Source organism: Pseudomonas sp. W2-17 (assembly GCF_041060445.1).
Classification (GTDB): domain Bacteria; phylum Pseudomonadota; class Gammaproteobacteria; order Pseudomonadales; family Pseudomonadaceae; genus Aquipseudomonas.
On sequence record NZ_JAUFNS010000007.1, the window covers coordinates 57,672 to 115,342 of the forward strand.

At 61.5% G+C, this 57,671-nt stretch carries 49 protein-coding genes, 1 tRNA gene and 1 riboswitch (1 of these 51 only partly in view); of the genes, 33 read left to right on the top strand and 17 right to left on the bottom strand.

Features of this window, described 5'->3' with window-relative positions; translation table 11 throughout:
* The first annotated feature begins 95 nt into the window (after positions 1–95).
* Together QWI20_RS10695 and QWI20_RS10700 are read left to right on the top strand one after the other, a co-directional pair.
* The gene (locus QWI20_RS10695; protein ID WP_369305458.1) at positions 96–1,037 is read left to right on the top strand and encodes a folate-binding protein YgfZ; all 942 of its coding nucleotides are present in this window, start codon (positions 96–98) and stop codon (positions 1,035–1,037) included.
* Positions 1,038–1,134: 97 nt separating this feature from the next.
* Entirely contained in the window at positions 1,135–1,956 is an 822-nt protein-coding gene (locus QWI20_RS10700; RefSeq protein WP_369305460.1) for an HDOD domain-containing protein, read from the top strand.
* 18 nt (positions 1,957–1,974) lie between these two features.
* Here QWI20_RS10700 and QWI20_RS10705 read toward each other — a convergent pair whose 3' ends face one another.
* Both QWI20_RS10705 and QWI20_RS10710 read right to left on the bottom strand, forming a co-directional pair.
* Positions 1,975–3,399 (bottom strand): sensor histidine kinase, encoded by a 1,425-nt coding sequence (locus QWI20_RS10705; protein ID WP_369305461.1) that lies wholly within the window; start codon positions 3,397–3,399, stop codon positions 1,975–1,977.
* Entirely contained in the window at positions 3,392–4,063 is a 672-nt protein-coding gene (locus tag QWI20_RS10710) for a response regulator (RefSeq protein ID WP_192171643.1), read from the bottom strand. The genes QWI20_RS10705 and QWI20_RS10710 overlap by 8 nt, the downstream gene beginning before the upstream one ends.
* A gap of 496 nt (positions 4,064–4,559) precedes the next feature.
* On the opposite strand from QWI20_RS10710, the gene QWI20_RS10715 reads away from it, so the two are divergent.
* The 4 genes from QWI20_RS10715 (at position 4,560) to QWI20_RS10730 (ending at position 8,613) form a co-directional block, all read left to right on the top strand.
* Positions 4,560–5,540, top strand: a complete 981-nt coding sequence (locus QWI20_RS10715) for a Bug family tripartite tricarboxylate transporter substrate binding protein (RefSeq protein WP_369305462.1) — start codon at positions 4,560–4,562, stop codon at positions 5,538–5,540.
* Positions 5,541–5,614: 74 nt separating this feature from the next.
* Positions 5,615–6,073, top strand: a complete 459-nt coding sequence (locus tag QWI20_RS10720) for a tripartite tricarboxylate transporter TctB family protein (RefSeq protein ID WP_369305463.1) — start codon at positions 5,615–5,617, stop codon at positions 6,071–6,073.
* A gap of 1 nt (position 6,074) precedes the next feature.
* Positions 6,075–7,589, top strand: a complete 1,515-nt coding sequence (locus tag QWI20_RS10725; protein ID WP_065992418.1) for a tripartite tricarboxylate transporter permease — start codon at positions 6,075–6,077, stop codon at positions 7,587–7,589.
* Positions 7,582–8,613, top strand: coding sequence for an AbrB family transcriptional regulator (locus tag QWI20_RS10730; protein WP_369305464.1), 1,032 nt, complete (start codon positions 7,582–7,584; stop codon positions 8,611–8,613). Before QWI20_RS10725 ends, QWI20_RS10730 begins: the two co-directional genes overlap by 8 nt.
* A gap of 187 nt (positions 8,614–8,800) precedes the next feature.
* Here QWI20_RS10730 and ung read toward each other — a convergent pair whose 3' ends face one another.
* A complete protein-coding gene (ung, locus tag QWI20_RS10735) occupies positions 8,801–9,496 on the bottom strand; it encodes a uracil-DNA glycosylase (protein ID WP_369305465.1) in 696 nt (231 codons plus the stop codon).
* 171 nt (positions 9,497–9,667) lie between these two features.
* On the opposite strand from ung, the gene QWI20_RS10740 reads away from it, so the two are divergent.
* Positions 9,668–10,780, top strand: a complete 1,113-nt coding sequence (locus tag QWI20_RS10740; protein ID WP_369305466.1) for an enoyl-CoA hydratase/isomerase family protein — start codon at positions 9,668–9,670, stop codon at positions 10,778–10,780.
* A gap of 701 nt (positions 10,781–11,481) precedes the next feature.
* Here the strand turns inward: QWI20_RS10740 and QWI20_RS10745 are convergent.
* On the bottom strand, positions 11,482–12,060 hold the full coding sequence (locus QWI20_RS10745) for a hypothetical protein (RefSeq protein ID WP_369305468.1): 579 nt from the start codon (positions 12,058–12,060) through the stop codon (positions 11,482–11,484).
* A 278-nt stretch (positions 12,061–12,338) separates the two neighbouring features.
* Positions 12,339–12,440, top strand: a riboswitch (guanidine-I (ykkC/yxkD leader).
* Positions 12,441–12,499: 59 nt separating this feature from the next.
* Between QWI20_RS10745 and QWI20_RS10750 the strand changes: the two genes are divergently transcribed.
* From QWI20_RS10750 to QWI20_RS10805, 12 genes are all read left to right on the top strand, one after another.
* Positions 12,500–13,567: a putative urea ABC transporter substrate-binding protein gene (locus QWI20_RS10750; protein WP_369305470.1), complete on the top strand. Its 1,068-nt coding sequence runs from the start codon at positions 12,500–12,502 to the stop codon at positions 13,565–13,567.
* A gap of 19 nt (positions 13,568–13,586) precedes the next feature.
* Positions 13,587–14,402 (top strand): ABC transporter permease, encoded by an 816-nt coding sequence (locus QWI20_RS10755; RefSeq protein ID WP_369305471.1) that lies wholly within the window; start codon positions 13,587–13,589, stop codon positions 14,400–14,402.
* Complete coding sequence (locus QWI20_RS10760) at positions 14,399–15,163, top strand: ABC transporter ATP-binding protein (protein WP_369305472.1); 765 nt, start codon at positions 14,399–14,401, stop codon at positions 15,161–15,163. The genes QWI20_RS10755 and QWI20_RS10760 overlap by 4 nt, the downstream gene beginning before the upstream one ends.
* A 12-nt stretch (positions 15,164–15,175) precedes the next feature.
* On the top strand, positions 15,176–15,901 hold the full coding sequence (locus QWI20_RS10765) for an urea amidolyase associated protein UAAP1 (RefSeq protein ID WP_369305474.1): 726 nt from the start codon (positions 15,176–15,178) through the stop codon (positions 15,899–15,901).
* Positions 15,902–15,911: 10 nt separating this feature from the next.
* Complete coding sequence (locus QWI20_RS10770) at positions 15,912–16,535, top strand: urea amidolyase associated protein UAAP2 (RefSeq protein ID WP_369305475.1); 624 nt, start codon at positions 15,912–15,914, stop codon at positions 16,533–16,535.
* Between the two features lie 136 nt (positions 16,536–16,671).
* Positions 16,672–20,361 carry an urea carboxylase gene (gene uca, locus QWI20_RS10775; protein ID WP_369305476.1) on the top strand — a complete coding sequence of 1,230 codons (3,690 nt, stop codon included), beginning with the start codon at positions 16,672–16,674 and terminating at the stop codon, positions 20,359–20,361.
* A 150-nt stretch (positions 20,362–20,511) separates the two neighbouring features.
* Positions 20,512–23,904 (top strand): DUF6543 domain-containing protein, encoded by a 3,393-nt coding sequence (locus QWI20_RS10780; protein ID WP_369305478.1) that lies wholly within the window; start codon positions 20,512–20,514, stop codon positions 23,902–23,904.
* Between the two features lie 83 nt (positions 23,905–23,987).
* The gene (locus QWI20_RS10785) at positions 23,988–24,206 is read left to right on the top strand and encodes a cysteine-rich CWC family protein (protein WP_282366114.1); all 219 of its coding nucleotides are present in this window, start codon (positions 23,988–23,990) and stop codon (positions 24,204–24,206) included.
* A complete protein-coding gene (locus QWI20_RS10790) occupies positions 24,196–24,888 on the top strand; it encodes a pseudouridine synthase (RefSeq protein WP_369305480.1) in 693 nt (230 codons plus the stop codon). The genes QWI20_RS10785 and QWI20_RS10790 overlap by 11 nt, the downstream gene beginning before the upstream one ends.
* An 83-nt stretch (positions 24,889–24,971) precedes the next feature.
* Complete coding sequence (locus QWI20_RS10795; RefSeq protein ID WP_369305482.1) at positions 24,972–25,856, top strand: alpha/beta fold hydrolase; 885 nt, start codon at positions 24,972–24,974, stop codon at positions 25,854–25,856.
* A 183-nt stretch (positions 25,857–26,039) separates the two neighbouring features.
* Positions 26,040–26,113: transfer RNA gene (locus tag QWI20_RS10800), tRNA-Gly, on the top strand.
* Between the two features lie 237 nt (positions 26,114–26,350).
* Complete coding sequence (locus tag QWI20_RS10805) at positions 26,351–27,160, top strand: EAL domain-containing protein (protein WP_369305603.1); 810 nt, start codon at positions 26,351–26,353, stop codon at positions 27,158–27,160.
* 59 nt (positions 27,161–27,219) lie between these two features.
* On the opposite strand, the gene QWI20_RS10810 is transcribed toward QWI20_RS10805, so the two are convergent.
* From QWI20_RS10810 to QWI20_RS10820, 3 genes are all read right to left on the bottom strand, one after another.
* Entirely contained in the window at positions 27,220–27,990 is a 771-nt protein-coding gene (locus QWI20_RS10810; RefSeq protein WP_369305484.1) for an alpha/beta hydrolase, read from the bottom strand.
* 305 nt (positions 27,991–28,295) lie between these two features.
* Positions 28,296–28,772, bottom strand: coding sequence for a hemerythrin domain-containing protein (locus QWI20_RS10815; RefSeq protein ID WP_369305485.1), 477 nt, complete (start codon positions 28,770–28,772; stop codon positions 28,296–28,298).
* Between the two features lie 256 nt (positions 28,773–29,028).
* Positions 29,029–29,226, bottom strand: coding sequence for an SPOR domain-containing protein (locus QWI20_RS10820; protein ID WP_369305487.1), 198 nt, complete (start codon positions 29,224–29,226; stop codon positions 29,029–29,031).
* A gap of 210 nt (positions 29,227–29,436) precedes the next feature.
* Here QWI20_RS10820 and QWI20_RS10825 point away from each other — a divergent pair, with 210 nt between their 5' ends.
* Positions 29,437–30,471, top strand: coding sequence for a DUF4917 family protein (locus tag QWI20_RS10825; protein ID WP_369305488.1), 1,035 nt, complete (start codon positions 29,437–29,439; stop codon positions 30,469–30,471).
* A gap of 287 nt (positions 30,472–30,758) precedes the next feature.
* Here the strand turns inward: QWI20_RS10825 and QWI20_RS10830 are convergent, their stop codons facing one another.
* Positions 30,759–30,989 carry a hypothetical protein gene (locus QWI20_RS10830; RefSeq protein ID WP_192171667.1) on the bottom strand — a complete coding sequence of 77 codons (231 nt, stop codon included), beginning with the start codon at positions 30,987–30,989 and terminating at the stop codon, positions 30,759–30,761.
* Positions 30,990–31,258: 269 nt separating this feature from the next.
* Between QWI20_RS10830 and QWI20_RS10835 the strand changes: the two genes are divergently transcribed.
* Positions 31,259–32,158: a DMT family transporter gene (locus QWI20_RS10835; RefSeq protein WP_369305489.1), complete on the top strand. Its 900-nt coding sequence runs from the start codon at positions 31,259–31,261 to the stop codon at positions 32,156–32,158.
* Here QWI20_RS10835 and QWI20_RS10840 read toward each other — a convergent pair.
* The 4 genes from QWI20_RS10840 to QWI20_RS10855 all read right to left on the bottom strand — a co-directional run bounded on the left by QWI20_RS10840 (position 32,155) and on the right by QWI20_RS10855 (position 35,547).
* Positions 32,155–33,372, bottom strand: a complete 1,218-nt coding sequence (locus QWI20_RS10840) for an SAM-dependent methyltransferase (protein WP_369305490.1) — start codon at positions 33,370–33,372, stop codon at positions 32,155–32,157. The genes QWI20_RS10835 and QWI20_RS10840 overlap by 4 nt on opposite strands.
* A 124-nt stretch (positions 33,373–33,496) precedes the next feature.
* A complete protein-coding gene (locus QWI20_RS10845; protein ID WP_369305491.1) occupies positions 33,497–34,114 on the bottom strand; it encodes a TPM domain-containing protein in 618 nt (205 codons plus the stop codon).
* Positions 34,115–34,141: 27 nt separating this feature from the next.
* On the bottom strand, positions 34,142–34,924 hold the full coding sequence (locus tag QWI20_RS10850; protein ID WP_369305493.1) for a YgcG family protein: 783 nt from the start codon (positions 34,922–34,924) through the stop codon (positions 34,142–34,144).
* Complete coding sequence (locus tag QWI20_RS10855) at positions 34,924–35,547, bottom strand: LemA family protein (protein ID WP_369305494.1); 624 nt, start codon at positions 35,545–35,547, stop codon at positions 34,924–34,926. The genes QWI20_RS10850 and QWI20_RS10855 overlap by 1 nt, the downstream gene beginning before the upstream one ends.
* Positions 35,548–35,827: 280 nt before the next feature.
* Here QWI20_RS10855 and bglX point away from each other — a divergent pair, with 280 nt between their 5' ends.
* The 7 genes from bglX (at position 35,828) to QWI20_RS10890 (ending at position 45,129) form a co-directional block, all read left to right on the top strand.
* Entirely contained in the window at positions 35,828–38,125 is a 2,298-nt protein-coding gene (bglX, locus tag QWI20_RS10860) for a beta-glucosidase BglX (RefSeq protein WP_369305496.1), read from the top strand.
* A gap of 43 nt (positions 38,126–38,168) precedes the next feature.
* Positions 38,169–39,932 carry an ATP-binding protein gene (locus tag QWI20_RS10865; RefSeq protein ID WP_369305498.1) on the top strand — a complete coding sequence of 588 codons (1,764 nt, stop codon included), beginning with the start codon at positions 38,169–38,171 and terminating at the stop codon, positions 39,930–39,932.
* Positions 39,926–41,272 (top strand): sigma-54-dependent transcriptional regulator, encoded by a 1,347-nt coding sequence (locus tag QWI20_RS10870; RefSeq protein WP_369305499.1) that lies wholly within the window; start codon positions 39,926–39,928, stop codon positions 41,270–41,272. The genes QWI20_RS10865 and QWI20_RS10870 overlap by 7 nt, the downstream gene beginning before the upstream one ends.
* A gap of 346 nt (positions 41,273–41,618) precedes the next feature.
* Positions 41,619–42,941: an MFS transporter gene (locus tag QWI20_RS10875; protein ID WP_369305500.1), complete on the top strand. Its 1,323-nt coding sequence runs from the start codon at positions 41,619–41,621 to the stop codon at positions 42,939–42,941.
* Between the two features lie 245 nt (positions 42,942–43,186).
* Positions 43,187–43,573 (top strand): hypothetical protein, encoded by a 387-nt coding sequence (locus QWI20_RS10880; protein ID WP_369305501.1) that lies wholly within the window; start codon positions 43,187–43,189, stop codon positions 43,571–43,573.
* Positions 43,574–43,970: 397 nt separating this feature from the next.
* Positions 43,971–44,294 (top strand): hypothetical protein, encoded by a 324-nt coding sequence (locus tag QWI20_RS10885; protein ID WP_192171678.1) that lies wholly within the window; start codon positions 43,971–43,973, stop codon positions 44,292–44,294.
* A gap of 211 nt (positions 44,295–44,505) precedes the next feature.
* Positions 44,506–45,129, top strand: a complete 624-nt coding sequence (locus tag QWI20_RS10890) for a flavin reductase family protein (RefSeq protein WP_133772374.1) — start codon at positions 44,506–44,508, stop codon at positions 45,127–45,129.
* On the opposite strand, the gene QWI20_RS10895 is transcribed toward QWI20_RS10890, so the two are convergent.
* Together QWI20_RS10895 and QWI20_RS10900 are read right to left on the bottom strand one after the other, a co-directional pair.
* Positions 45,130–45,369 carry a hypothetical protein gene (locus tag QWI20_RS10895; protein ID WP_192171680.1) on the bottom strand — a complete coding sequence of 80 codons (240 nt, stop codon included), beginning with the start codon at positions 45,367–45,369 and terminating at the stop codon, positions 45,130–45,132.
* A gap of 117 nt (positions 45,370–45,486) precedes the next feature.
* The gene (locus QWI20_RS10900) at positions 45,487–45,840 is read right to left on the bottom strand and encodes an antibiotic biosynthesis monooxygenase family protein (protein ID WP_369305502.1); all 354 of its coding nucleotides are present in this window, start codon (positions 45,838–45,840) and stop codon (positions 45,487–45,489) included.
* 442 nt (positions 45,841–46,282) lie between these two features.
* On the opposite strand from QWI20_RS10900, the gene QWI20_RS10905 reads away from it, so the two are divergent.
* A complete protein-coding gene (locus QWI20_RS10905; protein ID WP_369305604.1) occupies positions 46,283–47,170 on the top strand; it encodes an AraC family transcriptional regulator N-terminal domain-containing protein in 888 nt (295 codons plus the stop codon).
* 27 nt (positions 47,171–47,197) lie between these two features.
* Here QWI20_RS10905 and QWI20_RS10910 read toward each other — a convergent pair whose 3' ends face one another.
* The gene (locus QWI20_RS10910; RefSeq protein ID WP_369305503.1) at positions 47,198–48,829 is read right to left on the bottom strand and encodes a 5-guanidino-2-oxopentanoate decarboxylase; all 1,632 of its coding nucleotides are present in this window, start codon (positions 48,827–48,829) and stop codon (positions 47,198–47,200) included.
* 144 nt (positions 48,830–48,973) lie between these two features.
* Here QWI20_RS10910 and QWI20_RS10915 point away from each other — a divergent pair, with 144 nt between their 5' ends.
* The gene (locus tag QWI20_RS10915) at positions 48,974–49,861 is read left to right on the top strand and encodes a LysR substrate-binding domain-containing protein (RefSeq protein ID WP_369305505.1); all 888 of its coding nucleotides are present in this window, start codon (positions 48,974–48,976) and stop codon (positions 49,859–49,861) included.
* Between the two features lie 459 nt (positions 49,862–50,320).
* On the top strand, positions 50,321–51,826 hold the full coding sequence (locus tag QWI20_RS10920) for an MDR family MFS transporter (RefSeq protein WP_369305506.1): 1,506 nt from the start codon (positions 50,321–50,323) through the stop codon (positions 51,824–51,826).
* 18 nt (positions 51,827–51,844) lie between these two features.
* On the opposite strand, the gene QWI20_RS10925 is transcribed toward QWI20_RS10920, so the two are convergent.
* Together QWI20_RS10925 and QWI20_RS10930 are read right to left on the bottom strand one after the other, a co-directional pair.
* On the bottom strand, positions 51,845–52,648 hold the full coding sequence (locus tag QWI20_RS10925) for a cache domain-containing protein (protein ID WP_369305605.1): 804 nt from the start codon (positions 52,646–52,648) through the stop codon (positions 51,845–51,847).
* A 246-nt stretch (positions 52,649–52,894) separates the two neighbouring features.
* Entirely contained in the window at positions 52,895–53,539 is a 645-nt protein-coding gene (locus QWI20_RS10930; protein WP_369305508.1) for a TetR family transcriptional regulator, read from the bottom strand.
* A gap of 256 nt (positions 53,540–53,795) precedes the next feature.
* On the opposite strand from QWI20_RS10930, the gene QWI20_RS10935 reads away from it, so the two are divergent.
* Positions 53,796–54,956: an efflux RND transporter periplasmic adaptor subunit gene (locus tag QWI20_RS10935; RefSeq protein WP_369305509.1), complete on the top strand. Its 1,161-nt coding sequence runs from the start codon at positions 53,796–53,798 to the stop codon at positions 54,954–54,956.
* A 3-nt stretch (positions 54,957–54,959) separates the two neighbouring features.
* On the top strand, positions 54,960–57,671 hold the 5' portion of the coding sequence (locus QWI20_RS10940; protein ID WP_369305510.1) for an efflux RND transporter permease subunit. 423 nt of this gene lie beyond the right edge of the window; the window shows 2,712 of its 3,135 coding nt (coding positions 1–2,712); the start codon lies at positions 54,960–54,962; the stop codon falls past the right edge of the window.

Genomic DNA, 57,671 nt, shown 5'->3' on the forward strand with positions numbered 1-57,671 from the left:
GGGCGTACTTGCAGTTGGTCGCAGCTTTTTGCGTATACCCATTAACGACACGCGGCACTATGATGGTGCCCCAGACTTCTACCCTGCGATGACTCATGGCCGCTCCAGCATTTTTCTGCCCCCTGTCCCATGAAGGTGTGCTCGCCGTTCGCGGCGTGGATGCCGGCAAATTCCTGCAAGGCCAACTGACTTGCAACCTCGATTACCTCAGCGAAGCCAGGGCCACCCTCGGTGCGCGCTGCACGCAAAAGGGCCGCATGCAATCCAGCTTTCGCATCCTGCTTGAGGGTGACGGCGTGTTGCTGGCAATGGCCAGCGAGCTGATCGAAGCGCAATTGCTGGACCTGAAGAAATACGCCGTCTTCTCCAAATCCAAATTGACCGACGAAAGCGCGTCCTGGGTGCGATTCGGCCTGCAGGAAGGCGACGGCGCACTCGTCAGCCTCGGCCTCGACCTGCCGCAGGAGACCGACTCGGCCGTCCGCGCCAATGACCTCATTGCCATTCGCGTTTCCCCCGCCCGCGCCGAGTTGTGGGTACGTGCCGAGCAGGCCGATGACGTGCGCAGCCGGCTGATCGCCCACGTGCCGGAAGCACCGCTCAACGACTGGCTGCTGGGGCAGATCCGCGCCGGCATCGGCCAGGTGTTCGGGCAGACCCGCAAAGAATTCATCCCGCAGATGATTAACCTGCAAGCCGTGGGCGGGGTGAGTTTCAAGAAAGGTTGTTACACCGGCCAGGAAATCGTGGCGCGGATGCAATACCTCGGCAAGCTGAAACGCCGGCTGTATCGCCTGACCATGGGCGGCAGCGAACTGCCTGAACCGGGGGTTGCGCTGTTTTCGCCGGTTCATTCAAGCGCAGTAGGCAACGTTGTGATCGCGGCCCGGTCTGATGTCGGGATCGAGGTGCTGGCGGTCTTGCAGGCGGACGCGGCGGAAGATGGCCGAATCCATCTGGGTGCGGCAGAGGGCGAGGCCCTGCACTTGAACGCATTGCCCTACACGCTCGACGCGAAGCTCGAAACACAGCGTTGAACCCGGTTGAAGCATGTGCGAGACGTCAGCGTAGTCACCAGCGCCGTCCCCTCGAGTGGACGGCCGCTGGCCGGAATGCAATGTCCAGAGATCCAATATGAGTAGCATGGCTGACGAAGTGCAGAGGGATCTGATCAAGGCGATCGACAAGGATGCTCTGTTTCTGCCAACTCTCCCCGAAGTTGCACTGAGAATTCGCCTGGCGGCGGAAGACTCGGAAATCTCCATTGCTGCGCTGAGCAAGGTCATCGGCAGCGACACTGCGCTGTCGGCCCGGCTGATCAAAGTCGTCAACAGCCCACTGTTGCGGCCGAATTTTGAAGTCAGCGACGTGCTGACGGCGGTTCGACGTCTGGGCGTGAACTACAGCTGTAACCTGGCCATCGGGCTGGTAGTGGAGCAGATGTTTCACGCCAAGTCCGATGTCATTGAAAATAAGATGCGCGACATCTGGAAACTCAGCATGCAGGTGGCCGGGGTGTGTAATGTCCTCAGTTACCGCAGTGCGCGTCTAAAAGCGGACAAAGCCACCCTGGCCGGGCTCGTTCACCTCATTGGCGTGCTGCCGATCCTGACCTACGCCGAAGACAACTATGAGTTGCTCGCCGACCCGATCAGCCTCAATCACGTTATCGAACGTATCCATCCAGTCATTGGCGAGCGGCTTCTGCGCTCGTGGGATTTCCCGGAAGGCCTGGCAATTGTGCCCCGGCAGTTCCAGAATTTCAGCCGTGTTTCTGATCAGGCCGACTACGTGGATCTGGTGCAGGTGGCGACGATTCACATTCATGAGATGAACGGCACGCCATACCAGAACATGCATTTCCAGTCTGTCCCCGCGGTGGGCCGTTTGGGTCTGAACATGGCCGATGGCGGGCTGATCAACGAGATGAACCAGGCGATGACGCTGCTGTACTGATCGGTTTTATACGCCCGCTCAGCCGAGTCCCACCAATCCCGACTCCGGCACCATAAAGCTCACCCTCACTTTCAGGCCCCGCTGTGCGCCGTCATGCAAGGTGATGCGCGCCAGATGTGCCCTGCAGATTTCACCCACAATGGCCAACCCCAGGCCCGAACCCTTGCTCTGCTGATTGCGCCGGTAAAAGCGCTCGAACACCCGGTCGCGCTCGTGAGCCGGAATGCCGGGGCCGTCGTCCTCGACTTCCAGCGTGCACGGCGCATGGACGCGCAAGATCACGTTGCCGCCCGCAGGGGTGTGGGCCAGGGCGTTGTCCACCAGATTGCTCAGCAGCTCGTTGAGCAACGTGGGTTCGCCGCGCATCCACACCGGCTCGTCGGCTTCCAGCGCCAACGCGACACCCCGGGCGTGGGCCAGCGGTGCCATGGCCATGCCCAGTTCCCGCGCCAGTTGGCTGAGGTCGAGCAATTGCGCGCCGCCCTCCGCGATGGCCCGCGCGCCATTTTCGATGCGTGCCAGCGACAGCAACTGATTGGCCAGATGGGTCAGCTTATCGGTGCCGGAGGCAGCGCTTTCCAGGGTGTTGCGCCACGCGGCGGGCTCCTGATCACGCAGCCCCAGCTCCAGTCGCGCCTTCAAGGCAGCCAGCGGCGTGCGCAATTCATGGGCCGCGTCGGCGATGAACTGCGCCTGGCGCTCGAACTGCATGCGCAATCGCTCGGTGAAGTGGTTGAGCGAGCTGACCAGCGGGCGCAACTCGTGCTGCACTTCGACCAGCGGCAGCGAGCGCAAATCGTCAGGCTGGCGTTCTTCCACCGCCGTGCGCAGGCGATCCAGGGGCCGCAACGCGGCACTGACCGTGAACCAGACCAGCAACAATGCACCGCTGCCGAGCATGCCCAGACGCAGCAAGGTGTCGGCCATCAACGCCCGGGCCATGTCCACCCGGGCTTCTTCGGTTTCCGCCACGCGAATCTCGGCCATGCCGTTCATGTTCGGCTCGCTTACGGCCTTGAGCAGGCTGACCACCCGTACGTCCTGGCCTTGATAACGGCCGCTATAGAACTTGGCGAGGGCCGGATAAGCGTCGGTGCGCGGTGTGCCCGGCGGCGGCGCGGGGATGTTTTCGTAGCCCGAAATGAGCTTCTGATTGATGTCGTTGACCTGGTAGTAAATGCGCCCCGCGCTGTCGTAGGCGAAGGTGTCCAGGGCCACGTAGGGGACGTCGGCGCTGAGGGTGCCGTCGCGCTCTGACAGCCCGGCGGCGATGGTCCGCGCCGAGGCCAGCAGGGTGCGATCGTAAGCGGTGTCTGCTGCTTCCCGTCCATTCCAGTAGGCGCTCATGCCGCTGGCGATCATCAGCACCACCAGCAGCAAACCGAGGTTCCACAGCAAGCGCCAGCGCAGGCTGTTTTCCGCTGAAGGAAACGGATTAAGCATCCCGGCTTTCCAGCAGGTAACCCAGGCCCCGGAACGTGACGATCGCAATCGGGTGCCCGTCGAGCTTCTTGCGCAGACGGTGCACGTAGATTTCGATGGCGTCAGCGCTGGCCTCTTCGTCCAGGCCAAACACCTGCGCCGCCAGTTGCTCCTTGCTCATCACCCGACCGGGCCGGGCGATCAGCGATTCGAGTACGGACTGTTCGCGGGAGGTCAGCGTGAGGAGCTCTTCACCGAGGGTGAAGCGGCGCGTGTCGAGGTCGTAGACCAGTTCGCCGCAGCGTTGCTGGCGTTCGCCGCCGAGTACGCTGCGGCGCAGCAACGCTTTTACCCGCGCCTCCAGCTCGGACAGTTCGAAGGGTTTGGCCAAGTAGTCATCGGCGCCGAGGTTCAGGCCGTGGACCCTGTCCTTGACGTCGCTGCGGGCGGTCAGCATCAGCACCGGGGTGTTCTTGCCCCGCGCCCGCAGACGCGCCAGCACCTCAAAACCGTCCATGCGCGGCAGGCCGACATCGAGCACCACCACGGCATATTCTTCGCTGCTCAGGGCCAGATCAGCTGCAACGCCGTCGTGCAGAACGTCAACGGTCAGGCCGCTGCTCTTGAGTGCCAGCGCGACGCTTTCCGCCAGTTGCAGATGATCTTCGACGAGCAGGACACGCATCGACTTCTCCCCAGTGAGCATTTTATGGGCGGAGTTTACAGGCGCGCCGTCGTCTGTGAAGGCCCGGCGCGCGGGAATGACTCCGGCGCTGATGAGCAACGTCTCTGCAACGGTTCAGCTGAACGCTGCCTGAGTGCTTCGTGAAAGGTAGTTGAAAGGTTGATGAAAGCTTCGCTGATTAGGATCCCGTTACGACTTGTCACGATTGCGTCCCGCGTGACGCTGCTGATGCCAGGGTCGTGACGAAAAACGCCTCGATGCGTTTTCAACAATAAGAACAATATCGGAGTCATCAGTGATGCCCTCACTGCAATCATCGGCCCTCGCGCCGTCTCAATCCCATTATGTTTTCTGTTCACCTCGCAGCCCTGTTGCGCGGTGTTTCGTCACGTCTGCACGTTGGCTGCCCACGGGTTTGCGAAGGTGTGACACGTCTGCCTGACGAACGTACGACCGCCTGCCCCCATTAAAACAACAACTCCTCTGGAGACGGACCATGAACCTATCTTTGCGCCGTATCAGCGTTGCCGCCAGCTGCATGCTGATGGCCACCCAATTGTGGGCCGCCGAGCCCAATCGTCCTGAATGCATCGCGCCGGCCTCGCCTGGTGGCGGCTTCGACCTGACCTGCAAGCTGGCGCAAAGCGCGCTGATCAACGAGAAGATCCTCTCCAAACCGATGCGCGTCACTTACATGCCGGGCGGCGTCGGCGCCGTGGCCTACAACGCGGTGGTCGCTCAGCGTCCGGCCGACGCCGGCACGCTGGTGGCCTGGTCCAGCGGCTCGCTGTTGAACCTGGCCCAAGGCAAGTTCGGCCGTTTTGACGAGAACGCCGTGCGCTGGCTGGCCGCCGTCGGCACCAGCTACGGGGCGATCGCGGTCAAGGCCGATTCGCCCTACAAGAACCTCGACGATCTCGTTAAAGCACTGAAGGCCGACCCGGGCAAAGTGGTCATCGGCTCCGGCGGCACCGTGGGCAGCCAGGACTGGATGCAGACCGCGCTGATTGCCAAAGCCGCCGGCATCAACCCGCGGGAACTGCGTTACGTCGCCCTGGAAGGCGGCGGTGAAATCGCCACTGCCCTGCTCGGCGGTCACATCCAGGTGGGCTCCACCGACATTTCCGACTCCATGCCGCACATTCTCAGCGGCGACATGCGCCTGCTGGCGGTGTTCTCCGAAGAACGTCTGGACGAGCCGGAAATGAAGAACATCCCGACCGCCAAAGAACAGGGCTACGACATCGTCTGGCCGGTGGTGCGCGGTTTCTATCTGGGGCCAAAGGTGTCGGACGAGGACTACAACTGGTGGAAAGCAGCCTTCGACAAGCTGCTGGCTTCGGAAGACTTCGCCAAGCTGCGCGATCAGCGTGAGCTGTTCCCGTTCGCCATGACCGGCGAAGAGCTCGACAAGTACGTGAAAACCCGCGTCGCCGAGTACAAGACGCTGGCCAAGGAATTCGGCCTGATTCAGTGACTGAACCCATCGAAGCGTACTCGATCGACTGAGGATTGCGCCGCCTGCGCGGTGGCGTGATCCGGGAGTTTCCCATGGTGATACAACGCATTTTCGCCGTCGTGCTGCTGCTGGCCTGTATCGGCCTTGCCATGATGGCCTGGCCTTATCAGGCGCCCTTTTCCTACGAACCTGTCGGCCCTCGCGCTTTCCCGCTGCTGATGCTGGCGTTGATGGGCATCTCGCTGCTGTACATGGCGATTCGTCCGACGCCGATCGTGCATTCCGAGGAAGAGCCGGCTCTGGACCGTCCCACACTGATCAAGATCGGCATCTGCACTGTGCTGCTGCTGGTGTTCGCCGGGCTGTTCGAGCCGTTGGGCTTTGTGCTGAGCAGCATTCTGATCGGCATTCCCATGGCGCGTCTGTACGGCGGCCGCTGGCTGCCAAGCGTCGTGATCATCATCTTCATGAGCATCGCGCTGTACGTGCTGTTCGACAAAGTGATGGATGTGCCCCTGCCCCTCGGCCTGCTCGACGTTCTGGAGAACTGATATGGACACTCTCGGCTATCTCGGCCAGGGCTTCGGCGTCGCGCTGACCCCGTACAACCTGATCACTGCGCTTTCCGGCACGCTGATCGGCACCGTCGTCGGCCTGCTCCCCGGCCTGGGCCCGATCAACGGCGTAGCGCTGTTGATCCCGATCGCCTTCGCGTTGGGCCTGCCGCCAGAGTCAGCACTGATTCTGCTGGCGGCGGTGTACCTGGGCTGCGAATACGGCGGCCGCATCAGCTCCATCCTGCTCAACATTCCGGGCGAAGCATCGACCGTGATGACCGCGCTGGACGGTTACCCGATGGCGCGTCAGGGCATGGCCGGCGTGGCGTTGTCGCTGTCAGCGTGGAGTTCGTTCATCGGCGCGTTCATCGCCACCTGCGGCATGGTCATGTTCGCGCCATTACTGGCGAAATGGGCGATTGCGTTTGGTCCTGCGGAGTACTTCGTGCTGATGGTGTTTGCCATTGTCTGCCTGGGCGGCATGGCCGGTGATCGACCGCTGAAGACCTTTGTCGCCGCGTTGATCGGGCTGTTTCTGTCGAGCATCGGTATCGACGCCAACAGCGGCGTGTACCGTTTCACCGGCGACAACATCCATCTGGCGGATGGCATTCAGTTCGTCGTGCTGGTGCTGGGTCTGTTCTCGATCAGCGAAATCCTGTTGTTGCTGGAGAAAACCCATCGCGGCCAGGAAGCGGTAAAAGCCACCGGCCGCATGATGTTCAACTTCAAGGAGGCCAGTTCGGTGTTCTGGGTGAACATCCGTTGCGGCCTGATGGGTTTCATCATGGGCGTGCTGCCGGGTGCGGGGGCGACGCTGGCCAGCGCCGTGACCTACATGTCCGAGAAACGCATCGCCGGGGCAAGCGGCAAATTCGGGCAGGGCGACATGCGTGGTCTGGCCGCCCCGGAAACCGCCATTGGCGCGACGGCCTGCGGCGCGCTGGTGCCGATGCTGACGCTGGGCGTGCCGGGTTCGGGCACCACGGCGGTGATGATCGGCGCCCTGTCGCTGTACAACATCACGCCAGGGCCGCTGCTGTTCCAACAGCAACCGGACATCGTCTGGGGCCTGATCGCGTCGTTGTTCGTCGCCAACATCATGCTGGTGATCCTCAACATTCCGATGATCCGCATCTTCACCCGCATCCTGTCGGTGCCGAACTGGGCGCTGGTGCCGGTGATCGCGATCATCACCGGGATCGGCGTCTACGCAGTGCATGCCACCACCTTCGACCTGTTCTTGATGGTTGGCATCGGCATCTTCGGCTACATCCTGCGCAAGCTGGATTTCCCGCTGTCGCCGATTCTGCTGGGGTTCATCCTCGGCGGGCTGATGGAGCAGAACCTGCGTCGTGCACTGTCGATTTCCAACGGTGGCCTGGAGATTCTGTGGTCGAGCCCGATCACCCTGGGCATGTGGGTGGTGACGGCATTCATGCTGGTGTTCCCGCTGATCCGCATCTGGCGCAAGCGCTCCAGACAGCGTCGCGCGCTGGCCGATGTCTGACCGGCCATTCAGCACGTGGTGGGGAACGCCGCTGGTCGGCCTGCTGGGGGGATTTCTCGCCAGTCAGGTTGGCTGGCCATTGCCCTGGATGGTCGGCTCGTTACTGGCGATCATCCTGGTCCGCTGCCTCACCCCCTGGCAGCTGGCTGAAATTCCCGGCGGCCGCAAATGCGGCCAATGGGTGGTCGGTATCGGCATCGGGTTGCACTTCACCCCTATCGTCATCGAACAAGTCCTCTCCCACTTCGGCCTGATTTTCATCGGCGCACTGGTGACCAGCGTCTCCAGCGTGGTCGGCGTGTGGCTGATGCTGCGCACCGGCGAGGACCGCGCCACGGCGTTCTTTTCCAGCATGCCCGGCGGTTCGGGCGAGATGGTCAACCTCGGCGCACGCAACGGCGCGATCCTCAGCAACGTCGCCGCCGGGCAGAGTTTGCGGGTGCTGGCAGTGGTGCTGTGCGTGCCGGCGATCTTCAAGTATTTGATGGGCGATGGCGGCCCGCCTTCCCATGGGACGGTGGTGGACTGGTGGTGGCTGATGCTGTTGTTTCCGCTGGGCGCGTTGGTGGCCTGGGGCTGGCAACGGCTGAAACAACCCAATCCGTGGTTGTTCGGGCCGTTGCTGATCAGCGCGGTCGTCAGCGTCAGTTTCGACTTGCATATCGGCCTGCCCCAGGGCGGCAGTCAGCTGGGGCAGCGGCTGATCGGCAGCGGTCTGGGCTGCCACTTCAACCGGGCGTTCTTTCGCCGCGCGCCGTCGTTCATCGGCCGCACGTTGCTGGGGACGGCGCTGACGATGAGCATCGCGGCGTTGTGCGCACTGGGGCTGAGCGCGCTGACTCAGCTGGATTTGCGCTCGTTGACGCTGGGGATGATGCCGGGCGGGATTGCCGAAATGAGCCTGACGGCGGAGGTGCTGCAACTGTCGGTGCCGCTGGTGACGGCGATGCAAGTGATGCGGTTGTTGTTTGTGCTGTTTCTGGCCGAGCCGTTGTTTCGTTACTGGGATCGACGGCTGAGTTAAAGACTCACTAAACCTGTGGGAGCGAGCTTGCTCGCGAAGAGGTCAGTACATCCGCTAAATTTTCAGCGGTTGAAATACCGTCTTCGTGAGCAAGGTGGAACGCCACCCCGGTCATTCCCACAAGGTCTGCGTCTGTCCAGGAATGATCCGGTGTCAGGAGTACCCAAACTTCTGACGTCATCCCGCGCTAGACAACAGCCGGCAATCGCCACTCGATCGGCGCCAGGCCGTTCTGCTCCAGAAACTTGTTCGCCAGACCAAAATGCCCGCAACCCAGAAACCCCTTGTACGCCGACAGCGGCGACGGGTGCACGGCGGTCAGGATCAGGTGCTTGGACGCATCGATGAGTTTCTTCTTGCTCTGGGCATGGGCGCCCCACAGCAAGAACACCAGGTGCGGCTGATGGGCGCTCACCGTTTCGATGATCTTGTCAGTGAAGTGCTGCCAGCCTTTACCGGCATGGGACGCGGCATTGGCGCGTTCGACGGTGAGCGTGGTGTTGAGCATCAGCACGCCCTGATCGGCCCATGACTGTAGATAGCCGTGATTGGGGATGTCGATGTTCAGGTCGCGCTTGAGCTCTTTGTAGATGTTGACCAGCGAAGGCGGCGCCGGCACGCCCGGCTGCACCGAGAAGCACAGGCCGTGGGCCTGGTTGGGGCCGTGATAAGGGTCCTGACCGAGGATGACCACTTTTACGTTATCCAGCGGCGTCGAGTTCAGCGCATTGAAGATCAGCGGCCCCGGCGGATAGATTTCCTTGCCCGCCGCATGCTCCTGACGCAGAAATTCGCGCAGCTCGCCCATGTAAGGCTTTTCGAACTCGTCGCGCAGGGCCTGCTTCCAGCTGGCCTCCAGTTTGATGCGGTCGTCGTTTGTCATGGTGTGATCCGGCAGAAACAATGCGCAACTTTAGGGACTGTGGCTGATTATTTCCAGCGCGGCGCCGTCGGATCTTCCTACACTCGTTCACAGCCGCCGGTTTGCAACTTCCGGGCGTCGAGGGGACTCACAACTCTCGATAGATCCCCGTACCACTGACAAGAGGTCACGATGAATCTGCAATTTGAAGAGCTCACCGCCACGGACGGCGCCCGCCTGGGCATCGCCACGCTGGATGCGGAAAAATCCCTGAATGCCCTGTCGCTGCCGATGATTCTGGCGTTGCAGGATCGCCTGAACGACTGGGCCAGCGACCCGCAAATCGTTTGCGTATTGCTGCGCGGCAACGGCGAGAAAGCCTTCTGCGCAGGAGGTGACGTGCGTGCGCTGGTCGAGGCCGGGCGCGGTCAGCCTGGTTCGGTCCCGCCGCTGGCTGCGCAGTTTTTCGCGGCGGAATACCGGCTGGATTACACGCTGCACACGTTTCCCAAACCGCTGATCTGCTGGGGCCACGGCTATGTGCTGGGTGGCGGCATGGGCTTGCTGCAGGGGGCGAACATTCGTGTCGTCACGCCGAGCAGCCGGCTGGCGATGCCGGAAATCAGCATCGGCCTGTTTCCTGACGTCGGCGCCAGTTGGTTCCTGTCGCGACTGCCGGGCAAGTTGGGGCTGTTTCTGGGATTGACCGGTGCGCACATCAACGGCCGTGACGCGCTGGACCTTGGTCTCGCGGATCGTTTTCTGCTGGACGATCAGCAGGAGGAAATGATCGACCGGCTGCTGCAGCTCAACTGGCAGGAGCAGACCAAGGTGCAACTGACCAGCCTGTTCAGGGCGCTGCAACTGGAGGCGGTGGATCAGATGCCCGCCGCGCAATGGCTGCCTCGGCGCGAGACGATCGATGAGCTGCTGGATGTCGCCGACGCACCGAGCGCCTGGAATGGGTTGAAGCATCACCTGAATGCCGATGACCAGTTATTGGCGAAGGCGGCGAAAACCCTGACGGATGGCTGCCCGATGACGGCGCATCTGGTGTGGGAGCAGATTGAGCGGGCACGGCATCTGTCGTTGGCTGAAGTGTTTCAGATGGAATACGCCATGGCCCTTAATTGCTGCCGCCATCCCGAGTTCGCCGAAGGGGTGCGGGCGCGGTTAATCGACAAGGATCAAACGCCTCACTGGCACTGGCAGGACATCGCCACGATTCCGCTGGCCGTGGTGGACGCGCATTTCGAGAAAGCCTGGGAAGGCAGGCACCCGCTGGCGGATTTGTCGGAGTATTGAGGCTTTCATTCATGCCTGCATGGATGGTGCTCAAACGGGCCTCTTCCCGGCTGAAGCCGGTCCTACATTCGAATCGCGTGCATTCAGCGGGATTGGCGGATATCTCATTGTGGGACCGGCTTTAGCCGGGAAGGCGTCGGGTGCTACACCGCAAATGTGAGGGTGAATGGACGGGCCTCTTCCCGGCTAAAGCCGGTCCCACTATTGGAATGCGTACTCCCTGTACAGGCTGTGTGAAAACCACGAACGCCGATGCACTGCTCAAAAAATGTACTAAAAAATGCGTTTCTACGCGAAATCTGGGTCTGCAAACCACGCGAGCATTTGCAAAATTCACGTGAGAGCGCGCAGTTCATTTTTGGTGGAGGGTTTTCACACAGCCTGCTGTAGGACTGGCTTTAGCCGGGAAGGCGTCAGGTGCTACACCGCCAATGTGAGGCTGCCCACTCTGGCCTCTTCCCGGCTGAAGTCGGTCCTACATTCTAATCGCGTGCATTTAGCGGGATTGGCGGATATCTCATTGTGGGACCGGCTTTAGCCGGGAAGGCGTCAGGTGCTACACCGCAAATGTGAGGGTGAATGGACGGGCCTCTTCCCGGCTGAGGCCGGTCCTACATTTGGAATGCGTACACGCTGGCCGCTCGGGTCATCCATACAACCCATGAAAAACGGCGCTCCTCGGAGCGCCGTTTTTATATCACTCAGCGATTGCCGCCGCCCGGTCCGCCGTGTCCGCCGCGACCGAAACCGCCGTCTTCGCGGTGATTGCCGCCAGAGCCGCCGGGGCCTGGGCGTGGACCACCGCCACCCCCGCCGCCCCCGCCTGGATTGCCATGCCAACCGCCGCCGGGCCCTGGGCCATTGCCGCCTCCGGGTCTCGGGCCTTGTGGCGGTGGGCGATAGCCGTTGCCGCCACCGTTATAGCCACCCCCGCCGTGGTACCCGCCGCCTCCCCCATTCCAGTTGCCGCCACCATAACCAGGGCGACCTCCGTAACCGGGGCGACCTCCGCCATATCCAGGCCCGTAATAGCGGGGTGGAGGAGCGTAATAACGCGGTGGCGGCGCGTAGTAGCGGGGTGCCGAGTAGTAACGCGGCGAGGAGTAATACACCGCCCCTCCGGAATACGCCGGAGCGACCGGGCGATAACTGTCGTACACGTAACCGCTGCTGTACCCACTGCTGTAGATCGGCTGCGTGTAGCTTTCTGATTCGTAATAACCTCCGTAACAACCTGCCAGGGACAACGTCATCAAAGCGGTAAGCAATCGTCGATACATGGCGGCCTCCCGGACCGCGGTAGAGCTCGAACCAGCGGCGCTGGTCGGCGTTCTCGAAACTGCCGAGAACGTTAACTGAGACTCCGAATTGCAGACCTAGTGCCCCACTGCGGTCCCGAGGCGCCAGACGGCGCCCTGCATCAGTGCACGTCTCGCCCGCCATCAAAACACCCTGCGCCCGCCCGGCTCAGGCGCCACAAGGGTTTGCGCAACTTGGCACAACTCTCGCTTGGAGGACCGTGTGCAGGAGTCATCTCAGGTTCGCGGCACCACAATTTGCAATAGCCGACTAGGGTTCCGGCTCGCGTTTCGCGAGTGGCTGGTCCGAGAGTTGGCGACCTCCAGTAGAGGTTACACGGCGGGATAAAAGCCCGGGAGACAGGACACCAGTGGTGTCGCCGTGCTCCTGACCGTCCCTTTTCGCTACTGGAGACACCCCATGCAAAACTCCCGTCTGTTCAGCCTGCTCACCGCAGGCGTCTTTGCCGCATTGAGCCTCTCGGCCACGGCCGCCCCGAAAAAAGATTTCGACGTCTGCTGGACCATTTATGCCGGCTGGATGCCATGGGAATACGCAGGGACTCAGGGCATCGTCGACAAGTGGGCCAAGAAATACGGCATCCACATCAAAGTCACCCAGCTCAACGACTACGTCGAATCCATCAACCAGTACACCGCCGGCCAGTTCGACGGCTGCACCATGACCAACATGGACGCCCTCACCATCCCTGCCGCCGGCGGCGTTGAAAGCACCGCGCTGGTGGTCAGCGACTTCTCCAACGGCAACGACGGCATCGTCATCAAGGGCGACGGCAAGAAAGTCACCGACCTCAAGGGCATGGACGTCAACCTGGTCGAGCTGTCAGTGTCCCACTACCTCCTCGCCCGCGCCCTGGACTCGGTGGACCTGACCGAAAAAGACCTGAAAGTGGTCAACACCTCCGACGCCGATATCGCTGCTGCTTTCAACACCAGCGAGGTCAAGGCCGTCACCACCTGGAATCCGATGCTCTCGGAGATCAAGGCCAAGCCCGGCGTCACCGAAGTGTTCGACTCCAGCAAGATCCCCGGCGAGATCATGGACATGATGGTGGTCAACACCCAGACCCTGAAAGACAACCCGGCATTGGGCAAAGCCCTGACCGGCGCGTGGTTTGAAGTGGTGGCGCTGATGAACGCCAAATCCGCGGAATCCAAAGCGGCGCTGGAGCACATGGCCCAGGCGTCGGGCACCGATCTGGCCGGCTTCCAGTCGCAACTTGACACCACCAAGCTGTTCGCCACGCCCAAAGAAGCGCTGGAGTTCGCCACCAGCAAGCAGCTGCCGACCACCATGCGCAAGGTCGCGGACTTCTCCTTCGACCATGGCCTGCTCGGCGAAGGTGCCAAAGACGCCAGCGCGGTCGGCATGACCTTCGCCAACAGCGTGACCGAAGGCGACAAGGCCAACCTCAAGCTGCACTTCGACCCGAGCTACGTGCAGATGGCTGCCGACGGCAAGTTGTAAAAAACCAAAGGTCTTTGCCATGCGTTTGATAAACCGCCGCCCGGATCGCGCCAGCCGCCTGATCCTGGTGCTCCTGCCGTTCGCCCTGTTGCTGTTCGCCTATTTCACGGGCTCAGCGACGCGGCTGACGGAAAACCCCAACGACAAGCTGCTGCCCAGCGCCGTGCAGATGACCGAGGCGATCAAACGGGTGGCGTTCGTGCCCGACCAACGCACCGGCGAATACCTGCTCTGGCAGGACAGCGGCGCCAGCCTGCAGCGCCTCGCGGTCGGCCTGGCGATCAGCGCCATTGTCGGGCTGTGCCTGGGCATTGCGTCGGGGGTGCTGCCGTTGTTCAGCGCGCCGCTCTCGCCGTTACTGACCGTGGTGTCGATGGTGCCGCCGCTGGCGATTCTGCCGATCCTGTTCATCGTCTTCGGTCTGGGCGAGTTGTCGAAGGTGATGCTCATCGTCATCGGCATCACGCCGGTGCTGGCCCGTGACCTGGAGCAGCGCGCCCGGGAGATTCCGGTCGAACTGCTGATCAAGGCGCAGACCCTGGGCGCCTCGACCTGGACGCTGATCCTGCGGGTGGTGCTGCCGCAATTGCTGCCGCGCCTGCTTATCTCGCTGCGGCTGGTGCTGGGGTCGGCGTGGCTGTTTCTGATCGCGGCCGAAGCCATCGCCTCCACTGACGGCCTGGGTTACCGGATCTTTCTGGTGCGGCGCTATCTGGCGATGGACATGATTCTGCCCTACGTGGTGTGGATCACCCTCCTCGCCTGGCTGATGGACTGGGGCCTGAAAGCGCTCACGCGCAAAGCGTTCCCGTGGTACGAGGGCGCGCGCCCATGAGCTTTATTTCGGTCAAAAACGTCTGGCAGCAATATGGCGATCAGGTGGTGCTCGAAGGCCTGAACCTGAGCATTGCCGAAGGCGAGTTCTGCACCTTGGTGGGCGCGTCGGGTTGCGGCAAATCAACCTTCCTGCGCCTGCTGCTGGGCCAGGAGGTCGCCAGCAAAGGCACGATTCTGCTGGACGGCCAACCCCTGGCGAAGGAACCGGATTCGACCCGTGGCGTGGTGTTTCAGCGCTATTCGGTGTTCCCGCACTTGTCGGTGCTGGACAACGTCGCCCTGGGCCTTGAATTGCCCCGCTCGGCGTTGCTCGGGCGGCTGTTCGGCGCAGCCAAGCGTGACGCCCGGGAACAGGCGGCGGCGCTGTTGCACAAGGTCGGCCTCGATCACGCGCTGGACAAGTACCCGACGCAACTGTCGGGTGGCATGCAACAGCGTCTGGCCATCGCCCAGGCGCTGATCATGAAGCCAAGGGTTTTGTTGCTGGACGAGCCGTTCGGCGCGCTCGATCCCGGCATCCGCAAGGATATGCATGGGCTGCTGCTGGAGCTGTGGCGCGAGACCAAACTGACGGTGTTCATGGTCACCCATGACCTGTCCGAAGGTTTCAACCTCGGCACTCGACTGCTGGTGTTCGACAAGGTCCGCATCGACCCCCACGCCCCCGGCGCCTATGGCGCGCGCATCACTTACGACATTCCCCTGAACAGCGATCGTCGCGCCGCCCGCGTGGCGCTTGAATCGCTGAAAACGGCTTGAAGGACATTGCCCATGACTGATTCATCCACGCTGTTTCCCGTGTTCGCCGAAGAACTGCTGCCCGGCGGCGGGCACCTGTCGTTCGTGCTCAAACGAGGCGAACTGCTGCGTCTGACCGATCTGAACGGCAACGCCAACGTCAGCCTGACGATGTTCAACGCGCACGAAAAGACCGAGCGCCTGAACCTGCCCGACAGTCTCAAGTGCCAACACACCGCCAAGCTCACCACCGGTCACTGCCTGTATTCGGACATGGGCCGCGTACTGGCCGCGATCACCGCCGACACCTGCGGCTGGAGCGACAGCATCGGCGGCGTGCTGTGCGCTGAAGAGGTCACCGAGAAATACGGCCAGGGCCGCTATCAGGAACTGCGCAACGGCTTCTTCCGCAACGGCGCCGACAACCTGCTGGTGGAGATGGGCAAGTGGGGCCTGGGCCTGTCGGATCTGTTGATGACGCTGAACCTGTTCAGCCGGGTCAACGTCGACGATCACGGCGCGCTGGCCTTCGTCCCGGGCAACTCGAAAGCGGGCGACAGCATCGAGCTGTACGCACCGATGGACACGCTGGTGGTCATGACCGCCCTGCAACACCCGATGGACCCCAATCCCGAGTACGCACCGCAGCCGGTCAAGCTGAGCTGGATGAAGGCTGACCCCAGCGTCGCCGAGCACTGCCGCACGTCCCGCAAAGAAAATGTGCGCGGTTTCATCAACACCGATCGCCTGTTCGCCTGAGGAGGCCAGTATGACTAGCACCATGACCTCTGCCCCCGTTTCCATCACCCACATCCCGGCCGGCGAGCCGTCGCTGACCGAACTCAAGGCCGGGCAAACCCTGCGTCTGCTGGACCTCGAAGGCAATCAGGCGGTCGACACGCTGTTCTACAGCCTCGCCAATCCCCGCGAACGCTATGACGTGCAACGCACGCTGCGCCGGCAGAACAACGTTTACCTGAGCAAGGGCAGCGTCCTGTATTCGAACCTGGGCAAGCCGATGCTGACCATCGTCGAGGACACTTGCGGACGCCACGACACCCTCGGCGGCGCCTGCGCCCAGGAGAGCAACACCGTGCGTTATGCGCTGGAAAAAAAGCACATGCACAGCTGCCGCGACAGCTTCCTGCGCGCCTGCATCCATGACGGTCGGCTGGGCAAGCGCGACATCAGCCCGAACATCAACTTCTTCATGAACGTGCCGGTGACGGCGGACGGCGGCCTGACCTTCGAAGACGGCATTTCCGGCGCCGGCAAGTACGTCGAACTGCGCGCCGAGATGGACGTGATCGTGCTGATTTCCAACTGCCCTCAGCTGAACAACCCGTGCAACGGCTACAACCCGACGCCGGCAGAACTGCTCGTCTGGGACTGACCACTGACCCCGGTTTCAAGGGTTTAAGGCTTAAAGGCTTCGGCGCGAGGGACGGCCTTCGTGCAACGCGTACCACAGCGGGACGGCCCGCTACCCAGTGTGGGGTTGATCGCTATCGGTCCCCGGGGTCTATGCCATGTTCGACAAACTGCTGATTGCCAACCGCGGCGCCATTGCCTGCCGCATCCTGCGCACCCTTCGCGACCTGCAGGTCGGCGGCGTCGCGGTGTACGCCGAAGCGGACGCTGCCAGCCTGCACATCCTGCAAGCCGACGAAGCCCACAGCCTGGGCGAAGGCGGCGCCGCCGGCACGTACCTGGCGGTGGACAAGATTCTCGCCATCGCTCAAGCCACGGGTGCCAAAGCGATTCATCCGGGTTACGGCTTCTTGTCCGAAAACGCTGCCTTCGCCCAGGCCTGTGAAGACGGCGGCATCGCCTTCGTCGGCCCGACGCCTGAGCATCTGCGAGTTTTCGGCCTCAAGCACACCGCCCGCGCGCTGGCCAAACAGCACGACGTGCCGATGCTCGAAGGCACCGAACTGCTGGACAGCATTGAAGCCGCATTAAGCGCTGCTGAAACCATCGGCTACCCGGTGATGCTGAAAAGCACGGCGGGCGGCGGCGGGATCGGCATGCGCGTGTGCCGCAGCGCCAGCGAACTGAGCGAGTCATTCGAAGCCGTGAAGCGACTGGGCCAGAACAACTTCAGCGACGCCGGCGTGTTCATCGAGAAGTACATCCAGCGCGCTCGCCACCTGGAAGTGCAGGTGTTCGGCGACGGTCGTGGCGAGGTGATCGCCCTTGGCGTGCGCGATTGCTCGGTACAGCGCCGCAATCAGAAAGTCCTCGAAGAAACCCCCGCGCCAAACCTGCCCGCCGGCATGGCCGATGAGCTGTGCGCTGCGGCAATCAAGCTGGCGAAAGCGGTCAACTACCGCAGCGCCGGCACTGTGGAGTTTGTCTTCGACAGCGACGATCAGCGATTCTATTTTCTGGAAGTGAACACCCGGTTGCAGGTCGAGCATGGTGTGACCGAGCAGGTGTGGGGCGTGGACCTGGTGAGCTGGATGATCCAGCTTGCAGCCGGCGATCTGCCGCCGCTGGTTGAATTGCGCGCGGGTTTACAGCCAGTCGGCCATGCGATTCAGGCGCGTTTGTACGCTGAAGACCCGGGTCGGGACTTCCAGCCGAGCCCGGGCTTGCTGACCTCGGTGCACTTCCCCGCCGCCGACGGCAAACACCTGCGCATCTATACGTGGGTCGAGGCCGGGTGCGAGATCCCGCCGTTTTTCGATCCGATGATCGCCAAGGTCATCAGTTGGGCACCGAACAGGGAGTCCGCCAGCGAGGGCCTGGCCCGGGCCTTGAGCGAAACCCGGCTGTATGGGATCGAGACCAATCGCGACTACTTGCGGCAGATCATCGCGGACGTGCCCTTCGCCAGCGGCCAGCCGTGGACGCGCTGCCTTGAAGGGCTGACCTATCGCGCCGACACCTTCGAGGTGCTGAGCGGCGGCACCCAGACCAGCGTTCAGGATTATCCGGGCCGATTGGGTTACTGGGCAGTGGGCGTGCCGCCGTCGGGGCCAATGGACAGTCGATCGCTGCGGCTGGGTAATGCTCTGCTGGGTAACGCTGAAGGCTGCGCCGCCCTGGAAATCACCATGACTGGGCCGACGCTGCGCTTCAATACCGACGCCGTGATTGGCGTGACGGGCGCGGTCATTCCGCTGATGCTGGATGGCGTTGCGCAACCGATGAATCAATCGCTACTCGTTCCAGCGGGATCGACTCTGGTGCTCGGCACTATTGCGGGCGCAGGTGCCCGCAGTTATCTGTGCGTGCGCGGCGGGTTGGACGTGCCGGATTATCTGGGCAGCAAGAGCACATTCACTCTGGGCCAGTTTGGCGGGCACGGCGGTCGGGCGTTGCGCGCGGGGGACGTGTTGCACGTCGCGCCGCTGGTGGACCGCAGCTCGGGCAAACAGTTGGCGCCTGAGCAGGTCGTCGCGCTGGCGAAAGTGCGCGACATCCGCGTGATCTACGGCCCCCACGGTGCGCCCGAGTATTTCACCGAGCGCTACATCGAGACCTTCTTCGCCACCGACTGGGAAGTGCATTTCAACTCCAGCCGCACCGGCGTGCGCCTGATCGGGCCCAAGCCGGAATGGGTGCGTGCCGACGGCGGCGAAGCAGGGCTGCACCCGTCAAATATTCATGACAATCCGTACGCCATCGGCGCGGTGGATTTCACCGGGGACATGCCGGTGATCCTCGGGCCGGACGGGCCGAGCCTGGGTGGGTTTGTGTGTCCGGTGACGATCATCGAGGCGGATTTGTGGCAGCTAGGGCAGCTCAAGGCCGGGGACAAGGTGCGGTTTTATCCGGTGAGTCTCGACGCGGCCCGCTCGCTGAAACTGAACACCGGTCTGGGGAGGAGTGAGCTTGCTCGCGATGAGGTGGGTACATCCGATGGATCTGTGGCGGCTGGGCCATCGCATTCGCGAGCAAGCTCGCTCCCACAGGGTTTAGCGTTGACCTCGCCCGCTGTGTTCCCAAAAGGGGTAGCGTTGACCTCGCCTGTTGTGCTCGACATCGGCAAAGACGATACCCGCCTTGTTGCTCGGCTCTCCGGCGACACCCATCTGTTGCTGGAAATCGGCGCGCCGGAGCTGGACCTGGTGCTGCGCTTCCGGGGGCATGCGTTGATGCAGGCGCTGGAGAGCAAAGCGCTCGCCGGCGTGATTGACCTGACGCCGGGCATTCGTTCGCTGCAGGTGCATTACCAGCCTGAGCAACTGCCGCTGAAAACGCTGCTCGATGTGGTCGCCGGCGAGTGGGACGGCGTCTGCGCCAGCAAGAATCTGGAGGTGCCGTCGCGCATCGTTCATCTGCCGCTGTCCTGGGATGATCCGGCCTGCAAGTTGGCCATCGAGAAGTACATGACCACCGTGCGCAAGGACGCGCCGTGGTGCCCGAGCAACCTGGAATTCATCCGCCGCATCAACGACCTGCCTAACCTCGACGAAGTGCACCGCACCGTCTTCGATGCCAGCTATCTGGTGATGGGGCTGGGCGACGTTTACCTCGGTGCGCCGGTCGCTACGCCGCTTGATCCCCGCCATCGGCTGGTCACCACCAAATACAACCCGGCGCGTACCTGGACCGCTGAGAACTCCGTCGGCATCGGCGGCGCGTACATGTGCGTCTACGGCATGGAAGGCCCCGGCGGCTATCAGTTCGTCGGCCGCACGTTGCAGATGTGGAACCGCTACCGCGCGGTGGCGGCGTTCGATGGCAAACCGTGGCTGCTGCGCTTTTTCGACCAGATCCGTTTCTATCCTGTCAGCGCCGACGAGCTGCTGACCATCCGCCGCGATTTTCCCCTCGGTCGATACCCGCTGCAGATCGAGCACAGCACGCTCAATCTGACTGATTACCAAACCTTCCTGGCCGATGAAGCGCAGAGCATCGCGGCATTCCGCAACCAGCAGCAGAGCGCGTTCAACGCCGAGCGCGAACGCTGGATTGCCAACGGTAAGGCCTCGTTCGAAAGCGACGAAGCGGTGGCCGCATCCACGGAAGAAGCCTCACTGCAAGATGGGCAGACCAGCATCGACAGCCACATTGCCGGCAATCTCTGGCAGGTACAGGTCAGCGTCGGCCAGCGCGTCGAGGCGGGGGAAACCCTGGTGATTCTGGAGTCGATGAAAATGGAAATCCCGCTGCTGGCGCCCCACGCCGGTGTGGTCAGCGACGTGCGCGTAAAACCCGGCTCGGCGGTGCGCGCCGGGCAACGGGTGGTCGTGCTGGACGTCGGCTGATTGGCGCTTGATGTTCCTTGCAGCTTGCGGCTTAACGCTTGCAGCTTTCATACAGGCATAAGACGCGGTGGCATACGCAATACATAGTTACCGCCATTGCCACCCGGCATCGCGCCATAGTGGGCATCTTTCCACCTGGCGCGATTTTTCATGAACGACCGCAGCAGCTCTCATTCAGCGAGCGGCCTTGATCTCCTTTCCAACGACACCCTGCCCCATGGCGGGGATTTCAGCGTTTCGCCGTTCGTGGAACCTTTGCGCCCGACTGAATCCCCGGAGCCCGCCGCCGCGTCCGCCAGCGAAGCTCACGGGATTAACCACAAGCGCTTGATGCGCCAGGCCGTCAGCCCGGTCGCCGAGTTGTTGTACGGATCGGTCTGGGTGTTGAAGGCCTGGCAACTCGATCTGGCGTTTCCACCCTCGATCGTCCGCCATCTGGACCAGAGGCTGAAGGAAACGCTGCAGGCCAGATATGGCACTGCAATCGACATCGACGAGTTGCACGTCAGTTTTAGCACCGTGCTGGAGCCGGCCGTGGAAACCGACGGTCGGGAGCGTTTCGATCTGCGCCTGACGTTACGCGAGCTGGGCCGGGAGACGCTGAATCCCCCCGGGCTCCTCGCCCTTCGACGCTGCGCCGAGGCTGATCGCCCGCTGTCGGCGTCGACGCCCACCCTAACCGTCTCGGTGTTTTTCGAGCTGCTCATCGAAGCCCGATGGACACTGGAATATGAGCAGGTGCAGCGTGAGTTCTGGGAGCAGCACGGCGACACATGGGAGAGGCTCGCCAAGCTGGCGTTTCTCGACGGTGTGACCCGTTTGCAGTCGCGCAAGCGCATGGATAAGGAGGGCCATCTGTTGGCGCTGGATGCGCTGGGGCTCAGACGTTTCCCGCTTGGTGTTCAGGACCTGCAGTCGGCCGGACCGCCGACACGCTCGGTCGTTCGGGGGGTGGCGCTGAACGGCGAGATCATCCCCGGTATCTTCCATCTACGCTCCAATACCACGGGGCATTGCTACCTCCACGTGCTGGGCAGCGCGCCCCTGTGCCATGAGTACATCAGCGATGACGCGCCCTGGAAAGCGGACAAGGTGCTGGAGGCGATCAACGCATCGGCCTGGCATCGGCTGAATCTTTCGCTCGATGGCACGCAAATCACCCTCACGCTGGCGGCTCCTTCGGACGACGTATTCACTCAACTGCGTGTCGCCCAGCAACGCTTTTGCGCTGCGCGACTGACGGGCATTGATGCGGTTGAATCAACCGACGCATTCATCGACGACGACCACGCGGCGCTCATGCCCATCGAGCCGGCGATGGCATTGGTCAGCGCCCTCGATCACTGGCAGCACCATGAGCCGTTGCTTGCGCGGATCCCGACGCCATTCGGGTTTGCAAACCGGCTCATGGGCCAGTGGCTCAGGCAGGTGTCCCCCCGACTCAAGCCGGTCCCGTTGAAGCAAACGCACACGCCGATCACAGACCCCCGGCGTGTATTCATCCGCTACCTGCCCGGCACGTCGAGGACGCCGTGGGGCCACCCGCGAATCGCAGCGGCGAACGTGATCGTCGCGCCGGATGAAACGCCCGTCACGCTGAGTCAGGCACTGTTGAGCCGGTTCAGGGCACTTCCGCCCCAGGGTTACGATGATGAAGGCGGTCGCTGGGTCGTCTACGCAGACCCGAGCGGCAACGGGGCGTGGTCGCCCGAGGCGGAATTGAACATCAGCGCCGCCAGCGTCGAGGCCTACATCCAGGGCATCGACTTTCTCGGCCTCATGCAGCGTCGACTCGACCAGTTCTGGCGGCAGCAACGCACTGACATCGAGCGTTCGCTCTGGTCAACCTTCGTCAGCAAGGCGCTGCTGGCCCTCAAGAGCGGTGATCTTTCCATGGGCAGTTTCCAGAGGGTGATCGATGCCGTGGAGCAGGCGCAGCAGGTGCCTGCGCCACAGGCGCCGCTTGTCGTTGCAGAACGGGTCCGCTGGAGCACTGTGGGCTTTCACGTGAGCAGCGGACTGCCACTGAGCACCCACTGCCCTCCCTGCGTGGGCTTGCTGATGATGCGTGCTGCGGACCAAGAAAGTGGGGTGCTTTATCAGGCCGGGCAGTCCACGCCGTTCGTGCCATTCAGTGATGGTCAGCAGCTCATCGACCACCTGACGACCGCTGCCGCCGACCCTGCATGGCGCGAGACTGTGCTCAATTACATGCCGCGCCGTTTTCACGCCAGGCTCGGTTATATCCTCGAACTGTGGGGCGGGGTCCGAGCGCCGGCCGAACCGGTGTCGATCCTGCGCCCCTGGACCGAGCCACTCTACAGCCCGGACACCCATGCCGCCCGGCAGCGTGAACTGTGCGAGCAGGAAGTGTCCGGCTCGCCCATGGCGTTCATCTGTGAGGGCCTGCGTCTTAACAGCCAGTACGACGCCGAGGACAGCATCGTGACCGACCGCGAGCAGGCACTCGGCGCCTGGATTCAACACCTCAATCGCCTGCAACTGTTATTGGCACCTATGGCGCTCGTGCTGCCGGCGGCCTCCATTGCGGCGCTGACGGCCAGCGCGGCCAGCGTTGCGCTGGGCATTCAGGCCGCCAACCTCCCCGGCGGCCGTCAGGAGGAACGGCGCCAGGTGATGTTCGCCATTCTGTCCCTGGGGTTATTGCACATGGCACCGGCCACGCCACGATTGTTCCAGGCGTTCAGCAAACTGGCAGCGCCGGCAGCAGCACTGGGCCGAGGGCTGACTCGAGTGAAGACTGCGCTGCCGGCACGCAATTTCGGCGATTGGCTGCGCAGGGCGACCCACCCGCGCAAAACGCTGCTCAAGCCGTTCTTCAATGGAGCGGGCCTGATGAAGACGTGGAGCGTGGCGGGTAATGCCGAATTCGGCACGTCGTCAGTTCAGGTATGGAAGCTGGGGCGCAAATTTCTGCTGTGGACATCGGACCGGACCCAGGCACGCACCCTGGTCGTCAGCAGCCACGGCTACTACTTGCCATGGACGCGCACGACGGCCATTCCCAACGGCACCGAACTGCGAACTTACGCGCCCCACGGTCACGAGCTGGTCGACCCGATGCTGCACCGGATCGCCAGCCAGTCGGTGCGGCCCTACGCCCTGCTGAACACTGCGCAGCCGGTGCCCGGCCCCGGCGTCGGGCCCTTTCCGGACATGTTCGCCCGGGACACGCTGATGGCCGGCACCTCGCTGCCCGGGCGCATCAAGAATTACACCCTGGCGAAATTTCAGAGCGAACACTATGAAAGTTATCGGGAGATCAGCCAGATCGTGCGCAACAGTCATCAACCGCCGCTGCCCGGCCCGCTCGCTGCAACGCCCATGGATGTGCTGACCGTGCGCAACCGGTTCGGCATGACCCGCCCGACCCTGGAGGATCTGTTCAGCGAACTGAGTCGGCAAGGCATTCACTACGACAACATCCTGCTGGTGCATTGCCGCTGTCCTGCCGTGGGTTCTATGCTGGGGCGCGCGCCCTCTTTCGTCGCCCCGCACGGCCAGTCGCCGATCACCCCGTAGGCGCGTTGCCCGGGATCACATGCTCATGGCGCGAGACAGGGCCGCGCGCTAGCATTGGCGGCACTCAAAGTGCGGCGCTCTACATGGACACTCACATCATCGACACGAGCATCTGCCCCGTTTGCGGCGCCAGTAACCGCTGCACCCTGGCTGATCCGCGCACAGTGGATCAAGCCTGCTGGTGTTTTACCGCCGAGATCGACCCGGCGGTACTGGCAGCTCTACCCGAAGAGGTCCGTGGACAGGCATGCCTCTGTCCGCGATGCGCGGGCCTTGAAGCGGCGAGTCGCGATGCGTCTTGACCGTTTCCTCAGCAACCTGCCGCGCTTCAGCCGCAAAGATGTACGACTGGCACTGATCGCAGGCCGTGTGCAAGTCGACGGGTTGCTGGTAAAAAACCCGCTGCACGAGGTCCGCGAGTTCAGTCAGGTACGGATCGATGACGAAGTCCTACAGCACGGTAAACCGGCGCGGTATTTCATGCTGCACAAGCCTCCGGGCTGCGTCAGCGCAACCGTCGACCCGCAGCACCCCACCGTGCTCGACCTGCTCGATGAACCCGACAAGCACGACCTGCACATCGCCGGCCGGCTGGACTTCAACACCTCCGGGCTGATGCTCATCACCAACGATGGGCAGTGGTCGCGCCGCCTGACGCAGCCGACCACTAAACTGGCCAAGGTCTATGACGTCGAGACCGAAGACGACATCGGCGCGCACTACGTCGAAAAATTCGCTGAAGGGTTTTATTTCGCGTTTGAAGACCTGACGACACAGCCAGCCGAGCTGACGATTCTGGGCAGTCATCGCGCCCGGCTGAGCATCGTTGAAGGGCGTTACCATCAGGTCAAACGCATGTTCGGCCACTTCGACAACAAGGTGACCCGGTTGCACCGCGAAAGCATGGGACCACTGAGACTCGACCCGGCGCTGGACCCCGGACAGTACAGAGCCCTGAGGCCCGACGAAATTGCGTTGATCTGAAACCTGCGTCTAATTGCCTACCTGTCACGAAACGCGTGCAACGTGTCTACGCGCACCCCGTTTTGTCGTCAGGAGACATGGAGATGAAGCCAGAAATCGCTGTGCTGGACATACAAGGTCAGTTCCGGGTTTACACGGAGCTCTATCGCGCAGACGCCGCCGAGAAGACCATCGTTCTGGTCAACGGCTCGCTCGCCACGACCACCTCCTTCGCTCAAACCGTGCGCAACCTTCACCCGCAATTCAACGTCGTGCTGTACGACCCGCCTTACGCCGGTAAATCAAAACCGCACAATGCCCATGAACGCCCCCTGACCAAGGAGCTGGAAGGTCAGTTGCTTCTGGAGCTCATCGACCACTTCAACGCAGAACTGCTGCTGTCGTTCTCATGGGGTGGCGCGGCGGCGCTGGTCGCCCTGGCGCACCGGCCCAAGCGCATCGAGAAAGCCGTGATCAGCTCGTTCTCCCCTGTCATCAGCGACCCGCTGCGCGACTACCTCGAGCGCGGCCGGCAACACTTCGCCGCCTACAACCGCCATGGCGTCGGTGAGTTACTCAACAGCACGCTGGGCAAACACCTGCCCTCTCTGTTCAAGCGGTACAACCATAAGCACGTCAGCTCCCTGGAGCTGCACGAGTACGCGCAGATGCACCACCACATCAACCATGTGCTGGACGCGAGCAATCATCCGCAGATGAAAGCGGCCAGGCGCATCAATGTGCCGGTCCTGTTCATGAACGGTATGTGGGACGAGTACACCTCGGCTGCCGACGCCCGGCACTTCGCCCACTACATTCGCGACTGCCATTTCAGCACCCTTCAGGATGCCGGGCACTTTCTCGACATGGAGAGCAAGGCCGCGTGCCTGGCATCGAAAGATGCCCTGCATGGGTTTCTGACGCCCGCGCCCGAACCCCGGCGCATTCATTACAGAACGGGTCAGTTGCAACAGGCGTTCGCAGTTTGACTGGAATGGGAAATGAGAGGGCAGCAGATGGGGAGGAAGGTTTTGCTGCAGCCCCTGATGAGTGCCATTGGACGGCGAATCAGGGGGCGGCCACACAGCATTGGGTCGGTGAGGCATTTAACGCTTCAATTCACCCGCCGCATCTGGTACAAAGTCAGCCGCTCCAAAGGCGTCAGGTTAAAAGCGGGTATAGTTTAGTGGCAAAACGAAAGCTTCCCAAGCTTTAGTTGAGGGTTCGATTCCCTCTACCCGCTCCATCTCCCCTAGTGTTTCCGGGCTTTTCAGCCCCCCTCCCCGCTCTGAATCAACCTCGATTCCTGTCCTAGTCTTCAAAAATGCCGAGCATTGGTACCCCCTTCTCAGGCTCCGATTTCGTTACCGCTAATCCCCTGCTGAAAATCCGCATCACAGATTTCACGCAAGCTGCCGATACAGAGAAACCAGTTGCTCAAAATTCATCCATTGAGCGACGAACTCTCAAGGCAGTGACGATCATGCAACCTATCCCTCTGGCAACCTTCGAATCCATTGGCTGCGCTGAATGCCGAAATCTGGAAGCGCTGGGATTCGACTTCACCATGGCGTTCCAACCTATCTTCAACGTGACTACCGGAGCTCCATTCGCCTACGAGGCGCTGGTCCGGGGTGTCAACGGTGAGTCTGCTGCGTTCATTCTGGGCCAGGTCAACGACGGCAACCGTTACCGGTTCGACCAGGCGTGCCGGGTCAGGGCCATTGAGCTCGCCACCCAACTCGGCCTGCCTGCCATTGCAGACTGCAAGTTGAGTATCAATTTTCTGCCCAAAGCGGTGTATCGCGCCGAGACCTGCATCCGAGCAACGCTTGAAGCGTCCAGGACCTTCGATTTTCCGGTGGATCGGCTCATGTTCGAAGTGACCGAAGGTGAGCGCGTCGAAGACCCGAATCACCTCAAATCCATATTTGAAGAGTACGCGCGCCAAGGTTTCACTACGGCCATCGATGATTTCGGATCAGGTTATTCCGGCCTCAATATGCTGGCGATGTTTCAGCCACACGTCCTCAAAATCGACATGGCGCTCACCCGTGACATCGACCGGGACCCAGTGCGTCGGGCGATTGTTGAAGGGATTGTGCTGGTGTCCACGCGTGTTGGCATCACCGTTGTCGCCGAGGGCATTGAGACTCGCGAGGAGCGCGACGCCCTGCTGGATCTCGGGGTCGAGCTCATGCAGGGCTACCTGTTTGCCAGACCCATGGTTGGACAATTGCAACCGATGCCGCTGGAACTGATGCGTGGCAAAGACGTTGCCGGAGTGGCCTGATTCGTCCTGGCGACCTCCGATGTTGCCTGGGTTGGAGGCCAGTAGTTTAAAGCGAGGCGTCACTCCGCCGCGTGGAGGGCGGCCTGTTCGATCAACGCGGCCACTTCCTGCGGTCGGGACTGGTACACCGAGTGACTGGCGCCTTTGATCTCGATGGTGTGGCTGTTGGCCCGCTTGGCGTACATGCGCTCAAGGTCCGGGTTGATAATCCAGTCTGCCCCGGCCACTGCGTACCAGCTAGGCTTGGTTTTCCACGCGGGCACGCCAGCGGGTGTGGTGAACACTGACGCCGCAGTCGGCTCTTGGGAAATGGCTTCGAATTCAGCCTGAGCCTTGGGCAGGTCAGCCGCGAAGTCCGCCGGATAGGACGCTGGGTCAAGGGACAGGAAGCCGTCAGCGGTTTTCTTCACCGCTTTGGTGGCATTGGGGTACTGCTTGCCGTTCTGCGCTTCGGTTTCACCCTGATCCAGCGCGTGGGCGGCGATGTACACCAGGCCCACGACGTGAGCGTCATTGCCGACATCCGTAATGATCGCGCCGCCATAGCTGTGCCCGACCAGAATCGTCGGGCCATCCTGCTGGTTAACAATGCGCTTCACCGCCGTCACGTCATCGGCGAATGACGTCAATGGGTGTTCAGCGATCGAGACGTTGTACCCGTCCTTGCGCAGGATCTCGTAAACCGGCTTCCAGCCCGAACCGTTCACGAAGGCGCCGTGCACCAGCACGATGTTCTTCACCGGGGCAGCCTGAGCCGCGCTGGCAACGCCCAGCGCCAGAGCGCCCGCCGTAAAAACGCTTAGCAGCAATGACGCGTTGATTCTGTTCATGGGGTGCTTCCTCATTATGCATACATGGTCGGGGCCTTGACCTGGATAGCTAACGCCCGGCCCCGCTCTTCGCTGTGAACCATTGAATGCGCTGCACGTATCTGCAATGTGTCGCTGAGGGCGAGCTTTCAGTCAACACGTATCGGCAGGGGGTCTGGATACACAGGCATACAAAGCTCGCGTTTTTTGTGGGACCGGCTTCAGCCGGGAAGAGGCAAGTGTGTTCGCTGCACCAGTAAACTGGACTAAAACTTTCACCCACAAAAAAGCCCGGAAAACTCCGGGCTCGTTCATTCCATCAACACTTACGCGGCCATACTCGACGACGACAGGGACTTCTTGTATTCAGCTTTCATCGCTTCCATCTGCGCGCCAAGTTCTTCCAGCATCTTCTTGCCCAGCAACTTTTCAGCTTGCGGGAACATCTCTTCCTCTTCTTCCTCGATGTGGTGCTCCAGCAGCTCTTTGACCACTTTCACACGACCGGAAAACTCCGGGGTGGCAGGGTCAGTTTGCTTGAGGTCCGGCAGCACCAGAGCGTCGACGGTGCGGTGCTCTTCCTTGGCTTCGTAGTACATGATGTCCTGCTCTTTGCCGCCCGCCTCTTTAAAAGCCGGATAGAGAATTTCTTCCTCGATCTTGGTATGGATGGTGATTTCCATCTCCAGTTTGGCCAGCAAGTCAGTGCGCTTTTTAACGCCGCGCTCGGTGGATTCGCTCAGTTGAGTCAAGATGGCTTTTACACGTTCATGGTCGGCTTTCAACAGTTCGATGGCGTTCATGGTGTTTCCTCTGGATCACGGTAAGCGGATCGATCTAAGTGCCGACCCTGCAGGTTCGTGATGAGAGTTGCATCGACCGTGCCGATACCGCGAGATATCGAAAAACCCGATTAATCAAGCAGTTAGAAGAACAGAGAAAATGCGAAATCGTGCAGGCTGCATGAAACTTCGCAAATGGATAGTGCAGTTCACGAGTTGCTATCCGGCCGATTGAGCTCCGGCAACACCAGAGCTCAAATGGCGACGAGTCGTGTCATTAGTGCGCTTTAGTGGCGGGCACTGACGCCGTTCGCTCTTGATAGGCTGGCAAGGAGGCCGCAAACGCCATGGCTTCTTCGCGCGTGGAGAACGAGCCTAATCGATCGCGGTGTGTGCAGACCCGCCAAGGCCCGTTGTTCACGTTAATCACATCGTAGCCGTTGAAGTGCGTCTTGCTGAGCATTGCGGTATGCATGGTCATCTCCTCTCATTCAAGGGAGTGTTATGGGTTGTCGGATTAAACCTTACACCCGTCATTCACTCTATAGACGTTACCGAGACCAGCGGCACCCTGCTCAAAGCGTTTGAAGCCGGGATGCCGCGTTGACAATGCCGACCTGGGTTTCTATAAGTCCCCTCCGTTCTGGCGTCCGGTCAGTACCTGCTCACCTGAAAGCGAAGCGAGATGATGGAATTCACGGATTTTGATGCCGAACTGGCCGACTGGAACACGCTGCAAGCCGTCAATCCCTGCACTGGATTGCTGCTGGGCAACGGCGCCAGTCTTGCCGTGTGGAAGAACTTCGCCTACGACTCGCTGTTCGAGCTGGCGCAGACCACGCGCAACAAACCCTTGAGCGCCACCGAGCTGGCGCTGTTCAAATCCATGGAAACGGAGAATTTCGAGCCCGTGCTCAGCGGCTTGAAAGTCGCGATGCGGGTCAACGCGGCGCTGACGATTGGTTCGTCATCGCCACGCAACCGCTATTTCGCGATCAAGGAAGCCCTGATTCATGGCATCCGCTCGGCGCATATTCCGTGGCGGCTGATGGAGGCGCCGACTATTGGCAAGATCAGCGAAGCCCTGAGCCAGTATCAGACGGTGTACTCCACCAACTACGACCTGCTGGCGTACTGGGCAGCGATGCATGGCGCGCAGCCGTTCGATGATCTGTTCGACGACGATGCGATATTCAACCTGCACCGCACCGACAGCCACGCCACGCGGATTTTGTACCTGCATGGCGGCATGCACCTGGTGAAGAACTTCGATGGCACGGCGCGCAAGTTGCTGTCTTCGGAGAGCACGCTGCTGGGCAGTTTCGCGATCAACGCACTGGAAGATGTGCCGCTGTTTGTCTGTGAGGGCCGTAGCGACGACAAGATGAAGATCATCCGCGGTTCGGACTATCTGTCGTTTTGCCACGCCCAGCTGGCGCAGCATGAGGGCGCGCTGTGTGTCTTCGGCCACTCGCTGGGCAAGCAGGATCGACATATCCTCAACGCCATTCTCCAGGCCCGTCCCCAGCGCATCGCCATCTCGGTGCTGCCGCGCAGTGACGCGTTCATCCAGCACCAAAAACGCCGCTACAGCGAACTGTTTGAAGGGCAGAACATCGAGCTGACATTCTTCAGCGCCACCACCCATCCGCTGGGCGATCCGACGCTTGCGGTGCCGGTGGCAAGGCTGAAAGAAGCGCTGGAGTTGAAGAAGAGCTGAGGGTTAGCGTAAGAGTTGGCCCGCCGCCGGATATCCCGCCAGGTTGTTCACCCAAGAACTGACGACGAACGCTGATCTTGTGGGAGTGAGCTTGCTCACGAATAGGCCGTCACAGGCTGCCAACTTTCAGCGACCATAAGTCAGTCTTCGCGAGCAAGCTCGCTCCCACAGGTGCCGTGCCAGTCGGGCGAGCGTGGGCATCAGGGAGGTACTCCCAGAACAAACCGGACCCTACAGGTCCGGTCTTGCAATCACTCACCGCTTCAAATCTTCCCAGCCGCTGCCCTTTATTCGTTACCTTCCGACAACGACCCCACGACCACTGCACCACCCTGCGTGTGTTTATTGACGCTGGTGGCGACCGATTCGGTGGTCAGGCGCATGCTGCTGAGGGCGGCGAGTCGGTCGCTGCTTGTCGTGTGTACGACGCTGCCTGACCAGTGAGCCGCCACCGTCGCCATCCATGCGAAAAGGAATACCACGACACCCTGCAACGCCCATTTTTCGATAACCGACACGATGGTTCTCCTGGCTGAATTCGACGGCACCAATTTGACCTTGTAACTGTTGCAGGAACGTTGCATTCAACTTCTGCACCAACATTTGAGGCGATTGAGTGCTCGTCAGGAAAATCCTCGAAAACGGCAGTTCCCCCCTTGACCGATTCCCGGCTGAAGCCTTTGAAGTGTACGGACGATTCCGCGCGCATCTGTAAAGGCCCGCCATCCCGGTTCTGTGGCTGAATACGCCTGCGTTTCGCACCAACAAGAACAAGGCACGCCCCCTTATGTCCTCTCGTGAAAACACCGGAATGGTCCTCGGACTGATCGGCGTGGTGATCTTCAGCCTGACGCTGCCCATGACCCGCATCGTGGTGCAGGAAATCCACCCCTTGCTCAACGGTCTCGGCCGCGCTCTGTTTGCGGCGGTGCCGGCGGCGGCGTTACTGCTGTGGCGCAGAGAAAAATGGCCGACCCGCGCGCAGTTCAAGGCGCTGGTGGTGGTGGCGCTGGGGGTGATCGTCGGGTTTCCGGTGCTGTCGGCCTGGGCCATGAAAACCCTGCCCGCCTCCCACGGCGCACTGGTCAATGGCCTGCAACCCTTGTTGGTCGCCATCTACGCCGCCTGGCTCTCCCACGAGCGCCCGTCGAAAGCCTTCTGGGCTTGCGCGGCCATGGGCAGCGTTCTGGTGCTGGGTTACGCGCTGATCAGCGGGGCCGGCAATCTTCAGGCCGGTGATCTGCTGATGGTCGCCGCGGTGGCGATTGGCGGGCTGGGTTATGCCGAAGGCGGCCGCCTGGCCAAGGAGATGGGCGGCTGGCAGGTGATCTGCTGGGCGCTGGTGATTTCGATCCCGGTGCTGATCGTGCCCGTCAGCTATCTGGCGTGGCAGCATCAGGGCCCGATTTCCCCTGGCACCTGGTGGGCCTTCGGTTACGTGTCGCTGTTCTCGCAATTCATCGGCTTCTTCGCCTGGTACGCCGGGCTCGCCATGGGCGGTATCGCGCGGGTCAGTCAGATCCAGCTGGTGCAGCTGTTTTTCACCATGGCCTTCTCGGCGCTGTTTTTCGGTGAGCACATAGACCCGACGACCTGGATCTTCGCCGCCGGTGTCGTGGTCACGCTGGCGATCGGGCGTAAAACGGCGGTGATTGCACCCAAGCCGGGCGCCGCCGCTCGCGTTTAACCCAACAGGCCATCCGCCTGGAGCAAGCGCTCCAGGCACTGCTCCTGAATGCCGTAGAACACTTTCAATTCCTGGATCTTCGCCAGCAGCTCAGCCGGATCCGCCGGAGTCGCGCGCTTGACCGCCAGGATCATCTTGTTCTTGTTGGTGTGCTCCAGCGAGATGAACTCGAAGACCTTGGTTTCATAGCCGCACGCTTCCAGCAGCAACGCGCGCAGGGCATCGGTGACCATTTCAGCCTGCTGGCCCATGTGCAAACCGTATTGCAGCATCGGCTTGAGCAGGGTCGGGCTCTGGATCTGCAGGCGGATCTGTTTGTGGCAGCACGGCGAGCACATGATGATCGAGGCGCCCGAGCGGATGCCGGTGTGAATCGCGTAGTCCGTGGCGATGTCACAGGCGTGCAAGGCGATCATCACGTCCAGTTCGCTGGGCGCCACCGAACGCACGTCACCGCACTTGAACACCAGACCTGGATGCTCCAGCCGCGCGGCAGCGTTGTTGCACAGCGTCACCATGTCTTCGCGCAGCTCGACCCCGGTGACGTTGCCTTCAGCCTGCAAGGTGTTGCGCAGGTAATCGTGGATGGCGAAGGTCAGGTAGCCCTTGCCCGATCCGAAATCCGCAACTGTAACGGGCCTGTCCAGCTTGATCGGCGAGGTCGCCAGCGCGTGGGAAAACACCTCGATGAACTTGTTGATCTGCTTCCACTTGCGCGACATCGCCGGAATCAGCTCGTGTTGCTTGTTGGTCACGCCAAGATCGGTCAGGAATGGCCGGCTCAGTTCCAGATAACGCTTTTTCTCGCGGTCATGCTCGGCGGTCGGGGCTTCGCGCTCCTGCTGGGCCTTGTTGCGGAACAGCGTGCTCTTGCTCTTCTTGCTGAACTCCAGTTGCACTTCATCGGTGAGCGAAAGCAGATGAGCGTTCTTGAAAGACTCGGGCAGCAGGCTGGCGATCAGCGTCTGCGCCTCGGCGAGGGGGTGATTTTTGGTGATGTCGCGGGTCTTGTAGCGATAGACGAAGGACAGGCAAGGCTGATCCTTGACCGTGACGGGCTTGATGATCACCCGCTGCAACTCCGCTTCGCTTCCGACGTACTTGGCCAGCACCAGTTTGATCAGCGAATTTTGCGTCAGGCAGGTGTCCAGCAAACTCAGGAACTGAGCGCGGTGATCCTGCGCAGGAACGGTGGCGGGTGCGGTAACGGACATCGGAGAGCGCCTCGGGAGCGGAAATGCGAGGCGCTATTTTAGGCGGGTCGAGAGCGGTAGGTGCAATTAAATGACGCGGAGCGTCAGCAGAGGCATTCCCACGCGGAGCGCGGGAACGATCAGTTCACTCCAACACCACCAACCGGTTTGGCAACTCGTTGCGCGCCTGGGTCACGGGCACCTGCTCGCTCAGCACCTCGCCGCACGAACGAATGCACCCCATAAAACCTTCCAGAATCCGGCCGTCCTTCACCTGCCGGGTGAACGTCTCGACCATGGCCCGCCAGACTTCGTTGTCCACGCGTCGGGCAATGCCGTCGTCGACGATGATCTCAACATAACGCTCGGCCTCGCTGACAAAAATCAGCACGCCGGTGCCATTGGCGGTGGCGTGCAGGTTCTGTTCAAGAAACTGCCGACGCGCCAGATTGCCCGCCCGCCAGTGCCTCACGCGAACAGGCACCAGCCGCGTGGTGATGCCCGGCAGCCGGCACACCAGCGCCACCACGATGAACGTGACAACCTGCACCAGCAGCAGATGATTGGCGCTGAGCCAGCCGGTCAGCAGGTTGATCAGCCCCGGCACGAGCAACGCGATGACCCCGGCCCAGATCAGCGGCACGTAGGTGTAGTCGTCAGCGCTGGTGGCCAGCACCGTCACCAGTTCCGCGTCGGTCTGACGCTCGACGGTCTCGATGGCGTGGGCAACCCGCTGTTGTTCGTCTTTATTGAGCAATGTCATGCAAGCAAACCCTTCCTGAGCGAACGACTACCAGCCACCGGAGGCACCGCCTCCGCCAAATCCACCACCGCCACCGCGCATACCGCCTGAGCCAGAGCCCCCGGAACCAAAGCCGCCTGAGCCGCCCAAGCCGCCGGAACCAAAACCGCCAAAGCCGCCCCCGGAGCCGATGGACCTGCCGCGCCCGGAACGTGCGCTGATATAACTGATGACCACGAACAGCACCAGAAACAGCAGGGTCACTTTCCAGTCGACGCCCTCATCCTCGCTCGCCGCTGCGCTGCCGGTGGCGCCGACCGCGGGTTCGGCAAGGGGATCGCCGCCGAGCACCTGGACCATCGCCTCGGCACCTTTGGTGATACCGCCGACGAAATCGCCCTGCCGGAACGCCGGGGTGATGATCTGACTGATGATCACCGAGGACTGCGCATCGGTCAGGCGATCTTCAAGGCCGTAACCCACTTCGATGCGCACCTTGCGCTCGTCCCGGGCCACCACCAGCAGCGCGCCGTTGTCCTTGCCCTTCTGGCCGATGCCCCAGTGACGACCGAGCTGATAGCCGTAGTCCTCAATGGTCGAGCCCTGCAGGTCTGGCAACGTGACCACCACCACTTGCTCGGTGGTCAGTTCTTCATGGGCGCGCAGCATCTGTTCGAGATGCTCTTTGCTCGGGCCGTCGATCATCCCGGCGGTGTCGACGACGCGCCCGGTCAGCGGCGGAAACGTGAGGTCGGCTTGCGCCCACTGGGCAAATACGCCCACCGACATCGCCAGTAACGCGACCAGCACTCCCCGCCGCGCGCGTCCCATCAGAATTTCACTTGTGGCGCTTTGTCAGCGTCAGCGGCAGTGGCTTCGAAGTTCGGACGCACCGGCAGATCGCTGTACATCACGGTATGCCACAGACGGCCCGGGAAGGTGCGGATCTCGGTGTTGTAACGCTCGACCGCCGTGATGAAGTCGCGACGGGCCACCGCGATACGGTTTTCCGTGCCTTCAAGCTGGGACTGCAGCGCGAGGAAGTTCTGGTTGGATTTGAGGTCCGGATAGCGCTCCGAGACCACCATCAAACGGCTCAATGCGCCGGTCAGCTGACCTTGTGCGTCCTGGAACTGCTTGAGTTTGGCCGGATCGTTCAGGGTGCTGGCGTCCACCTGAATCGACGTCGCCTTGGCCCGCGCTTCGATGACCGCGGTCAGAGTGTCCTGCTCTTGCTTGGCGTAGCCCTTCACCGTTTCCACCAAGTTGGGGACCAGGTCGGCGCGGCGCTGATACTGGTTCTGCACCTGGGCCCAGGCAGCCTTGACCTGCTCGTCATAGGTCGGAATGTTGTTGATCCCGCAGCCGGACAACAGGGTCGTCAGCAGCATCATCAACGCCAGTGACAATTTGTAACGACTGCCCCGGCTGTGGTCATAACGCTCTGTTTGCATGGCGTGCGTGCTCCCTGTACTCATCAATAGTTAGTCCTGTCAGTCATGACTTTAGCCAAACCGGACGATCCCCGGCATAATCCCGCCCCATCGCGTTGTCGGGGCTCTGGATTGCCGGGCCACAATCAGATAAAACTCGTTGCGCTACTGATGCTCATATGAGGCAGGAGTTCAGCGACGTTGCCGTCCTGACAACAATAAAACCAAAGGTTAGACACCTATAACAACGGCTGACCGGTATTACGTGCGAGTTGCCGGCAACGCCTTGAGAAAACCATTCATGAATAAGCTGTGTTTCCTGAGTCTCGTCATCGGCCTGGTCAGTCAGTCCGCCTGGGCCGAAAACGCCACCACTGGCGTTGGCACCCCTTCTACGCTGCAAGCCAAGAATGCATTCATCGCCAACCTGATGAAGCAAATGACCCTCGACGAGAAGATCGGTCAACTGCGCCTGATCAGCATCGGCCCGGAAATGCCCAAGTCGGAAATCGTCAAGGAAATCGCCGCAGGCCGCATCGGTGGCACGTTCAACTCCGTCGTGCTGCCGGACAACCGTGCCATGCAGGACGCCGCCGGGCACAGCCGCAACAAGATCCCGATGTTCTTCGCCTACGACGTCGTCCACGGCCAGCGCACGGTATTCCCGATCAGCCTGGGTCTCGCGTCGACCTGGGACATGAACGCCATCACCCGCACCGGTCGCGTGTCAGCGATCGAAGCAGCGGCCGACGGCGTGGACATGACCTTTGCGCCGATGGTCGACATCACCCGCGACGCGCGCTGGGGCCGCAGCTCTGAAGGCTTCGGCGAGGACACCTATCTGGTGTCGCGCATCTCCGCCACCATGACCCGCGCGTTTCAGGGCACCAGCATGCAGGCGCCCAACAGCATCATGGCGGTGGTCAAACACTTCGCCCTGTATGGCGCGGTCGAGGGCGGTCGCGACTACAACACCGTCGACATGAGCCCGGTGCGCATGCAGCAGGACTACCTGCCGCCCTATCGCGCCTCGATTGATGCCGGCGCAGGCGGCGTGATGATCGCGCTCAATTCCATCAACGGCGTGCCTTCCACGTCCAACGCCTGGCTGCTGCAGGATGTCTTGCGCAGGGACTGGGGCTTCAAGGGCGTAACCGTCAGCGACCACGGCGCGATCAAGGAATTGATCGACCACGGCGTGGCCAAGGACTTCCGCGAAGCGGCCAAGCTGGCGATCAAGGCCGGTGTCGACCTGAGCATGAACGACAAGGCCTACGGCGAAGAGCTGCCGGATCTGGTAAAGAGCGGCGAAGTGTCGGTCAAAGAAGTCGATAACGCCGTGCGTGAAGTGCTTGGCGCCAAGTGGGAAATGGGCCTGTTCGCTAACCCGTACCTGCGCATCGGCGCGGCAGTGGACGACCCGGCCGACCGCAACGCAGAGAACCGTCTGCACCGTGCCGAAGCCCGCGATGTCGCGCGCAAGAGCGTCGTGCTGCTGAAGAACCAGAACGACACCCTGCCGCTGAAGAAGCAAGGCACCATTGCCGTGATCGGCCCGCTGGCCAAGAGCTCGATGGACATGATGGGCAGTTGGTCAGCGGCCGGGCTGGCGCGCCAGACCGTCAACGCTTATGACGGCATTGCGGCGGCGGTCGGCGACAAGGCCAAGCTGGTTTATGCACTGGGCTCCAATATCACCGACAACCAGCACGCCATTACCTACCTGAACAAGATGGACGACCAGATCGCCATCGACCCGCGTCCAGAGCAGGAGATGATCGACGAAGCGGTCAAGGCCGCGCAGCAGGCGGACGTGGTGGTTGCGGTGGTCGGTGAGTCGCGCAACATGTCCCACGAAGCGGCGAGCCGTGTCGACCTGGTGATCCCGGGCCGTCAACGGGAGCTGATCCGCGCGCTCAAAGCCACCGGCAAACCGCTGGTGCTGGTGCTAATGAACGGCCGGCCACTGGCGCTGGGTGAAGAAAACGAGTTGGCCGACGCCATGGTGGAAAGCTGGTTCCTCGGCACCGAAGGCGGTAACGCTTTGGCCGACGTGCTGTTCGGCGACTACAACCCGTCCGGCAAACTGCCGATGACCTTCCCGCGCTCCGTGGGTCAGGTGCCGGCCTACTACAACCACCTGAACACCGGTCGCCCGTATCGCCCGAATGATTCGAACTACACCTCGAACTATTTCGAAGAGCCGACCAGCCCGCTGTTCCCGTTCGGTTATGGCTTGAGCTATACGCAGTTCAGCGTGTCGGACATCACCCTGTCGATCAACAAGATGACCCGCAAGGACAAGCTGACCGCCAGCGTCATGGTCAAGAACACCGGCAAGGTCGCCGGTGAAACCGTGGTTCAGCTGTACCTGCGCGACGTTGCCGCGTCGATCAGCCGTCCGGTCAAAGAGCTGAAGAACTTCCAGAAGGTCATGCTGAACCCCGGCGAAGAAAAATCCGTGAGTTTCACCCTGACCGAGGAAGACCTGAAGTTCTTCAACCCGTCGCTGAAGTACGCGGCCGAGGCGGGTGAGTTCAAGCTGATGATTGGCCTGGATTCGGAGAACGTGAAAGAGACCACGTTCAATTTGTTGTAAGGCAGGAATCCGGGGCGAATGCGCCAGCCACTGAAAGGAGGTCATGCCCATGCCCCGTTCCGTCCGCCTTGTGCTCTACGTGTTGCTGATCCTCGCCGGTACCGTCATCGCGGCGACGCTGGCAATGCATCAGGCTCAGCGGCATGCCCTCGAAGACGACGCTGAACGTTCCAGGGACCGCCTGGCGCTCTACGCCAACACGCTGCAGACACTGATCGAGCGCTACCGGGCACTGCCGGCTGTTCTGGCCCTGGATCCGCAACTGCGCGGGGCGTTGAGCGGACCGGTCAGCGCGGACACCACCCAGGCGCTCAATCTCAAACTGGAGCAGATCAAAGGCGCTGCCCAGTCCTCCACCCTAGAACTGCTCGACCGCAACGGCCTTGCCGTCGGCGCCAGCAACTGGCGTTTGCCGAGCAGCTATGTGGGCCACAACTACGGCTTCCGCCCCTACTTCACACAAACCCGCGCCACCGGTATCGGGCGCTTTTATGCCGTCGGCGTGACCAGCGGCATCCCGGGTTATTTCCTGTCGAACGCAGTGCGCGATGAGGCCGGGCAGTTCATCGGTGCGATGGTGGTCAAGCTGGAGTTTCCGGACCTGGAACACACTTGGGCGCAAAGCGATGATCTGCTGCTGGTCAGCGACGCCAAGGGCATCGTCTTCATCGCCAATCAGCCGGGCTGGCGCTACCGGGCCCTGCGACCGCTCACCGAGCAGGACCGCGCCGAACTGGCCAGCACGCGTCAGTACGACAAGCAGCCGCTGACGCCCTTGCATCAGACGCCGCTGCGTGCGTTTGGCGAGAACAGCCAGCTCAGCCGCGTCGACGCCCCCAACGAGCAAGCCGATTTTTTGTGGCAGTCGATGCCCTTGCCGACCGAGGACTGGACCTTGCACCTGCTGCGTAAACCCCAGCCTGCCAGTGAAGACGTGCGCAATGCCGGTCTGGCGGCGGCAGGCATCTGGCTGACGCTGGTGTTCCTCGGGCTGTTTCTGTATCAGCGCTGGCGCCTTGGCCGCTTGCGCCAGCGCAGTCGCGAAGAGCTCGAGCGCTTGGTCGAAGAACGCACGCGGGACCTGCAAACCGCACAGGACGGTCTAGTGCAGTCGACCAAGCTGGCGGCTCTCGGGCAGATGTCCGCCGCCCTCGCCCATGAAATCAACCAGCCGCTGACGGCGCAGCGCATGCAACTCGCCACCCTGCGCCTGCTGCTGGAGCATGGCCGTGTCGACGATGCGTACAAGGCGTTGAGCCTGCTCGATCAACAATTGACGCGCATGGCCGCGCTCACCGGCCACCTGAAAACCTTCGCCCGCAAAAGCCCCAGCGGCCTGCGCGAGCGCCTCGATCTGGCGACCGTGGTCGATCAGGCGCTGCTGTTGCTGGACGCGCGAATTCGCGAAGAGCGCGTCAGCTGCGTGCTCGACCTGACGCGTCCGGCCTGGGTGCGCGGCGACGCGATTCGGCTGGAACAGGTACTGATCAACCTGATGCGCAACGCCCTGGATGCGATGGGCGATAAACCGCTCAAGCGCCTGGAAATCCGCATCGACGCACACGGCGAGCACTGGTGCGTTTCCGTCGTCGACAGTGGCGGCGGAATTGCCGAAGAAAATCTGGCCAACGTCTTCGATCCGTTTTTCACCACCAAACCGGTGGGCGATGGCCTGGGCCTGGGGCTCGCGGTTTCGTTTGCCATCGTGCATGAGCTGGGCGGCCGACTCAGCGCCGAAAACGTCAATAACGGCGCGCGGTTTTTCTTTTATCTGACCAAGGCCCCGGAGGCCGAAGCCCCATGCTGAACTCGGTGATAGTGGTCGATGACGAGGCGCCCATTCGGGAAGCGGTGGAGCAATGGCTGACGCTGTCCGGGTTCGAGGTGCGCCTGTTCAGCCGCGCCGAGGAATGCCTGGCGCAGGTGCCCGAGCACTTTCCCGGCGTGATCCTCAGCGATGTGCGCATGCCCGGCATGGATGGTTTGCAGTTGCTCGCCGAGTTGCAGCGGCGCGATCGCGACTTGCCGGTGATCTTGCTGACCGGCCACGGCGACGTGCCGATGGCCGTGGACGCCATGCGCGACGGCGCCTATGACTTTCTCGAGAAACCGTTCACCCCCGAAACGCTGCTCGGCAGTCTGCGGCGGGCCTTGGAAAAGCGCGCGCTGGTGCTGGAAAACCGTGCGCTGCATGAGCGGGCGGATAACCGCTCGCGTCTCGATGCGACGCTGCTGGGCATGTCGCCGACGATGCAGACATTGCGGCGGCAGGTCCTGGACCTTTCGCAACTGCCGGTTAACGTACTGATTCGCGGCGAGACCGGCAGCGGCAAGGAAATGGTCGCGCGCTGCCTGCATGACTTCGGCCCGCGAGCGGACAAGCCTTTCGTTGCGGTCAACTGCGCAGCGATCCCTGAGCAGTTGTTTGAAGCCGAGCTGTTTGGCCACGAAAGCGGTGCGTTCACCGGTGCCCAGGGCAAGCGCATCGGCAAACTGGAGTACGCCCACGGCGGCACGGTGTTTCTCGACGAGATCGAGAGCATGCCGCTGGCGCAGCAGGTCAAGCTGCTGCGGGTGATTCAGGAGCGGCGCATCGAACGACTGGGCTCGAACCAAAGCATCGATATTGATGTGCGCATCATTGCCGCGACCAAGCCCGATCTGCTGGACGAAGCCAGGGCCGGGCGTTTCCGCGGGGATCTGGCGTATCGACTGAACATCGCCGAGTTGCGACTGCCGCCATTGCGCGAACGGCGAGAAGATATCCCGATGCTGTTTAGCCATTTCTCGCGCCATGCGGCAGAGCGCCTCGGCCGCAGCGAGCCGGTGTTGAGCGGTGAACAGCTGAGCCATCTGCTGAGCCACGACTGGCCGGGGAACGTGCGCGAACTGGCGAATGCCGCCGAGCGCCAGGTGCTGGGGCTGGACGGTCCCGCCGCAGAGGGCATCCCGGTGGGTCAGTCGCTGGTGGCGCAGCAGGAAGCGTTCGAAGCCCATTGCATTCGCTCGGCGTTGCGACGGCACCGGGGCGACATCAAAGCGGTCATGCACGAACTGCAACTGCCCCGCCGCACCCTGAATGAAAAGATGCAGCGGCATGGGTTGGTGCGCGAGGACTTTTTGGCGGAAGGTCATGCACAGAGTTGATTTGATCCATGTAGGACCGGCTTCAGCCGGGAAGACGCCAGCACGGACACCCTCGATTTTTGCGGCGTGACACCCGACGCTTTCCCGGCTAAAGCCAGTCCTACAAAGAACCACGCGGGGTGTCAGCAGGACCGGCTTCAGCCGGGAACAAACTTCGATCCTGTCAGAACGGGCAATGAGCGGATTTTCGCTCAGGCATCTCACGCAACAAGCGGATTTCCGCTCATCTACCTCACGCCAACCCCTCTACTTCGGGGCTTTGAGCCTTTGGCACAGCTCCTGCTATCACTGTCGTCAGACCGCCTCGATGCGTTCCTTCTAACAACAATGACTTGCAGGAAATCCCATGGCCATCCCCAATTCTGCCTCCCACGGAGCGGCTGCCACACCAGTCGCCGAGAAAACCACCGGAAGTCGTCTGAAATCCATTTTCAGCGGTTCGGTCGGCAACATGGTCGAGTGGTACGACTGGTACGTCTACGCCGCCTTCTCCCTCTACTTCGCCAAAGTCTTCTTCCCCAAGGGTGACACCACCGCCCAGTTGCTCAACACCGCCGCGATCTTTGCCGTGGGCTTCTTGATGCGCCCCATCGGCGGCTGGCTCATGGGTCTCTACGCAGACCGCAAAGGCCGCAAGGCCGCGCTGATGGCGTCGGTGCTGTTGATGTGTTTCGGATCGCTGATCATCGCCCTCACCCCTGGTTACGAAACCATCGGCGTCGGCGCCCCGATCATGCTGGTGTTCGCCCGTCTGCTGCAGGGCCTGTCGGTGGGTGGCGAGTACGGCACTTCGGCGACCTATCTCAGCGAGATGGCCACCAAGGAACGCCGGGGTTTCTTCTCCAGCTTTCAGTACGTGACGCTGATCTCCGGCCAGCTCATCGCACTGGCGGTGCTCATCGTGCTGCAGCAGACGCTGACCACTGAACAACTGCAAACGTGGGGCTGGCGCATCCCGTTTGCCATTGGCGCGTTGTGCGCGGTGGTGGCGCTGTTCCTGCGTCGCGGGATGGAAGAAACCGAGTCGTTCACCCGCAAGAAGGACAAACCCAAAGAAAGCCTGATGCGCACACTGATGCGCCATCCGAAAGAGCTGATGACCGTCGTCGGCCTGACCATGGGCGGCACGCTGGCCTTCTATACCTATACGACCTACATGCAGAAGTACCTGGTGAACACGGTGGGCATGAGCATCACCGATTCGACGACGATTTCTGCTGCGACGCTGTTCCTGTTCATGCTGTTGCAACCGGTGATCGGCGCGCTGTCTGACAAAATCGGCCGCCGCCCGATCCTGATTGCCTTCGGTGTGCTGGGCACCTTGTGTACCGTGCCGATCCTCACCACCCTGCACACCATCCAAAGCTGGTGGGGCGCGTTCTTTTTGATCATGGCCGCGCTGATCATCGTCAGTGGCTATACGTCGATCAACGCCGTGGTGAAAGCCGAACTGTTCCCGACCGAGATCCGCGCCCTGGGCGTCGGCCTGCCGTACGCACTGACGGTGTCGATCTTCGGCGGTACGGCCGAATACATTGCGCTATGGTTCAAGAGCATTGGCATGGAGACCGGCTATTACTGGTACGTCACAGCCTGCATCGCGGTCTCGCTGCTGGTGTATGTGTTCATGAAGGACACCCGCAAGCACTCGCGGATCGAAACCGACTGACCTGAACGGGGCTGTCGAGCAGCTTCGACCCGCTTACAGAGGGCAAAATCAAGGGCAGCTCACTCACATGAGCTGCCCTTTTGCATTCGCAGGCGTGGCTAAGTGCATGAATAACGCTCGCTTTTCGCAGTATCAATTTCAGCGATGATCGCTACTAATGCGATTGACTTCTTAATAATCCTGAGGCGAGTAAAGTTCACTCCATACCGAGTTACGCACTAATTAATCGATCTGGAGCAACTACCATGAAAACTAACAAACTGATCTTCGGCCTCGCTTTCTCCCTTCTTGCAAGCAGCGCCTTTGCACTTCCAGCAGCTGATGCGCACCACGCGGTTAATGCTGCGGTAGTTGCAGAAAACGGCTCGTCCCACACTAACATCGGTCGCGTTGCTGCCGACGGTTCTGACCATGTAGGTGCCAACCGCCTCGCTGCTGACGGTTCTGACCACGTCGGTGCCAACCGCCAGGCCGCTGATGGTTCTGACCACGTAGGTGCCAACCGCCTCGCTGCTGATGGTGCTGACCGCGTCGGTGCAAATCGCCAAGCCGCTGATGGATCGGACCACGTAGGTGCCAACCGCCTCGCTGCCGACGGCTCGGACCATGTTGGTGCAAATCGTCTGAGCTGATACACCCATGACGTTCTCTCAGCCCGGCTTAATGCCGGGCTTAATTTTTCTGCGTTAAAAACCTGAAACCCTTGTTTTGACTAGGCTTACGGCATCAGGAGCGAAGCTGCTGGCCACGGCAATCCTGTCACTCCATTCCCAGCCCACTCCCCTCCATTGCGCATCGCTAGCAAATTTACACCAACGGAGTCAAGAGGCGAATTCGCCATTGCTGGTAAAAATTGCCCCACCCCGGCGCAAATCTCTCCGCAGCGCCTTAAAACCGGGCATTCCAGCCAACTATCATTTTTAGCGATGGTCGATAGCAACAGCGTTAACTTCAACTTAATCTGCACGCGCGTAACATTGGCTCCATACCCAAGTTGAAAAAATTATTGAACTTACTGGAGCAACACTCATGAAAACTTCGAATATTATTTTTGGTCTTAGTCTGTCCATCCTGGCATCGAGCGCATTCGCTCTGCCTGTTTCCGAACAGCACTCTGCTTTTAACGGCACTGTTGTAGCGGAAGGCGGTTCTTCTCACACCAATGCGTCGCATACTGGTTCTTATCGTCAGGCTTCCGATGGCTCTGATCACGTTGGCGCCAATCGTCTCGCTGCCGACGGCGCTGACCGCGTAGGTAATAATCGCCAGGCGGCTGATGGCGCTGACCACATCGGTGCAAACCGCTTGGCCTCTGACGGCGCTGATCGCGTCGGTGCCAACCGCGCCAGCTAATCGGTGTCCGCATCATCCCGCTGCATGTTTACCGCTTCATGTTTCACCTCCTGAACTCCCTTTGTGGCCCGACGCTTGTCGGGCTTTTTTTTGCCCGGGGTTCGGAGGCTGCTGGAATCCTCACCCAATGCCTTGCACTATGTCGGCCTGCATGCCGCACATGCCCATACCTTGGCCGCCTCGCCGGCACACCCTCATTCAGGAACACACCATGTCAGACGATATTCATTTCTACGAACCGTCCAAAGGTCATGGACTGCCCCACGACCCGTTCAACGCCATTGTCGGCCCACGTCCGATCGGCTGGATCTCGTCCCAGGACGCCGAAGGCAAGCTGAACCTGGCGCCCTACAGTTTCTTCAACGCCTTCAACTACGTGCCGCCCATCATCGGGTTCTGCAGCATCGGTCGCAAAGACAGCCTCAACAACATCGAACAGACCGGCGAGTTCGTCTGGAACCTCGCCACGCGCAGCCTGGCCGAGCAGATGAACATGAGTTGCGCGGCAGTGCCGGCGGACGTGAGTGAATTCGAGCTGGCCGGCCTGACCGCAGAACCATCGCGCATCGTTTCCGTGCCGAGGGTCAAAGAGACGCCGGTTTCGTTCGAATGCAAAGTGACGCAGATCATCCAGCTGCAACGCGCCGACAAGGAGGTCGTGCCGAGCTGGCTGATTCTGGGAGAAGTGGTGGCAGTGCATATTGCCAAGCGGCTGCTGAAGGAAGGTGTGTATGACACCGCAGCCGGCGAGCCCATCCTGCGCGGCGGCGGCCCGGCTGACTATTTCCAGCTGAGCGCAGAGTCGCTGTTCAAAATGTACCGACCAAACGTCTGATCAATCCTCGGCGAACACCAGTTCGCCCTCTTGCGTGACGTCGGCGAGCCGCTCCAGCTCTTTTACGGCGGCGTCGTCAGCGGCGAGCGCGGTAGGGAATTTTTGTTCGGCGAGCACGCGGTGAAAGGTCGGCGCACCGCCCATGACCCGGGCCTTGACGGCAATGGCGGCGCTGTAGCCGTCGTCACCGGGGACTGCGGCCGAGACGGCTTCGTGGTGCTGGAATTCTTTGCGTGCCATGGTTCGACGCCTTGCCTGGAAAATGAAGGCGAGATTTTAAACGCAGGCGCTCGAACACCTGAAAGGTTTTCTTCGCCGGCCCTCTCGGCTGCACCCGAGCAAAAGCCCCGAAACCAGTTACCCCACCAGGCGAGCACCCTCAGGGACATAAGCCGTCTGTGCCTGAGCCGCCGTCACGTTGGCGAAGGTCTGAAAGTCCAGGCTTGCCACCAGCAACTCGGTCACCAGCTCGGAAAACAGGTTGAGCTCAGGCGCGGCGAACCAGTCGTTCATCGCGGAGGGATCGGCCCACGTGCCGGTGATAACCCAGAGGTCCTCGTCGGTCAGGGACTTCTGCAGCGCGAAGTGGAGACAACCCGCAGCAGCGGCCGACGGGCTGATCAGACTGCTCAAACGGGCACCCAGTTGGGCACTGCGTCCGGCGCGGGCGCGAACGGAGACCCAATGACTCACAACTGAAGTATTTAGCATGCTCTGCGCTCCTGCTTTTTTGCGTGCGTGTCTTTTGCGTGCGTGCCGCGTGCCGCGCGCCGGGATCGGGAATCCATGAAACGAGCTGCGACGGGAAGTGAAGGTTAGGGTCAGGCGCGCGCCCTGCGGTAGCCAATTACTGCCCGGTTATTGCCTGATTCTGCGCAGACAGGTTCATAGTGACGGCCGCTCTCGCCGGCGGGCCGCGTGATGCCCATGGACTTTCGAGCAACGATCCCAAGCGGACAGGGCCCGTTTATGGCAACGCAACACATCGGCAACAGAATCAGGCAAGCATCCGGCAGGATTCGCCTAACGCTTGCGCTTGCCCAAAAATAAGCTGTGCTGCATCAATGCCCTGCCAGAGGAATTCCCCATGTCGCTATCCGCTCTTGCGCCGTCCGCCCCGGATGCTCGACCTGTTGCCGAGCTGAGCGCGCAGATGACGCAACAGCGCGCCGAACTGGCAGAGCTGATCCGCCGTCATGCGCCCGCCGATGGCAGTTTCCAGACAGTCATCAAGCCACTGTTCATGGTTCGCCACGATCGTCCGTCGCAGTCGGTGCCGGGGCTGGTGCAACCGGCGCTGTGCATCATGGCCCAGGGCCGCAAGGACGTGACGCTGGGCGGCGAGTTATACACCTACGATCCGCTCAATTACCTGGTGCTGTCGGTAGCGCTGCCTATCAGCGGCAAGGTGATTTACGCGACGCCCGAAGAGCCGCATCTGGCCCTGCGCCTGGAAATCGATCCGGTGGAAATCAACGCATTGATCGCCGAGGCCGGTCCGATGAGCGTACCGACGCGTCACAGCGGGCGCGGCATGTACGTCGAGCGGATCGACTCACAGCTGCTCGATGCCGTCATCCGCCTGATCCGCCTGCTGGACACGCCGAAAGACATTCCCATGCTCGCGCCGCTGATCAATCGGGAGATCCTTTATCGGCTTCTGCGTGGGAGCGAAGGGCATCGGCTGTATGAAATCGCCATCTCCAACTGCCAGACCCATCGCGTCACCCAGGCGATCAAGTGGCTCAACGACCATTTCCAGGAGCCGCTGCGGATTGAGGATCTGGCGAAGGAGGTGAACCTCAGCGTCTCGACGCTGCACCACCGCTTCAAGTCAGTCACCGCCATGAGCCCGCTGCAATACCAGAAGCAACTGCGCTTGCAGGAGGCCCGGCGCTTGATGCTGGCGGACGGCCTCGAAGCGTCGGCCGCCGGTTACCGGGTCGGCTACGAAAGCGCTTCGCAGTTCAGCCGCGAATACAGCCGCCTGTTCGGTGCGCCACCGTTACGCGACCTGGCGCGGCTGCGCAGTACGGTTTGAAGCGCGCCGGTCAGTCAACGTAAACCGTCAGTCGAGGCTGCTCATCCAGCGCTGCTGATCGATCTCGATCAACGTCGGGCCGTCACGCTGACTGGCTGAGCTCAGTGCCGCCTTCAGTTGCTCAACACTGCCGACCGCCTCCGCGGCGCATCCCAGTGCTTTGGCCACACCGACAAAATCAGGCGTGTAAATGTTGACGCCTATTGGCTCGATGGCGCGGTTGACCATGTACTTCTTGATCTCTTCGTAACCCTGGTTATTCCACAGCAGCACGACGATGGGCGTTCGCGCTTCCACCGCACTCGCCAGCTCGGACAAGGTGAATTGCAGACCGCCGTCGCCAATCAGGCACACCACTGGATTGGATTCTCCGGCGTCGCGACTGCCCAGCCATGCGCCCACGGCAGCAGGCAATGCATAGCCGAGGGTTCCGTAACCGGTGGAGGAGTTGAACCAGCGGCGGGGCTTGTCGAGGTCCAGGGTCAGATTGCCGGTGTAGACGGGCTGAGTGGAGTCGCCCACGATCACGGCCTCCGGCAGCACGTCGAGCACCGTCTGCAAAAACAGCGTCTGCCCACGGGTGGCGTCGTCCCAGCCCGCCTCAAAACTCGCCTTCAGCGCCGCAACCTGCGCGGTGCCCCACTCCTCGCGGCGTGGCATCAGCACTTCGCTCGTCAGCGCATCGACCAAAGCCTCGGCGGCGCATTGAGCGTCAGAGACCAGCGCGACCGTCGGCGCGAAGTTGCGCACGGTCTGATCGGGGTCGATGTCGATGCGCAGCAACGCGCCCGGAATCTTGAAGTGGCCCTGAAAAGTGATGTCGTAGTCGGTCTCGGCCAGCTCAGTGCCGATGGCCAGCACCACATCGGCACTTTCAATGACCTCACGGGTGGCATCGAGGGATTGCGTCGAGCCGATCAGCAGCGGGTGAGCGCTCGGCAGCATGCCTTTGGCGTTGATGGTCAGCGCGACCGGCGCGCCGAGCCGTTCGGCCAGACGCGTCAACGCCGGGGCGGCGTCAATGGCGCCGCCTCCCGCCAGAATCAACGGCCTTTGCGCATTAGCCAACAGACTCGCCATTTGCCGGATCGCCGCAGGCGCCGGCCCCGCGCGGCTCACCGATACCGGTGGGCTGTGCAGGAGGGCGTCGGCATTCTCCACCAGCACGTCCAGCGGGATTTCGATATGCACCGGACGCGGCCGCGCCGCTTGAAACACCGCAAACGCCCGGGCCAGCACCGACGGCAATTCAGCCGCTGACATCAGCGTGTGGGAGAACGCCGCGACGCCCGCGACCAGCGCACTCTGCGACGGCAGCTCATGCAGCTTGCCGCGACCACCGCCCAACTGACTGCGCGACTGCACGCTGGAAATCACCAGCATCGGGATCGAGTCCCCATAGGCCTGGCCCATCGCGGTGGTGATGTTGGTCATGCCGGGGCCGGTGATGATGAAGCACACGCCCGGCTTGCCTCGCGTGCGCGCATAACCGTCGGCCATGAAGCCTGCACCCTGCTCATGGCGCGGGGTGATGTGGGTGATCGACGACCCCGCCAGCCCTCGGTAGAGCTCTACCGTGTGCACGCCCGGAATCCCGAACACCCGCTCCACCCCGTAGCCTTCGAGCAACCTGACCAGCACTTCCCCGCACGTCGCCATGTCTTTACCCCTTTGTGAAGTCGTGCCCGACGCCCGCAATGTGCCAGGCTCAACAGGCGACCATTGAAGCTGCGGGGCCGTATCGAACACAACGCAAAAAATGTCATGCTTAGCCATGTCCTCAGCTCATGGCTCGTTCCGTCGATGAAACGCCTCCCACCCCTGCCCGCTCTGCACACGTTCCTGATCACGGCGAAGTGCTGCAATTTCACCCGGGCCGCCGAGGCGCTGCATATCACTCAGGGTGCCGTCAGCCGGCAGATCTCCGGGCTGGAAACGTACCTTGGCTATCGCCTGTTCTATCGCGAGGCCCGAGGCTTGAGCCTGACCGCCCAGGGCCGTGAATGGCTGCCGCGCATCGAAAAAGTGTTCAGCCTGATTGAAGAAGCGGTGGATCAGGTCGATGCCAAACCAAAGGCGCTGCGGATCAAGGCGCCGACCTGCATCAGCCGCTGGTTGTTGCCGCGCTTGATGCAGTGGCAGAAAGAACGGCCTGACGTCCCGGTGCAACTGACCACCACGAGCGCCCACGCTGTGGATTTTCGCCGTGAGTACTTCGACGCTGCCGTGGTGTTCGGCGCTCATCCGGGTGATTTCACTCACGTGCGGCACCTCTTCGACGAACAACTGACGCCCGTGTGCTCAGCGTCGCTGCTGGCGAGCAATCCCCTCTCCCGTTTCGCCGATCTGGAGCAGCACATGCTCCTGCACCCCACCCTCGATGAGCGTGACTGGACGCTGTGGTTAAAGGCCGCCGGGGCGAAGCTGATCAATGTCGCGCAAGGTCAGCACTTCGACACGATGGACCTTGCGATGACCGTCGCGTCACAAGGCTCGGGGGTTGCCATTGGTGACTGGTCGCTGATCGGTGAAGACCTGAACGCGGGGCGCCTGGTCATGCCTTTCGGGCTGAAAGTCCGGAGCGGCGCGGCGTATTACTTCGTGCACCCAAAGCGCGCCGAGGCGCCTTCCCCGCTTCAGGACCTGCTGGAATGGCTGTCGCTGCAGGCGGCTGAACGGCGCAGCGGTTGAGGGGCGCAATGCCGGCTCTTCCCCAACGGCCCGGCTGATACAAACATTCAATCCCCATCGCCCGGCCTACACGCCAATAGCGACCTACACTGACAGTGTCCGCTCTGAAACGATGTCCTACCGGATCGAGGCAAATGTCATGAGAACCACAATAAAAAGACAGTGCGTTTATGTTGTCGCCGTTGCTGCCGTATTGAGCCTGTATGCCGCAGGTGCTTACCGAATCGAGCAAATGCGGCAGACGCCCCGCATGGCGGTGGTCTGCACGATGGGGCATTGCATGCCCACTGATGCAACGTTCAGCGCTCTTCGTTGACGGCAAAGACCGGTCCGCGTAATGCGGGTCAACGTACTGCGAAAATCCCCACAGCCTGCTATCGATTAGCAAGCTAACGGACTAGACTTGGCACAAATTCCTGCGGCTGTTCAGCGGGTTAATCTGCCAGTCGAGTCCCTCCTGTGACGAGTCTTAATCAACCCCGTTCGGACATCCGCAGCATTCTGTTTGCGCTGATGATGGCCGTCTTCCTCAGCGCGCTGGATCAGACCATCGTTGCGGTCTCGATGCCGGCCATCTCCGCCCAGTTTCAGGATTTCGACCTGCTTGCCTGGGTGATATCGGCGTACATGGTCGCGCTCACCGTGGCTGTGCCGATTTACGGCAAGCTGGGGGATTTGTACGGTCGGCGCCGCTTGATGCTGTTCGGGCTGGCGACCTTTACCCTCGCCTCGCTGTTCTGCGCCATGGCCCAGAGCATGGAACAACTGGTGCTGGCGCGTGTGCTGCAGGGCATCGGCGCCGGCGGCATGGTGTCCGTGAGCCAGGCGATCATCGGCGACATTGTCCCGCCCCGGGAACGCGGTCGTTATCAGGGTTACTTTAGCGGGATGTACGCAGCGGCCAGCGTGGCGGGCCCGGTGCTCGGCGGCTTCATGACTGAGTACCTGTCGTGGCGCTGGGTCTTCATCATCAATCTGCCATTGGGACTGGCGGCATGGTGGGTGGCGCGCAAGACGCTGGTCGGCCTGCCGATTCCCCAGCGCAAACCGGTGATTGACTACTTGGGCACGGTGCTGATGATCATCGGCCTCACTGCCTTGCTGCTGGGCATCACCGAAATCGGTCAGGGCCACAGTTGGCGTGACGAGTCAGTGGTCATGCAATTGTCGGTAGCGCTGCTCGCGCTGGTGATTTTTGTGCTGTATGAACGGCGCATCCGCGAACCTCTGCTGCCCATGCACCTGTTCGCCAATCGCAGCGCGGTGCTGTGCTGGTGCACGATTTTTTTCACCAGCTTTCAGGCTATCTCGCTGATCGTGCTGCTGCCGTTGCGCTTTCAGACCGTCACGGGCGCAGGGGCCGACAGCGCGGCGTTGCACTTAATGCCGCTGGCCATCGGCATGCCCTTGGGCGCGTACTTCGGCGGCCGACGCACTTCGCTGACAGGCCGCTACAAACCGATCATCCTCACCGGCGCAGCGTTAATGCCGCTGGCAATCCTCGGCATTGCCCTCACGCCGCCGCAGTCGGCCCTTCTGACGAGCCTGTTCATGGTCCTCACCGGCATCGCCAGCGGCATGCAATTTCCGACCTCGCTGGTGGGCACGCAGAACTCGGTAGAGGTCAAAGACATGGGCGTGGCGACCAGTACGACCAACCTGTTTCGCTCCCTCGGCGGCGCAGTCGGCGTGGCAACAATGTCGGCGCTGCTGTTGGCGATGCTCGCCGGTTCCGGCATTGCCCAGGTCGGCGGCAGTTCAATTGCGGGTGAAGGATCCGGCAATTTGCTGATGGACAGCCTGCACGCCGCCAGCGGCCCGGCCCTTGAACTGCTGCGCGGGCAGCTGTCGATGACCTTTCAGCACCTGTTGATGGGCAGCGCGGCGGTGTCGCTGCTGGGACTGTCCGCCGCGCTGGCGATGCCCAATAACCTGCTGCGCGGGCGGGACGACAAGGACCGGTAAACGAGCCGGTCAGGGTGATCAGCCGCTGTAGTAACCCACCGCCACCATGAACTCACCGACCTTGCGCGCGTAGGCGTGCTTGTGTTCGATCTTGCTGGTGACCGGATTGCGCCAGTGGTATTCGTATTCACCTTCGGGCTGCTGCTTGACCAGCTCGAGCATCGGGATGCCGACCGGCTTGCCTTCCGGGTCCTTGACCTTGCTGAAGTCGGTATTCACCAGCCGCAAGTTGGTGCCATGGGCCACATAGCGCTTGGTGTCGATGTTCACCACGAAGATGTACAGATCGTCCTGCAGAAATCCGCCCTTGAGGTCGTTGATCGCGCGGAGTGTGCCGTCCTTGTCCTGTTCCAGCGCTTTGGACGCCTTGTCGAGCAACGCCCTCGCCTGCTCGGGCGAAGCGCGGGGCAGGTAATAACCGACCGCCAAAACCCGATCGCCTATGCGCTGAAAATAAACCCGCTTGCGCTCGACCTTACCGTCGCGCCAGTTTTGCCAGCGATATTCGGCCTGCTGAACGCCGGCGCTTTCCGGCGTCTGCAGCACCTGCTTGAAATTCTTCTGCAACTCCGGATCGAGCACCGACGATACGTCGCGGCCAATCAATGCCACCGAGGGTCCCCCGCTCGCCAGCATGATTCCTTTGGTGTCGGTGACGAAGACATAACGCTCGCCATCGACGAACTCGCCCTGGCGGCTGAACTCGGCCAGCGCCTTATCCCCCTGGACCCGGTAACGGGCCACGGCTTTTTCCAGCAACGCCTTGGCCGCTGCCGCTTCTTGCGCTTCATCCCCAGCGGCCCAGCCTTGCCCGATGCACAGGGCGGCGAGCGCGCCAATCAGGAGCTTTCTGCATACGTTTTTTGACACGACTGTCATCGCCCCGCCCCCACTCTTATTGGTTATGGGGCAAGCGTAGACGGGGGATTGCAATAGGGCAGCATTCGGCACTTCAATGGGTACCAGAGATTGAATGGTCGCCGAATCACCGGGCGCGCTAAGTAAAGCGAAGGTAAACGGCCTGTTCAGCGAGGGTCAGGCGCGGTATAGATAGAGGCCAAACGCCATTTAATTCGACGATATATCGCGTAACGCCGGGCTGAAGCGGAGCATGTCGAGGATGCCGTCGACCAGTCGCTGCGCATCGTCCTGCAGCGAAAAGCTCTCGGGCACCAGCAGCCACTGGCCGATGATGCCGTGCACATAGGCATGCAGGCAGATCGCGGCGCGTTGGGGATTCAGGTCAGCGGGGAGCTGGCCTTGTCGAGAAGCATTACCGAGCGCCAGCGCAATTCGCTCGTTGGCATCAAGCCAGACAAACTGACGCTGTTGCCGCATGTCACACATTTCGTCGGTAAATTCGAATTTATGAAACAGAATTTCATTGATGCGGCGGGTTTTAGGGTCGCTGGCAACTTGTTGAAACAAATGAGTGAGAAGCTTGCGCGTCCACCCCAGCGGATCAATTTCATCTTCGCTTTCGCTCGCCCTCGCCATTTCTTCAAGGGGCTCGTGCAGGCTGTCGAGCATGGCCTGGACCAGATCGGCCTTATTGCTGAAATGCCAATAGATCGCGCCGCGGGTCACGCCAGCCAAGGCCGCAATGTCGGCGAGCGTCGTGCGGGAGACCCCTCGATCGTAGAAAGCCTGCTCGGCAGCTTCGAGGATCTGCTTGCGCGTTTCCTGAGCTTCTTCTTTCGTGCGTCGAACCATGGCAGTAAAAACCTCAATGAAAATGCTTCAGGCGCTCTGGTCGAGTGGCCTGCACAGCACGTCGGGCGGCCTTTGTAATGCCTTGTCCCGGACCTACAATCGATGCCCTCGGTGCGTTGGAGTGTCGCACTCGTGGGTGTTTACAAACAACCGTGAATGTAAGTATATTCATTAGCATCCTACTTATCTAGCTGGAATACTTTTCCTGCCCCCTTTCCACTTTCCATGAGTTCAGGCTCCTGACCCGAGGATCTTCATGCAATTCAAGCCAGCTGTTACCGTACTGGTCACTGCCGTCGCCCTGGCATCGCTGCTCTCCGGATGCAGCAAGAAGGAAGAAGCGGCCGCAGCACCACCGCCCCCTCAGGTCGGCGTCGTCACTCTGAAAACCCAGGCCTACACCCTGACGTCTGAACTCCCAGGCCGAACCACCGCGTTCCGTATCGCCGAAGTGCGTCCTCAGGTGAACGGCATCATCCTCAAACGCCTGTTCACCGAAGGTGCGGACGTCAAAGCCGGTCAGCAGCTCTACCAGATTGACCCGGCGATTTACCAGGCCACCCTGGACAGCGCCAAAGCCACCTACGAATCCTCAAACTCCCTCGCTGGCCGCTATAAGCAGCTGATCAACGAGCAAGCCGTCAGCCGTCAGGAATACGACACGGCGGTGGGTTCGGCTCGCGAAGCGAAGGCGGCGGTGCAAACTGCAGAGATCAACCTGCGCTACACCAAGGTCTACGCGCCGATTTCCGGCCGTATTGGTCGCTCGCTCGTGACAGAAGGCGCGCTGGTCAGCAATGGTCAGGCCGATGCGATGGCCACCATTCAGCAGCTCGACCCGATCTACGTCGACGTGATCCAGTCTTCGGCCGAAATGCTCAAGCTGCGCCGCGATCTGGAAAGCGGCAGGCTGCAGAAAGCCGGCGACAACGCCGCGAAGGTCAAGCTGGTACTCGAAGACGGCAGTCTCTACCCGATCGAAGGCAAACTTGAGTTCTCCGAAGTGTCGGTCGACCAGACCACCGGTTCCGTGACCCTGCGCGCCGTGTTCCAGAACCCGGACCACACGCTGCTGCCAGGCATGTTCGTGCACGCACGACTGCAATCGGGCGTGGCCGAGAACGCGATCCTGGTTCCACAGCAAGGCGTGACCCGCGACCTGAAAGGCACACCGACCGCACTGGTGGTCAACGCTGACAACAAGGTCGAGTCCCGCACGCTGGTTGCCAACCGCACCATCGGCAGCGACTGGCTGGTTGAGAAGGGCCTGAACGCAGGTGATCGCGTGATTACCGAAGGGCTGCAATACGTCAAGCCAGGTGCTGAAGTGAAAGTGGCCGAAGCCACCAACGTCAATGCAGCTAACCCGGCCCCTGCCCCGGCAACTGATAAAGCCGCAGGCAGCAAAGGGGAGTAATTCATGTCGAAATTTTTTATCGACCGGCCGATTTTCGCGTGGGTAATTGCCCTCGTGATCATGCTGGTGGGGACGCTTTCGATCCTCAAGCTACCGATCAACCAATACCCGGCCATTGCGCCGCCGGCCATCGCGATCGCCGTGACCTACCCGGGCGCCAACGCGCAAACCGTGCAGGACACCGTGGTTCAGGTGATCGAGCAGCAGCTCAACGGCATCGACAACCTGCGTTATGTGTCGTCGGAAAGTAACTCCGACGGCAGCATGACCATCACCGCGACGTTCAATCAGGGTACCAACCCGGACATCGCTCAGGTTCAGGTGCAGAACAAGCTCAACCTGGCCACCCCGCTGCTGCCACAAGAAGTGCAGCAACAGGGTATCCGCGTGACCAAGGCAGTGAAGAACTTCCTGATGGTCGTCGGTCTCGTGTCCGAAGACGGCAGCATGGGCAAGGAAGACTTGTCCAACTACATCGTGTCGAACATGCAGGATCCGATCTCCCGTACCTCCGGTGTGGGTGACTTCCAGGTCTTCGGTGCCCAGTACGCCATGCGTATCTGGCTCGATCCGGCCAAGCTGAACAACTTTCAGCTGACCCCGGTAGACGTCAAGACGGCCATCACTGCCCAGAACGTTCAGGTGTCTTCCGGCCAGATCGGCGGTCTGCCTGCGCTCAAGGGTCAGCAGCTGAACGCCACGATCATCGGTAAAACCCGTCTGCAGACCGCCGAGCAGTTCGGCAACATTCTGCTGAAGGTCAATCAGGATGGTTCGCAGGTTCGCCTGAAAGACGTCGCCAAAGTCGGTCTGGGTGGCGAGAACTACAGCATTGACGCGCAGTTCAACGGCAAGGCAGCGTCCGGTCTGGCGATCAAGCTGGCGACCGGTGCCAATGCGCTGGACACCGCCAAGGCGATTCGCGCCACCATTTCCCAGCTGGAGCCGTTCTTTCCGCCTGGCATGAAAGTGGTTTACCCGTACGACACCACGCCAGTGGTTCAGGAATCCATCACCGGCGTGGTTCACACCCTGGGTGAAGCGATCATCCTGGTGTTCCTGGTGATGTACCTGTTCCTGCAGAACTTCCGCGCCACCATTATCACGACGATGACCGTGCCGGTGGTATTGCTCGGTACGTTCGGGATCCTCGCCGCCGCCGGTTTCACCATTAACACGCTGACCATGTTCGGGGTGATCCTTGCCATCGGCTTGCTGGTGGACGATGCCATCGTTGTGGTGGAAAACGTCGAGCGGGTGATGGCGGAGGACAAGCTTTCGCCGCGGGACGCCACGATCAAATCCATGGAGCAGATCCAGGGCGCACTGGTCGGTATCGCACTCGTATTGTGTGCGGTCCTCTTGCCAATGGCGTTCTTTGGCGGCTCCACGGGTGTGATCTACCGGCAGTTCTCGATCACTATCGTTTCGGCGATGGCGCTTTCGGTCCTGGTCGCGCTGATCTTCACTCCGGCGTTGTGCTCCACCCTGCTCAAGCCAATCGATCACGAGAAGCACGGGCAGCCGAAACGTGGATTCTTTGGCTGGTTCAACCGCACCTTCGACCGCAGCGTAGTGAGCTACGAGCGCGGCGTCGGCAACATGCTCAAGCACAAGATTCCGGCCTTCATCGTTTACGCGCTGATCGTCTGCGGCACCATCTGGATGTTCACCCGCATTCCGAGCGCGTTCCTGCCGGAAGAAGACCAGGGCGTCATCTTCGCCCAGGTGCAGACACCACCGGGCTCCTCGGCGGAACGTACGCAGACCGTCATCGACAACATGCGCAAGTACCTGCTGGAAGAAGAATCCGGCGCGGTCAACTCGGTGTTCACCGTCAACGGCTTCAACTTTGCCGGTCGCGGTCAGAGTTCCGGTCTGGCGTTCATCATGCTGAAACCGTGGGGCGATCGTGATGCCTCCAACAGCGTGTTCGAGCTGGCCAAGCGCGCGCAGCAGCACTTCTTTGGCTTCCGCGACGCAATGACCTTTGCGGTCGTACCGCCTGCGGTACTGGAACTGGGTAACGCCACCGGTTTCGACGTGTACTTGCAGGATCAGGGCGGCGTGGGTCACGCCAAGCTGATGGAAGCACGTAACCAACTGTTGGGGATGGCGGCACAGAGCAAGATTCTGGCGGGCGTGCGTCCGAACGGTCTGAACGATGAGCCGCAATACCAACTGGTTATCGATGACGAGCGTGCGCAGGCCCTGGGCCTGAGCCTGTCGGACATCAACACCACGCTGTCCATCGCCATGGGTGGCAACTACGTCAACGACTTCATCGACCGCGGTCGGGTCAAGAAGGTGTACGTGCAGGGCGATGCCAGTGCGCGGATGAAGCCGGAAGACTTGAAGAAGTGGTACGTGCGCAACACCGCCGGCGAGATGGTACCGTTTGCCTCGTTCGCCACCGGCGAGTGGGTGTTCGGTTCGCCGAAGCTGTCCCGTTACAACGGTGTACCGGCCGAGGAAGTGCTGGGTACTCCAGCGCCGGGTTACAGCACCGGTGAAGCGATGGCCGAGGTCGAGCAACTGGCGAAGAAGCTACCGGCGGGTGTTGGTCTTTCCTGGACGGGTCTGTCCTATGAAGAACGGCTGTCCGGTTCTCAGGCGCCCGCGCTGTACGCACTGTCCATTCTGATCGTGTTCCTGTGTCTGGCGGCGCTGTATGAAAGCTGGTCGATTCCGATCGCGGTGTTGCTGGTCATCCCG

Bases quoted from the DNA above. Each gene is read 5' to 3' on its own strand.
- QWI20_RS10845 (WP_369305491.1), bottom strand. From the start codon at position 34,114: ATGACATTGCTCAATAAAGACGAACAACAGCGGGTTGCCCACGCCATC.
- QWI20_RS10910 (WP_369305503.1), bottom strand. From the start codon at position 48,829: ATGGCGACGTGCGGGGAAGTGCTGGTCAGGTTGCTCGAAGGCTACGGG.
- QWI20_RS10770 (WP_369305475.1), top strand. From the start codon at position 15,912: ATGACTAGCACCATGACCTCTGCCCCCGTTTCCATCACCCACATCCCG.
- QWI20_RS10745 (WP_369305468.1), bottom strand. From the start codon at position 12,060: ATGTATCGACGATTGCTTACCGCTTTGATGACGTTGTCCCTGGCAGGT.
- QWI20_RS10805 (WP_369305603.1), top strand. From the start codon at position 26,351: ATGCAACCTATCCCTCTGGCAACCTTCGAATCCATTGGCTGCGCTGAA.
- QWI20_RS10695 (WP_369305458.1), top strand. From the start codon at position 96: ATGGCCGCTCCAGCATTTTTCTGCCCCCTGTCCCATGAAGGTGTGCTC.
- QWI20_RS10720 (WP_369305463.1), top strand. From the start codon at position 5,615: ATGGTGATACAACGCATTTTCGCCGTCGTGCTGCTGCTGGCCTGTATC.
- uca (WP_369305476.1), top strand. From the start codon at position 16,672: ATGTTCGACAAACTGCTGATTGCCAACCGCGGCGCCATTGCCTGCCGC.
- QWI20_RS10840 (WP_369305490.1), bottom strand. From the start codon at position 33,372: ATGTCCGTTACCGCACCCGCCACCGTTCCTGCGCAGGATCACCGCGCT.
- bglX (WP_369305496.1), top strand. From the start codon at position 35,828: ATGAATAAGCTGTGTTTCCTGAGTCTCGTCATCGGCCTGGTCAGTCAG.
- ung (WP_369305465.1), bottom strand. From the start codon at position 9,496: ATGACAAACGACGACCGCATCAAACTGGAGGCCAGCTGGAAGCAGGCC.
- QWI20_RS10905 (WP_369305604.1), top strand. From the start codon at position 46,283: ATGACGCAACAGCGCGCCGAACTGGCAGAGCTGATCCGCCGTCATGCG.
- QWI20_RS10850 (WP_369305493.1), bottom strand. From the start codon at position 34,924: ATGGGACGCGCGCGGCGGGGAGTGCTGGTCGCGTTACTGGCGATGTCG.
- QWI20_RS10855 (WP_369305494.1), bottom strand. From the start codon at position 35,547: ATGCAAACAGAGCGTTATGACCACAGCCGGGGCAGTCGTTACAAATTG.
- QWI20_RS10875 (WP_369305500.1), top strand. From the start codon at position 41,619: ATGGCCATCCCCAATTCTGCCTCCCACGGAGCGGCTGCCACACCAGTC.
- QWI20_RS10885 (WP_192171678.1), top strand. From the start codon at position 43,971: ATGAAAACTTCGAATATTATTTTTGGTCTTAGTCTGTCCATCCTGGCA.
- QWI20_RS10785 (WP_282366114.1), top strand. From the start codon at position 23,988: ATGGACACTCACATCATCGACACGAGCATCTGCCCCGTTTGCGGCGCC.
- QWI20_RS10810 (WP_369305484.1), bottom strand. From the start codon at position 27,990: ATGAACAGAATCAACGCGTCATTGCTGCTAAGCGTTTTTACGGCGGGC.
- QWI20_RS10895 (WP_192171680.1), bottom strand. From the start codon at position 45,369: ATGGCACGCAAAGAATTCCAGCACCACGAAGCCGTCTCGGCCGCAGTC.
- QWI20_RS10825 (WP_369305488.1), top strand. From the start codon at position 29,437: ATGATGGAATTCACGGATTTTGATGCCGAACTGGCCGACTGGAACACG.
- QWI20_RS10705 (WP_369305461.1), bottom strand. From the start codon at position 3,399: ATGCTTAATCCGTTTCCTTCAGCGGAAAACAGCCTGCGCTGGCGCTTG.
- QWI20_RS10815 (WP_369305485.1), bottom strand. From the start codon at position 28,772: ATGAACGCCATCGAACTGTTGAAAGCCGACCATGAACGTGTAAAAGCC.
- QWI20_RS10835 (WP_369305489.1), top strand. From the start codon at position 31,259: ATGTCCTCTCGTGAAAACACCGGAATGGTCCTCGGACTGATCGGCGTG.
- QWI20_RS10900 (WP_369305502.1), bottom strand. From the start codon at position 45,840: ATGCTAAATACTTCAGTTGTGAGTCATTGGGTCTCCGTTCGCGCCCGC.
- QWI20_RS10725 (WP_065992418.1), top strand. From the start codon at position 6,075: ATGGACACTCTCGGCTATCTCGGCCAGGGCTTCGGCGTCGCGCTGACC.
- QWI20_RS10710 (WP_192171643.1), bottom strand. From the start codon at position 4,063: ATGCGTGTCCTGCTCGTCGAAGATCATCTGCAACTGGCGGAAAGCGTC.
- QWI20_RS10790 (WP_369305480.1), top strand. From the start codon at position 24,196: ATGCGTCTTGACCGTTTCCTCAGCAACCTGCCGCGCTTCAGCCGCAAA.
- QWI20_RS10870 (WP_369305499.1), top strand. From the start codon at position 39,926: ATGCTGAACTCGGTGATAGTGGTCGATGACGAGGCGCCCATTCGGGAA.
- QWI20_RS10730 (WP_369305464.1), top strand. From the start codon at position 7,582: ATGTCTGACCGGCCATTCAGCACGTGGTGGGGAACGCCGCTGGTCGGC.
- QWI20_RS10750 (WP_369305470.1), top strand. From the start codon at position 12,500: ATGCAAAACTCCCGTCTGTTCAGCCTGCTCACCGCAGGCGTCTTTGCC.
- QWI20_RS10880 (WP_369305501.1), top strand. From the start codon at position 43,187: ATGAAAACTAACAAACTGATCTTCGGCCTCGCTTTCTCCCTTCTTGCA.
- QWI20_RS10935 (WP_369305509.1), top strand. From the start codon at position 53,796: ATGCAATTCAAGCCAGCTGTTACCGTACTGGTCACTGCCGTCGCCCTG.
- QWI20_RS10915 (WP_369305505.1), top strand. From the start codon at position 48,974: ATGAAACGCCTCCCACCCCTGCCCGCTCTGCACACGTTCCTGATCACG.
- QWI20_RS10795 (WP_369305482.1), top strand. From the start codon at position 24,972: ATGAAGCCAGAAATCGCTGTGCTGGACATACAAGGTCAGTTCCGGGTT.
- QWI20_RS10865 (WP_369305498.1), top strand. From the start codon at position 38,169: ATGCCCATGCCCCGTTCCGTCCGCCTTGTGCTCTACGTGTTGCTGATC.
- QWI20_RS10930 (WP_369305508.1), bottom strand. From the start codon at position 53,539: ATGGTTCGACGCACGAAAGAAGAAGCTCAGGAAACGCGCAAGCAGATC.
- QWI20_RS10755 (WP_369305471.1), top strand. From the start codon at position 13,587: ATGCGTTTGATAAACCGCCGCCCGGATCGCGCCAGCCGCCTGATCCTG.
- QWI20_RS10760 (WP_369305472.1), top strand. From the start codon at position 14,399: ATGAGCTTTATTTCGGTCAAAAACGTCTGGCAGCAATATGGCGATCAG.
- QWI20_RS10700 (WP_369305460.1), top strand. From the start codon at position 1,135: ATGAGTAGCATGGCTGACGAAGTGCAGAGGGATCTGATCAAGGCGATC.
- QWI20_RS10740 (WP_369305466.1), top strand. From the start codon at position 9,668: ATGAATCTGCAATTTGAAGAGCTCACCGCCACGGACGGCGCCCGCCTG.
- QWI20_RS10765 (WP_369305474.1), top strand. From the start codon at position 15,176: ATGACTGATTCATCCACGCTGTTTCCCGTGTTCGCCGAAGAACTGCTG.
- QWI20_RS10780 (WP_369305478.1), top strand. From the start codon at position 20,512: ATGAACGACCGCAGCAGCTCTCATTCAGCGAGCGGCCTTGATCTCCTT.
- QWI20_RS10890 (WP_133772374.1), top strand. From the start codon at position 44,506: ATGTCAGACGATATTCATTTCTACGAACCGTCCAAAGGTCATGGACTG.
- QWI20_RS10820 (WP_369305487.1), bottom strand. From the start codon at position 29,226: ATGCATACCGCAATGCTCAGCAAGACGCACTTCAACGGCTACGATGTG.
- QWI20_RS10715 (WP_369305462.1), top strand. From the start codon at position 4,560: ATGAACCTATCTTTGCGCCGTATCAGCGTTGCCGCCAGCTGCATGCTG.